Source organism: Paracoccus aestuarii (genome assembly GCF_028553885.1).
Classification (GTDB): Bacteria; Pseudomonadota; Alphaproteobacteria; order Rhodobacterales; family Rhodobacteraceae; genus Paracoccus; species Paracoccus aestuarii.
This window is the reverse complement of sequence record NZ_CP067169.1, coordinates 1,501,356-1,556,058: the sequence shown is the minus strand read 5'-3', so window position 1 is coordinate 1,556,058 and position 54,703 is coordinate 1,501,356. Positions and strand designations below refer to the sequence as shown.

Annotated in this window: 58 protein-coding genes, 1 tRNA gene and 2 pseudogenes (2 of these 61 only partly in view); 13 read left to right on the top strand and 48 right to left on the bottom strand. The window is 69.0% G+C overall.

The features are described 5' to 3' along the window. Nucleotides 1–480: the 3' portion of an alpha/beta fold hydrolase gene (locus JHW48_RS07990; RefSeq protein ID WP_119885761.1), read on the top strand. The gene continues 171 nt to the left of window position 1, outside the view; 480 of the gene's 651 nt are visible here — the last part of the coding sequence; the start codon falls outside the window, past its left edge; its stop codon occupies nucleotides 478–480. Between the two features lie 69 nt (nucleotides 481–549). Then, entirely contained in the window at nucleotides 550–954 is a 405-nt protein-coding gene (locus JHW48_RS07985) for a PRC-barrel domain-containing protein (RefSeq protein WP_170152258.1), read from the top strand. A 4-nt stretch (nucleotides 955–958) separates the two neighbouring features. On the opposite strand, the gene doeB is transcribed toward JHW48_RS07985, so the two are convergent. The 7 genes from doeB to ehuR all read right to left on the bottom strand — a co-directional run bounded on the left by doeB (nucleotide 959) and on the right by ehuR (nucleotide 8,458). Then, nucleotides 959–1,945 (bottom strand): N(2)-acetyl-L-2,4-diaminobutanoate deacetylase DoeB, encoded by a 987-nt coding sequence (doeB, locus tag JHW48_RS07980; RefSeq protein ID WP_119885763.1) that lies wholly within the window; start codon nucleotides 1,943–1,945, stop codon nucleotides 959–961. Beyond that, nucleotides 1,942–3,138: an ectoine hydrolase DoeA gene (gene doeA, locus JHW48_RS07975; RefSeq protein WP_119885764.1), complete on the bottom strand. Its 1,197-nt coding sequence runs from the start codon at nucleotides 3,136–3,138 to the stop codon at nucleotides 1,942–1,944. The genes doeB and doeA overlap by 4 nt, the downstream gene beginning before the upstream one ends. A gap of 33 nt (nucleotides 3,139–3,171) precedes the next feature. Beyond that, nucleotides 3,172–3,879 carry a maleate cis-trans isomerase family protein gene (locus JHW48_RS07970; protein ID WP_119885765.1) on the bottom strand — a complete coding sequence of 236 codons (708 nt, stop codon included), beginning with the start codon at nucleotides 3,877–3,879 and terminating at the stop codon, nucleotides 3,172–3,174. 4 nt (nucleotides 3,880–3,883) lie between these two features. Next, nucleotides 3,884–5,164: a TRAP transporter large permease gene (locus tag JHW48_RS07965; protein ID WP_119885766.1), complete on the bottom strand. Its 1,281-nt coding sequence runs from the start codon at nucleotides 5,162–5,164 to the stop codon at nucleotides 3,884–3,886. Next, nucleotides 5,161–5,754, bottom strand: coding sequence for a TRAP transporter small permease (locus JHW48_RS07960; protein WP_119885775.1), 594 nt, complete (start codon nucleotides 5,752–5,754; stop codon nucleotides 5,161–5,163). Before JHW48_RS07960 ends, JHW48_RS07965 begins: the two co-directional genes overlap by 4 nt. 155 nt (nucleotides 5,755–5,909) lie before the next feature. Continuing rightward, on the bottom strand, nucleotides 5,910–6,917 hold the full coding sequence (locus tag JHW48_RS07955) for a TRAP transporter substrate-binding protein (RefSeq protein ID WP_119885767.1): 1,008 nt from the start codon (nucleotides 6,915–6,917) through the stop codon (nucleotides 5,910–5,912). A gap of 152 nt (nucleotides 6,918–7,069) precedes the next feature. Next, complete coding sequence (ehuR, locus tag JHW48_RS07950; RefSeq protein WP_119885768.1) at nucleotides 7,070–8,458, bottom strand: MocR-like ectoine utilization transcription factor EhuR; 1,389 nt, start codon at nucleotides 8,456–8,458, stop codon at nucleotides 7,070–7,072. A 62-nt stretch (nucleotides 8,459–8,520) separates the two neighbouring features. On the opposite strand from ehuR, the gene JHW48_RS07945 reads away from it, so the two are divergent. From JHW48_RS07945 to JHW48_RS07935, 3 genes are all read left to right on the top strand, one after another. Then, nucleotides 8,521–9,003, top strand: a complete 483-nt coding sequence (locus tag JHW48_RS07945) for an Lrp/AsnC family transcriptional regulator (RefSeq protein ID WP_119885769.1) — start codon at nucleotides 8,521–8,523, stop codon at nucleotides 9,001–9,003. Between the two features lie 120 nt (nucleotides 9,004–9,123). Then, complete coding sequence (locus JHW48_RS07940; RefSeq protein ID WP_119885770.1) at nucleotides 9,124–10,581, top strand: NAD-dependent succinate-semialdehyde dehydrogenase; 1,458 nt, start codon at nucleotides 9,124–9,126, stop codon at nucleotides 10,579–10,581. An 11-nt stretch (nucleotides 10,582–10,592) separates the two neighbouring features. Further along, nucleotides 10,593–11,963: an aspartate aminotransferase family protein gene (locus tag JHW48_RS07935; protein WP_119885771.1), complete on the top strand. Its 1,371-nt coding sequence runs from the start codon at nucleotides 10,593–10,595 to the stop codon at nucleotides 11,961–11,963. Here the strand turns inward: JHW48_RS07935 and JHW48_RS07930 are convergent. The 18 genes from JHW48_RS07930 to JHW48_RS07845 form a co-directional block, all read right to left on the bottom strand. Continuing rightward, on the bottom strand, nucleotides 11,960–12,556 hold the full coding sequence (locus tag JHW48_RS07930; protein ID WP_170152259.1) for a nucleotidyltransferase family protein: 597 nt from the start codon (nucleotides 12,554–12,556) through the stop codon (nucleotides 11,960–11,962). The two genes, JHW48_RS07935 and JHW48_RS07930, sit on opposite strands and share 4 nt — an antisense overlap. Continuing rightward, nucleotides 12,553–13,386 carry an XdhC family protein gene (locus tag JHW48_RS07925; protein ID WP_272835839.1) on the bottom strand — a complete coding sequence of 278 codons (834 nt, stop codon included), beginning with the start codon at nucleotides 13,384–13,386 and terminating at the stop codon, nucleotides 12,553–12,555. Before JHW48_RS07925 ends, JHW48_RS07930 begins: the two co-directional genes overlap by 4 nt. A 99-nt stretch (nucleotides 13,387–13,485) precedes the next feature. Next, nucleotides 13,486–14,103 carry a hypothetical protein gene (locus JHW48_RS07920; protein ID WP_170152398.1) on the bottom strand — a complete coding sequence of 206 codons (618 nt, stop codon included), beginning with the start codon at nucleotides 14,101–14,103 and terminating at the stop codon, nucleotides 13,486–13,488. Beyond that, complete coding sequence (locus JHW48_RS07915; protein ID WP_272835838.1) at nucleotides 14,100–16,322, bottom strand: xanthine dehydrogenase family protein molybdopterin-binding subunit; 2,223 nt, start codon at nucleotides 16,320–16,322, stop codon at nucleotides 14,100–14,102. Before JHW48_RS07915 ends, JHW48_RS07920 begins: the two co-directional genes overlap by 4 nt. Next, nucleotides 16,292–16,780: a (2Fe-2S)-binding protein gene (locus JHW48_RS07910; protein WP_272835837.1), complete on the bottom strand. Its 489-nt coding sequence runs from the start codon at nucleotides 16,778–16,780 to the stop codon at nucleotides 16,292–16,294. Before JHW48_RS07910 ends, JHW48_RS07915 begins: the two co-directional genes overlap by 31 nt. Nucleotides 16,781–16,892: 112 nt before the next feature. Continuing rightward, nucleotides 16,893–17,060, bottom strand: a complete 168-nt coding sequence (rpmG, locus tag JHW48_RS07905) for a 50S ribosomal protein L33 (protein WP_089344652.1) — start codon at nucleotides 17,058–17,060, stop codon at nucleotides 16,893–16,895. A gap of 113 nt (nucleotides 17,061–17,173) precedes the next feature. Next, nucleotides 17,174–18,082, bottom strand: coding sequence for an MBL fold metallo-hydrolase (locus JHW48_RS07900; protein ID WP_119887088.1), 909 nt, complete (start codon nucleotides 18,080–18,082; stop codon nucleotides 17,174–17,176). 24 nt (nucleotides 18,083–18,106) lie between these two features. Beyond that, entirely contained in the window at nucleotides 18,107–19,369 is a 1,263-nt protein-coding gene (locus JHW48_RS07895; protein ID WP_119887089.1) for an NAD(P)/FAD-dependent oxidoreductase, read from the bottom strand. Nucleotides 19,370–19,414: 45 nt separating this feature from the next. Then, on the bottom strand, nucleotides 19,415–19,735 hold the full coding sequence (locus JHW48_RS07890; protein WP_119887090.1) for a c-type cytochrome: 321 nt from the start codon (nucleotides 19,733–19,735) through the stop codon (nucleotides 19,415–19,417). Beyond that, complete coding sequence (locus tag JHW48_RS07885; protein WP_119887091.1) at nucleotides 19,732–20,841, bottom strand: c-type cytochrome; 1,110 nt, start codon at nucleotides 20,839–20,841, stop codon at nucleotides 19,732–19,734. The genes JHW48_RS07890 and JHW48_RS07885 overlap by 4 nt, the downstream gene beginning before the upstream one ends. After that, nucleotides 20,825–22,096: a sulfite dehydrogenase gene (gene soxC, locus JHW48_RS07880; protein WP_119887092.1), complete on the bottom strand. Its 1,272-nt coding sequence runs from the start codon at nucleotides 22,094–22,096 to the stop codon at nucleotides 20,825–20,827. The genes JHW48_RS07885 and soxC overlap by 17 nt, the downstream gene beginning before the upstream one ends. Nucleotides 22,097–22,109: 13 nt before the next feature. Further along, nucleotides 22,110–23,801 (bottom strand): thiosulfohydrolase SoxB, encoded by a 1,692-nt coding sequence (soxB, locus tag JHW48_RS07875; RefSeq protein WP_119887093.1) that lies wholly within the window; start codon nucleotides 23,799–23,801, stop codon nucleotides 22,110–22,112. 73 nt (nucleotides 23,802–23,874) lie between these two features. Further along, nucleotides 23,875–24,729 (bottom strand): sulfur oxidation c-type cytochrome SoxA, encoded by an 855-nt coding sequence (soxA, locus tag JHW48_RS07870; RefSeq protein WP_119887094.1) that lies wholly within the window; start codon nucleotides 24,727–24,729, stop codon nucleotides 23,875–23,877. A 39-nt stretch (nucleotides 24,730–24,768) separates the two neighbouring features. After that, a complete protein-coding gene (gene soxZ / locus JHW48_RS07865) occupies nucleotides 24,769–25,098 on the bottom strand; it encodes a thiosulfate oxidation carrier complex protein SoxZ (RefSeq protein ID WP_119887095.1) in 330 nt (109 codons plus the stop codon). Nucleotides 25,099–25,120: 22 nt separating this feature from the next. Next, the gene (soxY, locus tag JHW48_RS07860; RefSeq protein ID WP_119887103.1) at nucleotides 25,121–25,540 is read right to left on the bottom strand and encodes a thiosulfate oxidation carrier protein SoxY; all 420 of its coding nucleotides are present in this window, start codon (nucleotides 25,538–25,540) and stop codon (nucleotides 25,121–25,123) included. Between the two features lie 15 nt (nucleotides 25,541–25,555). After that, entirely contained in the window at nucleotides 25,556–26,029 is a 474-nt protein-coding gene (soxX, locus tag JHW48_RS07855) for a sulfur oxidation c-type cytochrome SoxX (protein WP_119887096.1), read from the bottom strand. 115 nt (nucleotides 26,030–26,144) lie between these two features. Then, nucleotides 26,145–26,705 carry a SoxW family protein gene (locus tag JHW48_RS07850; protein ID WP_119887097.1) on the bottom strand — a complete coding sequence of 187 codons (561 nt, stop codon included), beginning with the start codon at nucleotides 26,703–26,705 and terminating at the stop codon, nucleotides 26,145–26,147. A gap of 10 nt (nucleotides 26,706–26,715) precedes the next feature. Further along, on the bottom strand, nucleotides 26,716–27,453 hold the full coding sequence (locus JHW48_RS07845) for a cytochrome c biogenesis CcdA family protein (protein WP_272835836.1): 738 nt from the start codon (nucleotides 27,451–27,453) through the stop codon (nucleotides 26,716–26,718). Nucleotides 27,454–27,519: 66 nt separating this feature from the next. On the opposite strand from JHW48_RS07845, the gene JHW48_RS07840 reads away from it, so the two are divergent. The 3 genes from JHW48_RS07840 (at nucleotide 27,520) to JHW48_RS07830 (ending at nucleotide 29,381) form a co-directional block, all read left to right on the top strand. Next, nucleotides 27,520–27,897, top strand: a complete 378-nt coding sequence (locus JHW48_RS07840) for a thioredoxin family protein (protein ID WP_240637961.1) — start codon at nucleotides 27,520–27,522, stop codon at nucleotides 27,895–27,897. An 83-nt stretch (nucleotides 27,898–27,980) separates the two neighbouring features. Then, nucleotides 27,981–28,313 (top strand): ArsR/SmtB family transcription factor, encoded by a 333-nt coding sequence (locus JHW48_RS07835; protein ID WP_119887595.1) that lies wholly within the window; start codon nucleotides 27,981–27,983, stop codon nucleotides 28,311–28,313. Between the two features lie 24 nt (nucleotides 28,314–28,337). Further along, on the top strand, nucleotides 28,338–29,381 hold the full coding sequence (locus JHW48_RS07830; protein WP_119887596.1) for a YeeE/YedE family protein: 1,044 nt from the start codon (nucleotides 28,338–28,340) through the stop codon (nucleotides 29,379–29,381). A gap of 126 nt (nucleotides 29,382–29,507) precedes the next feature. Here JHW48_RS07830 and tnpC read toward each other — a convergent pair. Beyond that, nucleotides 29,508–30,625 (bottom strand): annotated as a pseudogene (tnpC, locus tag JHW48_RS07825) (IS66 family transposase); the annotation flags it as partial. On the opposite strand from tnpC, the gene JHW48_RS07820 reads away from it, so the two are divergent. Together JHW48_RS07820 and JHW48_RS07815 are read left to right on the top strand one after the other, a co-directional pair. After that, the gene (locus tag JHW48_RS07820; protein WP_272835861.1) at nucleotides 30,588–30,722 is read left to right on the top strand and encodes a hypothetical protein; all 135 of its coding nucleotides are present in this window, start codon (nucleotides 30,588–30,590) and stop codon (nucleotides 30,720–30,722) included. The pseudogene tnpC and the gene JHW48_RS07820 overlap by 38 nt on opposite strands. 128 nt (nucleotides 30,723–30,850) lie before the next feature. Continuing rightward, nucleotides 30,851–31,816, top strand: a complete 966-nt coding sequence (locus tag JHW48_RS07815; RefSeq protein ID WP_147388148.1) for a hypothetical protein — start codon at nucleotides 30,851–30,853, stop codon at nucleotides 31,814–31,816. 474 nt (nucleotides 31,817–32,290) lie between these two features. Here the strand turns inward: JHW48_RS07815 and JHW48_RS07810 are convergent. The 15 genes and pseudogenes from JHW48_RS07810 to JHW48_RS18660 form a co-directional block, all read right to left on the bottom strand. After that, a tRNA-Phe gene (locus JHW48_RS07810) sits at nucleotides 32,291–32,366 on the bottom strand. Between the two features lie 66 nt (nucleotides 32,367–32,432). Further along, complete coding sequence (locus tag JHW48_RS07805; RefSeq protein ID WP_119887600.1) at nucleotides 32,433–32,621, bottom strand: DNA gyrase inhibitor YacG; 189 nt, start codon at nucleotides 32,619–32,621, stop codon at nucleotides 32,433–32,435. Continuing rightward, nucleotides 32,621–33,673, bottom strand: coding sequence for a ribonuclease E/G (locus JHW48_RS07800; protein ID WP_119887601.1), 1,053 nt, complete (start codon nucleotides 33,671–33,673; stop codon nucleotides 32,621–32,623). The genes JHW48_RS07805 and JHW48_RS07800 overlap by 1 nt, the downstream gene beginning before the upstream one ends. Beyond that, nucleotides 33,670–34,272, bottom strand: coding sequence for a Maf family protein (locus tag JHW48_RS07795; protein ID WP_119887602.1), 603 nt, complete (start codon nucleotides 34,270–34,272; stop codon nucleotides 33,670–33,672). The genes JHW48_RS07800 and JHW48_RS07795 overlap by 4 nt, the downstream gene beginning before the upstream one ends. Next, complete coding sequence (infA, locus tag JHW48_RS07790) at nucleotides 34,256–34,474, bottom strand: translation initiation factor IF-1 (protein ID WP_010397442.1); 219 nt, start codon at nucleotides 34,472–34,474, stop codon at nucleotides 34,256–34,258. The genes JHW48_RS07795 and infA overlap by 17 nt, the downstream gene beginning before the upstream one ends. 87 nt (nucleotides 34,475–34,561) lie before the next feature. Next, complete coding sequence (locus tag JHW48_RS07785) at nucleotides 34,562–34,942, bottom strand: FliM/FliN family flagellar motor switch protein (protein WP_272835835.1); 381 nt, start codon at nucleotides 34,940–34,942, stop codon at nucleotides 34,562–34,564. After that, on the bottom strand, nucleotides 34,918–35,676 hold the full coding sequence (locus JHW48_RS07780; RefSeq protein WP_272835834.1) for a hypothetical protein: 759 nt from the start codon (nucleotides 35,674–35,676) through the stop codon (nucleotides 34,918–34,920). The genes JHW48_RS07785 and JHW48_RS07780 overlap by 25 nt, the downstream gene beginning before the upstream one ends. A 60-nt stretch (nucleotides 35,677–35,736) precedes the next feature. Beyond that, nucleotides 35,737–38,385: an ATP-binding protein gene (locus JHW48_RS07775; protein WP_272835833.1), complete on the bottom strand. Its 2,649-nt coding sequence runs from the start codon at nucleotides 38,383–38,385 to the stop codon at nucleotides 35,737–35,739. Further along, nucleotides 38,375–38,656, bottom strand: a complete 282-nt coding sequence (locus tag JHW48_RS07770) for a hypothetical protein (protein WP_119884965.1) — start codon at nucleotides 38,654–38,656, stop codon at nucleotides 38,375–38,377. Before JHW48_RS07770 ends, JHW48_RS07775 begins: the two co-directional genes overlap by 11 nt. After that, nucleotides 38,656–39,012, bottom strand: coding sequence for a response regulator transcription factor (locus tag JHW48_RS07765; RefSeq protein WP_119884964.1), 357 nt, complete (start codon nucleotides 39,010–39,012; stop codon nucleotides 38,656–38,658). The genes JHW48_RS07770 and JHW48_RS07765 overlap by 1 nt, the downstream gene beginning before the upstream one ends. Nucleotides 39,013–39,078: 66 nt before the next feature. Continuing rightward, nucleotides 39,079–40,356, bottom strand: a complete 1,278-nt coding sequence (locus JHW48_RS07760) for an XRE family transcriptional regulator (protein WP_119884963.1) — start codon at nucleotides 40,354–40,356, stop codon at nucleotides 39,079–39,081. Next, nucleotides 40,353–41,153: an ATP-binding protein gene (locus JHW48_RS07755; RefSeq protein ID WP_119884977.1), complete on the bottom strand. Its 801-nt coding sequence runs from the start codon at nucleotides 41,151–41,153 to the stop codon at nucleotides 40,353–40,355. The genes JHW48_RS07760 and JHW48_RS07755 overlap by 4 nt, the downstream gene beginning before the upstream one ends. Nucleotides 41,154–41,191: 38 nt before the next feature. Next, entirely contained in the window at nucleotides 41,192–42,055 is an 864-nt protein-coding gene (tatC, locus tag JHW48_RS07750) for a twin-arginine translocase subunit TatC (protein ID WP_119884962.1), read from the bottom strand. Between the two features lies 1 nt (nucleotide 42,056). Then, complete coding sequence (tatB, locus tag JHW48_RS07745) at nucleotides 42,057–42,527, bottom strand: Sec-independent protein translocase protein TatB (RefSeq protein WP_119884961.1); 471 nt, start codon at nucleotides 42,525–42,527, stop codon at nucleotides 42,057–42,059. A gap of 132 nt (nucleotides 42,528–42,659) precedes the next feature. Beyond that, a pseudogene (locus tag JHW48_RS18660) lies at nucleotides 42,660–42,845 on the bottom strand (twin-arginine translocase TatA/TatE family subunit); the annotation flags it as partial. Between the two features lie 137 nt (nucleotides 42,846–42,982). On the opposite strand from JHW48_RS18660, the gene JHW48_RS07735 reads away from it, so the two are divergent. Both JHW48_RS07735 and JHW48_RS07730 read left to right on the top strand, forming a co-directional pair. Beyond that, entirely contained in the window at nucleotides 42,983–43,603 is a 621-nt protein-coding gene (locus JHW48_RS07735; protein ID WP_119884960.1) for a MarC family protein, read from the top strand. Beyond that, nucleotides 43,600–44,169, top strand: a complete 570-nt coding sequence (locus tag JHW48_RS07730) for a retropepsin-like aspartic protease family protein (RefSeq protein ID WP_119884959.1) — start codon at nucleotides 43,600–43,602, stop codon at nucleotides 44,167–44,169. Before JHW48_RS07735 ends, JHW48_RS07730 begins: the two co-directional genes overlap by 4 nt. Here JHW48_RS07730 and JHW48_RS07725 read toward each other — a convergent pair. The 7 genes from JHW48_RS07725 to JHW48_RS07695 form a co-directional block, all read right to left on the bottom strand. Beyond that, entirely contained in the window at nucleotides 44,166–45,407 is a 1,242-nt protein-coding gene (locus JHW48_RS07725; RefSeq protein ID WP_119884958.1) for a Zn-dependent hydrolase, read from the bottom strand. The genes JHW48_RS07730 and JHW48_RS07725 overlap by 4 nt on opposite strands. Before the next feature lie 100 nt (nucleotides 45,408–45,507). Further along, nucleotides 45,508–47,781 carry an FdhF/YdeP family oxidoreductase gene (locus JHW48_RS07720; RefSeq protein ID WP_119884957.1) on the bottom strand — a complete coding sequence of 758 codons (2,274 nt, stop codon included), beginning with the start codon at nucleotides 47,779–47,781 and terminating at the stop codon, nucleotides 45,508–45,510. Nucleotides 47,782–47,806: 25 nt separating this feature from the next. Beyond that, nucleotides 47,807–50,011: a xanthine dehydrogenase family protein molybdopterin-binding subunit gene (locus JHW48_RS07715; protein WP_119884956.1), complete on the bottom strand. Its 2,205-nt coding sequence runs from the start codon at nucleotides 50,009–50,011 to the stop codon at nucleotides 47,807–47,809. Nucleotides 50,012–50,014: 3 nt separating this feature from the next. Continuing rightward, nucleotides 50,015–50,977 (bottom strand): FAD binding domain-containing protein, encoded by a 963-nt coding sequence (locus tag JHW48_RS07710; RefSeq protein ID WP_119884955.1) that lies wholly within the window; start codon nucleotides 50,975–50,977, stop codon nucleotides 50,015–50,017. Further along, complete coding sequence (locus JHW48_RS07705) at nucleotides 50,974–51,501, bottom strand: 2Fe-2S iron-sulfur cluster-binding protein (RefSeq protein WP_119884954.1); 528 nt, start codon at nucleotides 51,499–51,501, stop codon at nucleotides 50,974–50,976. The genes JHW48_RS07710 and JHW48_RS07705 overlap by 4 nt, the downstream gene beginning before the upstream one ends. Before the next feature lie 81 nt (nucleotides 51,502–51,582). Then, complete coding sequence (locus tag JHW48_RS07700; protein WP_119884976.1) at nucleotides 51,583–52,530, bottom strand: bile acid:sodium symporter family protein; 948 nt, start codon at nucleotides 52,528–52,530, stop codon at nucleotides 51,583–51,585. A gap of 52 nt (nucleotides 52,531–52,582) precedes the next feature. Beyond that, nucleotides 52,583–54,160, bottom strand: coding sequence for a gamma-glutamyltransferase family protein (locus JHW48_RS07695; protein ID WP_205961856.1), 1,578 nt, complete (start codon nucleotides 54,158–54,160; stop codon nucleotides 52,583–52,585). Nucleotides 54,161–54,250: 90 nt separating this feature from the next. Here JHW48_RS07695 and JHW48_RS07690 point away from each other — a divergent pair, with 90 nt between their 5' ends. Further along, nucleotides 54,251–54,703 carry the 5' portion of a GntR family transcriptional regulator gene (locus JHW48_RS07690; RefSeq protein WP_170152212.1) on the top strand. Its footprint extends 201 nt past the window's final position, so the window shows 453 of its 654 coding nt (coding positions 1–453); it begins with the start codon at nucleotides 54,251–54,253; its stop codon lies off the right edge, out of view.

Sequence of the window (54,703 nt, the reverse complement as noted above, 5' to 3'; positions counted from 1 at the left end):
CTGGGCCATTCCATGGGCGGCATCCTGGCCGAGGCGCTGGCGCAGCGGCATGCGCCGCGCCTGCTGATCCATCTGTGCAGCTATCTGCCGCTGCCGGGCGACAGCCTGGCCGCGCTGGACCGGCTTCTGCCCGCCCCGACGCGGGCCTGGCCGCGCGACGCGCAGGGGCGGCTGGTCCTGCCGCCGGATGCGGCGCGGCGGATGATGGGCACCGACCCCGCGCTGCTGCGGCCCCAGCCCTTGGGCCCGATGCGCGCGCCCCTGCCCGGCCCGGCGCGGGCGGCGACCGCGCGGCACTACATCCTGTGCCGCCGCGACCGGGCCATCCCCCCGGCGCTGCAGCGCGCGATGATCATCCGGGCGGGGGTCGACCGGGTCCATGCCCGGCCTTGGGATCACGCGCCCTTCCTGTCGGACCCCGCGGGCCTGGCCGCGCTGATCGACCGGATTGGCGGGATGGCGCCGCCCCGCAAAGGTTAGTCGCCGCCCGCAGGAACGACCCGGCCACCCATGTGTTGCCCTTGCCCAGGCAATCTGAAGGAGAACGCCGTGAAGACCTCGATGATCGCTCTTGCCGCCGCCCTGTCGATGGGCACCGCCGCGCTGGCCCAGGATGCCGGCACCCCCGATGCCGGACAGGTCGCCGGTGCCGAGGCCATGGCCGATTGGCAGGAGATCGACGATTCCGTGATGGTGACCCAGCTGAACGCCACCGCCGACGATGTCGACGACATGGACGTCTATGACGCCGAAGGCACCAAGATCGGCGAAGTCGAAAAGGTGCTGGGCACCTCGGCCGAGACGCCCGGCGCGCTGGTCGTCGATTTCGACGATGACAGCGTCTATGGTGACGGCGACCGGGTCGTGCCGCTGGAATACCTGTCGATGACCGACGACCGCCTGACCCTGTCGGCCGAAGCCGACGTGGCCGGCTTCGAAGGCTGGGACGACTGACGGTTCAGCCCGGATCGGCGATCACCGCAAGGCAGTCGCCGGTCTGGACCAATCCCGGAAAATGCCGCGCCGCGACCAGACCGCCGCGCTGCGCGGTGACCGTGACCGGGGCGACCCCGGTCCGGTCCACGGGCCAGATGCGGGCCAGGGGCTGACCCTCGGCCACCATGTCGCCCAGATCGGCCAAGGGCTGGATCATCCCGTCGCCGGTCGCGAAATGGAAACAGTCGTCATCCGGCATGGACAGCATCCGGCTGTCATCCGCCCCCTCGACCGACCCGGCCAGGATGCCCGCATGGCGCAGCAGGTTCAGCGCCCCGCGATGCGCGATCCGGGCCGAGACCGCGGTCACCGTCCCCCCGCCCCCAAGCTCGGTCGTCACGAAGGTCTTGCCGCGACCCTCGACCGCAGTGTCGAACATGCCGACCGCGTCGATCTCGCGCATCATCATCGACCATGGCGCGCCGAAGGCCCGCATCGCCGCGGTGCAGGCCGCCTGCTGATCGGCGTCATCCAGGTAATGCGCCGCCGCGTAGGGCAGGAAATCCAGCGTCTTGCCGCCCGAATGGTAATCCAGCACGATATCGGCCAAGGGGACCAACTCGCTGTCGATGTAATGGGCGATCTTCTGCGTCACGCTGCCATCGGCGCGGCCGGGAAAACACCGGTTCATGTTGACCCCGTCCACCGGGCTGACCCGCGTTCCCGCCCGGATCGCGGGGGCGTTCATGAAGGGCAGGATGATGACCCGCCCGGTCACGTCGCCGGGCTCCAGCTCCCATGCCAGCTGCTGCAGGGCGACGGGGCCCTCGTATTCGTCGCCGTGATTGCCGCCGGTCAGCAGGGCGGTCGGCCCCTCGGCCCCGCGGATCACGGTGATGGGGATCATCACGCTGCCCCATGCGCTGTCATTGCGCGAATGGGGCAGGCGCAGGAACCCGTGATGCTTGCCGGGCGCGTCCAGCGGGATGGTCGGGCGGATCGGGGTCATGACTTCACCAGCATGCGGCGGGGGATGGAACAGAACAGCTCCGGCTCGGCATCGGTGATGACCAGGGATTCCGTGGTCTCGTAGCCCCAGCCCTCCATCCAGAGGCCCGTCATGAAATGGAAGGTCATGCCCGGCTTCAGCTCGGTCCGGTCGCCCCGGCGCAGCGACATGGTGCGTTCGCCCCAATCGGGCGGATAGGACAGCCCGATCGGATAGCCGGTGCGGTTGTCCTTGACGATGCCGTATCGGTCCAGGACCGTGAAGAAGGCATTGGCGATATCCTCGCAGGTATTGCCCGCGCGGGCGGTGCCCAGGCCCGCCTCCATCCCCTCCAGCACGGCCTTCTCGGCCTCCAGCATCTCCTGCGGGGGCTTGCCCAGAAAGATCGTGCGCGACAGCGGCACATGGTATCGCTGGTAACAGCCGGCGATCTCGAAGAAGGTGCCCTCGTCGGGCTTCATCGGCTGGTCGTCCCAGGTCAGGTGCGGGGCCGCGGCATCGGGCCCCGAGGGCAGCAGCGGCACGATGGCGGGATAATCGCCGCCATGGCCCGACCATTCGTCATAGCGCAGCCCGCTGTCATAGATCTCGGCCACCAGATCGCATTTGCGCATGCCGACCTCGATCTTGTCGGCGATGCGGCGATGCATGCGTTCGACGATGCGCGCGGCCTTGCGCATGTATTGCAGCTCCTTGGGGGTCTTGATGGCGCGCTGCCAGTTCACCAGGCCCGTGGCGTCCAGGATCTGCGCCTCGGGCAGGCCGTCGCACAGGCGCTGATGCGCGCGGGCCGTGTACCAGTAATTGTCCATCTCGACCCCGATGAAGCCGCGATGCCAGCCCTTGTCGGCCAGCTGCGCCCACAGGTAATCCATCGGATGGCGTTCCACCGACTGCACGTAATGGTCGGGATAGCCGATGATGTGATCGTCGCTCATCCAGACGGTGCGCAGCGCGCCCTGGGCGTCCTGGCCGCGCCCGAACCAGATCGGCGCCCCCGTCGGGCCCACGATCACGCATTGATGCACATAGAAGGACCAGCCGTCATAGCCGGTCAGCCAGGCCATGTTGGACGGATCGCTGACGATCAGCAGATCCAGCCCCAGCTTTTCCATGCTGGCGCGGGTCTTTCGCAGGCGCTCCTCGTATTCGGCGGTCGAGAAGCGTTCGGGGGTCCTTTGCAGTTCCGGCATTGTCGTGCTTTCGCAAACAGGGGTGGAAGGATGCTACCAGGTGCGGGCGCGAAACAGCGCCCCCGGCCCTGCGGCGGGGATGCGGACGCGGTCCAGCATCGCCCAGAACAGCGCCTGGTTGGCCGAGATGACGGGCTTGCCCAAGCGCCGTTCCAGATCGTCGATCAGGCCCAGGGCGGGCAGCGCGGTGCAGGACAGAAACAGCGCCTGCGCGTCGGGGTGGTCGGCGGCGATGGCCATTTCCGTCACCTCGGCGGGCGACAGGCGGGCCATGTCGCGGTCATCGGCATGGCCCATGCTGGCGCGGCGCAGGACCGCGATGCCGTGGCGCGTCAGCCAATCCGCGACCAGTTCGGTCGTCGCCGCCAGATAGGGCGTCATCAGCGACACCCGCCCCACCCGCAGCGCGCGCATGCCCCGCAAGGCGGCCTCGGCCGGGCTGGAGACGGGGGCCCGCCCCCGGGCCGCCTCCGCGACCGCATCGCCCAGAACGGCCGCGGCCGAGGTGCAGCCGAAGCCGATCCCCGACAGCGGGATGCCCGGCACCAGCAGGTCCATCGCATCGGCGATGCGCGGCCCGGTGGCGCGCAGGTTCGCCTCGGTCGTGGGGTTGTCGAAGGCGATGCGCGTCACATGCAGCCGGGTGCCCTGCGGCATCAGGCGGGCGGCATCGCCCTCGATGGTCAGGTCGGTCGCCAGCGCGACCAGCCCGAACCGGTTCAGGTTGTCCTGCATCGCCATGGGATCATCGCGCCAGGTCGCGCAGGAACAGCGCGATCTGGGGGAACAGGATCAGCAGCACCGAGACGCAGAGCAGGATCGCGATGAAGGGGGGCGTGCCGCGGATCACCTCCCAATAGGGGCGCTTGAAGACGGCGATGGCGGTGAAGATGTCACAGCCGAAGGGCGGCGTCGCGCTGCCGATGGCGACCTGCAGCGTGATGATCGTGCCGACCAGCACCGGGTCCAGCCCGGTCGCCCGCACCACCGGCGCAAAGATCGGCACCAGGATCAGGATGACCACGATCGGGTCCACGAACATGCAGCCGATAAAGAAGGCGATCGAGATGGTAATGAGGACGCCGTAAGGCCCCATCTCGTCGATGCCGATGCCGCCCAGCACGGCCTGAGGGATCTGGGCGAAACTGATGACATAGCTGAAGGCCGCCCCCGCGCCGACCAGGATGAAGACCACCGCCGTGATCAGCCCGGTCGATTTCGCCGTCGCGTAAAGCTGCCTGGGCGAGACCTGGCGGAAGACGATCATCTCCAGCACCACGGCATAGAGCACGCAGGCCGCCGCCGCCTCGGTGGGGGAAAAGACGCCGCCATAGATGCCGCCGATGATGATGGCCGGAAAGCCCAGGGGCCAGATCGCGCGGCGCATCGCGCGCAGACGCACGCTCCACGGCGCCTTGGGTTCGGTCGGCACGTCGTGGCGGACCGCATAGATATAGGCATAGGCCGAGAACAGCGCCAGGATCAGCAGCCCCGGCCCGATCCCCGCCAGGAACAGCTCGGAGATCGAGGTGCCGGACACGACGCCATAGATGATCATCCCGATGGAGGGCGGGATCAGGAAGGCGATGTCGGAGGCGTTGATGATCAGCGCCAGGCTGAAGCGGTCGGAATAGCCCGCCTTCAGCAGGCGCGGGCGCAGCGGGCCGCCCACGGCCACGACGGTCGCCTGCGTCGATCCCGACACCGCGCCGAACATCGTGCAGGCCCCGGCGGTGGATATCGCCAGCCCGCCCTTGACATGGCCCAGAAAGGCCATGACCAGGTCGATCAGCCGTTCCGCCGATTGGCCGCGGGTCATGATCTCGGCCGCGAAGATGAACATCGGCACCGCGATCAGGCTGGCGGGCTGGATGCCCGCAATGACCTGCGCGACCAAGGTCTGCAACTGGTCGATCCCGCCGAAGATGCCGACGAAACCCACCATCGCCCCGATGATCAGCGGGACCATCATCGGGAATCCCAGCAGCAGCAGGACCACCATCGTCCCCAGGATCGCGGCGGTCATGCGCCCTTCCTCCGGGGATCAAGGTCATAACCCTCGCGCGTGGCGGTGGACAGCCAGATGTCGCGGTCGGTCAGGTTCTTGTAGGCGGTCAGCGCATATTGCAGCCCGGTCAGGAAGAACCCCGCCGGAACCCAGATGATGATCCACCATTGCGGTATGCGCAAAGCGGGCAGCACCCGCCCCCGCCCGGCCTGGGTCTGGACATAGCCCAAGGCATACCAAGCCAGCAGGAACAAAAGCCCCGCCGTGACCGCGGCGATCAGCACCATCATCGCGCGCCGCGCCGGGTCGGGCAGCATGTCGGTGATGGCCGACATGCGGATATGCCGCCCGTGCCGCGCCGCATAGGACATGCCGGCGAAGGTGATCAGCACGATCAGCGCCTGGTTCACCTCCTCCGAGAAATAGAGCGAGCGGCCGAAGACATAGCGCCCCACCACATTGGCCGTGACGTTCAGCGCCATGGCCAGCACGCCCAGGGCCAGCGCCACGGATTCGATCCGCGCGATGGCCTTGTCCAGCAGGCCCAGTGGCCCCGGCAGGCCGGATTCATACAGGCTGTCGTCGATATCGTCCTGGGCAAGCGGCATCTCGGCCGCGGCCAGGATCGCGGGATCGGTGCCCCCGGACGTGGTGCCGCCGGGATCGGGCCGCTTGGATGCGGGGTCGCGCGTCATGGGATGTCCTTGGGCGGGGGGATCGGGCGACGCGGCCCCGCGCGGGGGCCGCGTCCTTGGTCAGGGGGTCACTCGGCGGCGGCGTCCAGGTCGGCCTTCATCTGGTCCAGCACCTCCTGGGCGCGCGGGCCGCCGATCTCCAGGAAGGTCGCCTCGACCTGCTCGGCCGTGTCGCGGAAGGGGGCGCGCTCCTCCTCGGACAGGGTGGTGACGGTGATCGAGGGCTTGGCCTCCATGATCGCCTCCAGCGAGGATTCGGTCAGCCCCTGCTGGTATTCCAGGATATGGTCGAAGGCCGCCGCGGTGGCGTTGCGGATCAGTTCCTGATCCTCCTCGGGCAGGCCGTCGAAGAATTCCTTGTTGGCCATCAGCGCGGTGGTGAAGTTGTTGTGGCCCATCCGCGTGATGTGGTCCTGGACCTCGTACATGCGGGTGGATTCGATGAAGAAGGCCGGGTTTTCCTGCGCGTCGACGATGCCGGTCTGAAGCCCGCCATAGACCTCGCCCCAAGGCAGCGGCGTGGGCGTCGCGCCAAAGGCCTGATAGCTGCTGACCAGCAGAGGGTTGGTCATCACCCGCACCTTCACGTCGTCGAAATCGGCGGGCGATCCGATCGGGCGGTCGGATGTCACCATCACCTCGCCCTCGGGATACATGGTCAGCAGCTCCAGCCCCTGATCGGCGTAAAGCTCGGGGAAGATGCTGTTGATCGTCTCGCTCTCGCGGAAGAAGCGGAACAGCTGATCCTCGTCCTCGGGCAACAGATAGGGGACGAAGAAGACCTGCGCCTCGGGGATCAGCGCGCCGGTGAAGCCGGGCGACTGGTTCACGAATTGCAGGATGCCCGCTTGAGTCTGTTCCAGGATGTTGTCGGATTCGCCCAAGGTGCCAAAGGGGAACAGCTGGACCTCGTGGTCGGAATTGGCCTCGACCTCCTCCTTGAACTTCTGGGCGAAGACGCCCTGCACCTCGTCCAGCGCCTCCTCGAAGGCATAGCGCCACGTGTCGGCCATGGCGGTGCCGGATGCCAGGATCAGCGCGGTCATGCTGGCGGCGGTAAGGGTCTTGAAACGCATCGGTCTCTCCTGTTGGTGGGGGGCCTTTGGGCGGCCCCTGATGGCAGGATTCGGGGCCGGTCCGGCCCGCTCCGCCTTGATGCCGAGAGTTCGGCGCAAGCGGATTCCAAGTCAATTGCTAGATTAAATCATGACAATTTCGGGACCGGCTGTCAAACCGATGGCCCGCCGGGCGCATCCCCGACCGGCAGGATCGCCGCAAGGTTGCGCAGCGCCCGGTCCAGATCGCCCATCCCCGCACCCCCCAGGGACAGGCGCAGCGCGGGCCCCGAGGGCAGCACGCCAAAGCCCGATCCGGGCGCCACGGCCACCTGCCGGTCCAGCGCCGCGCGCACCAGCGCGGGCTCGTCCGCGCCGGGCGGCAGGACCAGCCAGCGATGCAGCCCATGCGGAAAGCCCTGCGCGCGCGGCCCCAAATGGCGCAGGGCCAGGCGGTTGCGCGCGGTCAGCTCCGCCCGCTGCGCCTCCAGCAGGGCATCGGCGGTGCCGCCGGTGATCCAGTCCTGCGCGATCTCGGCCATCAGGGGCGTGGCCATCCAGGACAGGGACAGATGCCGGTTCAGCGCGGCCTCTGCCCAATTTTCGGGCATCGCCAGAAAACCCAGCCTCAGCCCCGGCGACAGGCATTTCGACAGGCCGGTGAAATAGAACCCCCGCTCGGGGGCAAAGCTGGAAAGCGCAGGCGGGCGGCGCGGCGGCATCGGCCCGGTCGGGTCGCTTTCCAGGATCGCCAGGCCGGCGGCGGCGGCGGCGCGGGCCAAGGCCTCGCGCCGGTCGCGCGGCATGATCGCGGCGCGCGGCCCGCCGCCCGAGGGCAGCAGGAACACCGCCTTCATCCGCCCCCCCGCCGCCCGCGCCGCATCCAGCAGCGCGTCGGGCAGCATCCCATCGGCATCCGTTGCCACCCCCCGCAGGCGCAAATGCAGGTGCTGGGCCGCGGGCTTCAGCGTGTGGCAGGTGACGGCCTCGGTCGCGATGATGTCGCCGGGCTGGGCCACGGTCATCAGCGCCACGAACATCGCGGGCGTTGTGCCATTGGTGATCAGGATGCGCTGCGCCGGGACGACCATGCCGCAGCGCGCCAGCCAGGCCGCCGCCATGCCGCCATAGAGCGACATCGTCTGGCGCGGGCGAAAGGACAGCATCGCCGGATCGGGCAGCCGGTCCGACAGGCGCATCAAGGTCTCGGCCCAGGCCTGCCGGATCAGGGGCAGCGCGACAGGCGTCATCATCGACAGGTCCACCGGCGGGCGGTCGGTGGGGGCGCGGAACCACGGCACCTCGATCGTCTCGCGCGGGCCTGCGCGCACGAAGCTGCCCCGCCCGACCTCGCCGGATATCAGGTCGGCGCGGATCAGCTCCTCATAGGCGCGGCTGACGGTCTGGACGGAAACGCCCAATTGCCAAGCCAGATCGCGATGCGGCGGCAGGCGCTGGCCGGGGCGCAGGCTGCCCGCGTCGATCGCCGCCGCGATCCCTTGGGCCAGGCTGCGATAGGCGGGGCGGGTGATGTCATCCTTGCGGAGCGGCCAATGCGACATGGGCACAGGATCGCCCCGCGCGGCCCGATTGACAAGCGCCCGCCCGCCGGGAACAAGCAGGCATGATCCCGCCCCGCGCCCCCCGTCTGGACGACCGCGACATCGCCATCCTGGCGGTCCTGTCGCGCGAGGGGCGCATCGCCAAGACCGATCTGGCCCAACGCGTGAACCTGTCCCCCACCCCGGCCTGGGAGCGGATGCGGAAACTGGAACGCGCGGGCCTGATCCGCGGCTATCGCGCGACGGTCGATCTGGGCGCGCTCGGGCCGCATGTGCAGGTCTTCGTCACGGTGGAACTGGACAGCCACCGCGCCGAGAGCTTTCAGATCTTCGAACGCGTGATCGCCCGGACCCAGGCCGTCACCGGCTGCTGGGCGATCGGGGGGGGCTATGATTACCTGATGCTGGTCATCGCCCGCGACGTGGCCGATTTCCAGGACCTGATGGACGGGCTCTTGGAAAGCCGCGCGGGCCTCAGGCGCTATTTCAGCTATATCGTCACCAAGCCGGTGAAGGACGAGCCGCCGTCCTCCGCCCTGATCTAGAGGAATCCTCGGGCCGCGCGGCAGGGGCCAGAGGATTCCTCTGCCCCGCGCCCGGTCTTCAGGCGAAATCCCCTGCCCGCCCGCGCCAGACTGCGCGAAAGCACGCAAAGGGGGCACGCCATGCTGGACCAGACCGACACGCTGAAGGACCGCCTGCAGGACACCGCCCTGCTGCCCGGCGCGGGGGATTTCGCGGCCCAAGGCCGGCTGGCCGTGCGGGACCCTGCGACAGGCAGCGTCATCGCCCAGGTCGCCATCAGCGATCAGACCGGCGCCCGCGCGGCGGTCGATGCCGCGCAGGCGGCCTTTGCCGACTGGTCGGCAATGCTGCCGCAGAAACGCGCCGCGATCCTGCATCGCTGGCACGCGCTGATCCTTGAGGCGCGCGAGGATCTGGCCCGAATCATGGTCGCCGAGCAGGGCAAGCCCATCAGCGAGGCGCGGGGCGAGATCGACTATGCCGCCAGCTTCGTGCAGTTCTATGCCGAAGAGGCTTCGCGCCCCAATATCGAGGGCGTGACCAGCCACCTGTCTGATGCCGAAATGGAGCTGTGGCGCGAACCCGTGGGTGTGGCCGCGCTGGTGACGCCGTGGAATTTCCCCAGCGCGATGATCACCCGCAAGGCCGCCGCCGCCCTTGGCGCGGGCTGCACGGTGGTCATCCACCCCTCGGCCGAGACGCCCCTGTCGGCGCTGGCGCTGGCGGTGCTGGCGCAGCGGGCGGGGTTCCCCGATGGCGTGGTGAACACGGTGATCGGGGATGCGGCGACCATCGTCGGTGAATGGACCGCGGATGCGCGGGTGCGGGCGCTGTCCTTTACCGGCTCGACCGAGGTGGGGCGGCTGCTCTATCGTCAATCGGCGGATACGGTGAAGCGGCTGGTGCTGGAACTAGGCGGGCACGCGCCCTTCATCGTCTTTCAAGGCGCCGATCTGGACCGCGCCGTGGCCGAGGCGATCAAGGCGAAATTCGCGACCTCGGGCCAGGATTGCCTGGGCGCGAACCGCTTCTATATCCACCGACCCGTCTATGAGGCGTTCTGCGCCCGCTTCACGGCGGCGGTGGAAAAGCTGACCTTGGCGCCGGGGATGCAGGATGCCGATCTGGGGCCGCTGATCCATGACCGGCAGGTGGCCAAGCAGCAGGCCCATGTCGATGACGCGGTGACGCGCGGCGCGCGGCTGCTGACCGGGGGCCGGGTGGATGACGCCCAGGGGCCGCTCTTCTATCTGCCGACCGTGCTGGCCGATGTGTCTGATGATGCCGCGATCATGCGCGAGGAGACCTTCGGCCCCGTCGCCGCCCTGACCCCCTTCGACAGCGAGGACGAGGTGATCGCGCGCGCGAATGACAGCGAATACGGGCTGGTCGCCTATGTCCACAGCATGGATCCGCGCCGGATCTATCGCCTGACGCGGGCGCTGCAATACGGGATGGTGGCGGTGAACCGCACCAAGGTCACTGGCGCGCCGATCCCCTTCGGGGGCATGAAGCAATCGGGCATCGGCCGCGAGGGCGCGCGCCAAGGCCTCGAGGCCTTCACCGAAATCAAGTATGTCTGCCGTGACTGGGCGTGAAAGGAACTGCCATGCTGACCAATGACGAACTGGCGAAATGGGACCGCGAGAACTTCATGCATCCCTCGACCCATCTGGCGCAATTCGCCCGTGGCGAGGCGCCGCAGCGGATCGTGACCGGGGGCGAGGGCTGCCATATCACCGACCGCGACGGCAACCGCCTGCTGGACGGCTTCGCGGGGCTCTATTGCGTGAATGTGGGGTACGGACGCAAGCAGATCGCCGATGCGATCGCGAAACAGGCGCATGAGCTGGCCTATTACCACGCCTATGCGGGGCATGGGTCCGAGGCGTCGATCACGCTGGCCAAGATGGTGATGGATCGCGCACCCGCCGGCATGGCGCGGGTCTATTTCGGCCTGGGCGGTTCGGATGCGAACGAGACCAACGTCAAGCTGGTCTGGTATTACAACAACATCCTGAACCGCCCGCAGAAAAAGAAGATCATCAGCCGCTGGCGCGGCTATCACGGATCGGGCCTGGTCACAGGCAGCCTGACCGGGCTGGAGCTGTTTCACAAGAAGTTCGACCTGCCCTTGGCGCAGGTGATCCATACCGAGGCGCCCTATTACTTCCGCCGCCCCGATGCCGCGATGTCCGAGGCCGATTTCACCGCCCATTGCGTCGAACGCCTGGAGGCGCTGATCGAGGCCGAGGGCGCGGACACGATCGCGGCCTTCATCGGCGAGCCGATCCTGGGCACCGGCGGGATCGTCCCGCCCCCGGCGGGATACTGGGAGGCGATCCAGAAGGTGCTGGCGCGCCACGACATCCTGCTGATCGCGGATGAGGTGGTGACGGGCTTCGGGCGGCTTGGCACGATGTTCGGCAGCGACCATTACGGCATGAAGCCCGACCTGATCACCTGCGCCAAGGGGCTGACCAGTGCCTATGCGCCGCTGTCGGCAACCATCGTGGGCGAGCGGATGTGGACGGTGCTGGAACAGGGCACGGACGAGAACGGCGTGCTGGGTCATGGCTGGACCTATTCCGCCCATCCCATCGGCGCGGCGGCGGGTATCGCCAACCTGGAGCTGATCGACGAGCTGGGGCTGGTCGGGAATGCGGGCCGGGTCGGTGCCTATTTGAACCGGCGGATGGCCGAGGCGGTGGGCGCGCACGCCCATGTCGGCGAGGTGCGCGGCGAGGGGATGCTCTGCGCGGTCGAGCTGGTGGCCGACCGCGAGGCGCGTCGGTTCTTCGACGCATCCGAGGGCAAGGGCGCCAAGGTCGTGGCGGCGATGCTGAAGCGCGGCGTGATCGCGCGGGCCATGCCGCAGGGCGACATCCTGGGCTTTGCCCCGCCCCTGTGCCTGACCGAGGCCGAGGCCGACCGCATCGTCGCGGTGACCGCCGAGGCGCTGGCCGAGGTGCTGGGCTAGATTGCGTCCCGCGGAGGACCGGGGGGGCTGACGCGCCCCCCCGGACCCCCTGCGCGCCGCACGAGATCCGCGGGCCGGTCCACGTCCCGCAGCAGGCCCGGCGCGGGCAGCATCCGGTCGGGCGGCAGATCGGCCAGCAGGCGCCCCGCCCCCTGATCCCCCTTGAGCGCCATCAGCTGCGGCAGCATCGTGGCGGGAAAGCAGGCGGGCGGCATGGGGCGGGCGCCGTCATGGCTGCAGGCCGGGGCGTCGTCGGTGGCGCGGGCCAGCACCGCGTCCAGATGGGCGGCGGTGACATCGGGCATGTCGCCGAGCGCGATCAGCAGGCGGTGTGCGCCCGCGGCCGCCCGCAGACCCGCGTGCAGGCTGTCCGATTGCAGGCCCGGCGCGATGCGGCAGAGGGTGAAGCCCGCCAGATGCGGAACCAGCGCGTCACTGGTGATGACGGCGATGCGGTGATCCAGCGTGGCCCGGCGCATCGCATCGGCGGCGTGATGGATCAGGGGGCTGCCGTCCAACGGGGCCAGCAGCTTGTCCTGCGGGCCGAAGCGGCGCGAAGCGCCTGCGGCCAGCAGGATGCCGGTTCGGATCACGGCAGGCGCGCCTCGTAGGCGGCCAGGATCTGGGTCAGCGTCGATGCGGCGATCAGCCTTGGGTCGCGCCCCTGCCCCACCACGCCGATCGGACCGTGCAGCCGGTCCAGATCGGCCCGGGCCACACCTTGGTCCGCCAGCGCCCGCAGCCGCGCATCCTGCGCCCGCGTCGATCCGAGCGCGCCGATATAGAAGGCATCCGATTGCAGCGCGCGGATCAGGGGCGGCAGCTCTCGGTCGTGATCGTGGAACAGGGTCACCACGGCGCTGTGGGCATCGGGGCGCGCCTCGCGGCCCAGGATGGGCAGGTCCAGCGCCGCGACCAGGGCGGTCAGGGCATTGGCCTCGTCGCCCTCGCCATGGATCTGGAAGGCGGGGGGCGGCGGCAGGGTCAGGTGGAAATCCTCGGCATCCGGCTGATCGGCGCGGCAGGGCTGGCCGCTGCGCAGGTTCACGCACCAATGGCCCGTGCGGCGGCGGATCCGGTCGTCCCAGATCGCCCCCAGCCAATCCGGGTCGGGCCTGTGGATCAGCGCGATCCGCACCGACCCCCCGCAGGGCAGCGGCAGATCCACCGGCCCCCCCTGGCCATAGGTCAACCGCGTTACCGGGCCGGGACGGTCCAGATGCACCGCGATATCGGCATCGATGCAGCCCGCCCCCAGCCTACCCACCCGCGCCCCGTCCGGCCACAGCGCCATCATGGCGCCGGGGCGGCGCGGAAACCCGCCCTCGGCCGCAATCAGCAGGGCCAGCGACCCGCCGGGGCGGCGCAGCAGCGACTTGATCGGGCAGTCTCCGACGGCGGCGATGGGGGATGAGATGGACATGGCGGGCTTTCGGACAAGGCTTGAACGGGCCCTCGGGGACCAAGAATGCAGCCTAACGCCCGAAGGGGCCAAAACGATGCACGAAAACCGCGCCGGGCATCATTCAGGACAGGGCTGTTCAGCCGCGCCCCATCGCAGCACGTCGTCGATATGGGCCTGCAGGCCGAAGGGCGCGGGTTCGCGCCCGCCGCCGGGGGCGAAACCCCATGCGACGAAGCCGCCATGGGATGCGTCCTCCTGCAGGTGTTCGGCGATCTGGACCCAGTCCCGGCCGCCATTCATCGCCGGGTCGCGCAGCTGGCGGCAGACCTGGCCGCTGGTCAGGCCGAACCAGGCCATCTCGACCGGCGGCAGGTGCCAGTCGACCATGGCGTTGGGCGCTTGGCGCGGATCGGATTCCAGCGTCGAGGCGGTGATGTGGCAGGTGGCGCAGGGCAGCGTCTCGATGCCCATGCGGCTGTCGCCGGCGCTGATATTCATGCCATGCGGGGTCGTGCGGGGATAGTCGGGGCCGGACCACATGGGCCGGTGATCGTCCCCCACATGGCAATTGGCGCAGCGCGGATGGGACATGACCTGCCACGCGCGGTCCCATGCCGCCAGCCCATCATCGCGGCTGACCGATCCCGCGACCGGCGGCGCCACGACCGAGGGCATCACCCCCTCGGCCCCCGCGGGGGCGGCCAGGACCAAAGCCAGCGCCAGCCCCCGGATCATGCGAAGGCCATCTGGTTCTGGAACGGCAGCTGGCGCAGGCGCCGCCCCGTCGCCGCATGGATCGCATTGCCCAAGGCCGCGGCGGCGGGGGGCACGCCCGGCTCGCCCAGTCCGCGCAGGGGGCCGTTCTCCAGCAGGCGGACCTGGACCTGGGGCGTCTGGTGCATGCGCATCCCGTCATGGGCCCAGAAATTTGTCTGATCAGGGACATGGCCGCGATAGGTCAGCTCGCAATTCATCGCATGGCCCAGGCCGAACAGCATGCCGCCCGACAGCTGCGCCTCGGCATTCACGGGGTCCAGCACGGTGCCCACATCGGCCACCGCGACGGCGCGGTCGATGACCAGCCCCCGGGGCGTCGCGGTCACGTCGACCACCTGCGCGCAGGGCACGCCGAAAGACAGACAGAAGGCCACGCCGCGCCCCTGCCCCTCGGCCGGGCGGGGGCCGGTCCAGCCGGAAAGGCTGCGCGCCTCCTCCAGCACGGCGCGCGAGACGGGGTCGTCGCAGAGCGCGATCAGCCCGTCGAAGGGGTCGATGCCGCCCGCCACGAACAGCTCGTCCAAGGCCGATCCGATGAAGAAGCCGTTGGCCGATGCCCCGACCGAGCGCCAGCTGCTGACCGGGATGGTTTCCGGCGCGCGCAGGCCGGTGACGCGGAAATGGGGGATCGCCAGCGGCTGGTCCCAGGACCCGGTGGTGATGCTGGGATCGCCCCCCGGCGGCGCGCTGGCCACGCGCCCGAACCAGGACGCCACGACCGAGGGCGAGGCCACCGTCAGGTCCAGCGCCGTCACGCGCCCGTCCCGCACCTGGCCGCGCATCCGCGCGATCTGGGCGGGGCGGGGCTGGTCATGGGCGAAATCCTCCTCGCGCGTCCAGGTCAGCTTCACGGGGCGGTCGGGAAAGGCCATGGCGATCTGGACGGCCTGCAGGATGAAGTCCAGTTCCAGCCTCCGGCCGAAGCTGCCGCCGATCATCTGGTTTTCCAGCCGGATCGCGGATTCGGGCAGGCCGGTCAGCGCCGCCGCCTTCGAGACCGCGAAATCCGGCACCTGCGTGCCCGCCCAGATCGTGCAGCTATCCGTGGTGACCAGGACGGTGGCGTTCATCGGCTCCAAGGGCGCATGGGCCAGGAAGGGAACGCGGTATTCGGCGCTGATCGCATCCGCGCCCATCGCCGCGTCCACATCGCCATCGTCGCGGCGGCGGGTATCCACGCGGGCATCGGTGAAGGTCCGTTCCAGCGCGGCCCAGATCGCGTCCTGATCGCCGGGGCGGTCGGGCAGGACCCAATCCACCTCCAGCGCGCGGGCGCCTTGAAAGGCCGACCAGGTGTCGCGCGCGACGACGGCAACGCCGCCCTCGATCGGCAGGACGCGCAGCACGCCCGGCAGGGATTCGGCGGGCACCGCATCCAGCCGCGCCACGCCCCCGCCCCAAGGCGCCGCGCGGACGGTCGCATGGACCATGTCCGGCAGGGACAGGTCGATGCCGTAGACCTGGGTGCCGGTGGATTTCGCCACGATGTCGCCGCGCCGCATGGGCTGGCCCAGCAGGCGCCATTGCGACCGGCCGCGCAGCACGATGTCGGTCACGGGCTCGATCCCCGCCGCGTCCCGCGCCAGATCGGCATAGGGGATGGCAGTGCCGTCGGGCAGGATCACGCGCCCGTCCTCGGTCGTCAGATCGGCGCGGTCCAGCCCGTGACGTTGGGCTGCGGCCTGCTTCAAGGTCTCGCGCGCGACGGCGCCGGCCTGGCGCAGCTTGTCGAACCCGTCCGGCGTCGAGGTCGACCCCCCCGTCATCTGCCAGCCCAGCAGCCGGGACGGGATGTCCGCGGCGCCCCGCGCCGTGCGCGCCAGCCAGCCGTCATCGGTGGGGGCAAAGGGCATCATGTCGCCGATCAGCGCGCGGTTGTAATAGGTGCGGCTGACCGGGCCGGGCTCGATCCGGGCATCGGCGGGGTCGATGTCCAGCTCCTCGGCGATCAGGGCGGCCTGCATCCAGCGCGCGCCCTGGCCCTTGTCGGCGCGCGGCGCGATCAGGGTCACGCCATCCGCGTCGATGATCACATAGGGGTTCAGCGCCGCCCGGTCCGGCCCCAGATCGCCATGCGGGTCCGGCAGCGGCGAAAGATAGCGCCAGGCCCCGAAGGCCACGCCCCCCGCCACCGCGACCGATCCGATCAGAAAGCCCCGCCGCGCGGCCTTGGGCATGGGGGGCGTCTGATGTCGCGGGCGCGGCGGATTGCGGCGCGGATGCGGGGATAGGTCGCGCAGCGGCACAGATTGGCCGACATGGCGCGGTCGATATCCTCGTCCGTGGGGTCGTCGTTCAGCGCCAGCAGGGCGGCCGCCGACATGATCTGGCCCGATTGGCAATAGCCGCATTGGGCGACCTGCTCCTCGATCCAGGCGGCCTGGACGGGGTGCGGGTCCGCGGGCGTGCCAAGGCCCTCGATCGTGGTGATGTCGCCCGCCACGTCGCCGATGCGGATCTGGCAGGCGCGCACGGCCATGCCGTCCAGATGCACGGTGCAGGCGCCGCATTGCGCCACCCCGCAGCCGTATTTCGTGCCCGTCAGCCCCAGCATGTCGCGCAGCGCCCAGAGCAGCGGCATCTGCGGGTCGGCATCGCCCAGGTCGCGTTCTTGTCCGTTGACGATCAGTTTCATGGCCGGAATCTGGGGCAGCGCGGGCGCGGTTACAAGCACGAAGCGCGCGCCCCATGCAAAAGGCCGCCGATCCCCGAAGGATGGCGGCCCAAGCGGTCGGGTGGGGCAGATCTTACTTGATCTTGCCTTCCTTGTATTCGACATGCTGACGCACGACGGGGTCGTATTTCCGCACGGTCATCTTTTCGGTCATCGTGCGTGCGTTCTTCTTGGTCACATAGAAGTGGCCGGTGCCGGCGGAGGAATTCAGCCGGATCTTGATGGTGGTCGGCTTCGCCATGGTTATCGCTCCTGCTTCGGGGCAATCGCGCGCCGCAAACCCCGTAAAAATCCTGTAGAAGGCCGCCTTTTAGTCATGCGCGCGCCCGTGTCAACCGCAAATTGGCCCCAAGCTCATGCCAAGGCGTCGAAGCGGTATCCCGCCCCATCGGCCGCGATGGTGCCAAGGCCCCCGCCCGGCAGGTGGAACCCGGCGACCAGCAGCCCGCCATCCGCGATGTCGCGCAGCAGGGACAGGCGCGTGTCGCGGGCCGTCTCCGGGTCCTGGTCCGAGGGCGCGGGCTGGTCGGGGGCGTCCAGCGCCAGATGCCCGTTGCCCACCGCATCGCCCAGGACGATGGCCGGGCGGTCGCCATCGACCATCAGCGACATGTGCCCCGGCGTGTGGCCCGGCGTCATCCGCGCCCGGATCCCGGGCAGCAGGTCGTCGCCGTCATCGAACAGCACCACCCCTTCCAGCAGGGCCAGGCGGCGCGCGGCGCCCGCGGCAAAGCTGGCGCGATCCTCGCCGATCGTGCCGGCGGTGGCGGGATCGGTCCAATAGGCATGCTCGACGGCGCCCATCATCACCTGCGCGCGCGGAAAGGCCGGTTCGTCGAAATCGTCCAGAACCCCCCAGAGGTGATCGGGATGGCCATGGGTCAGGATCAGATGGGTGATGTCCTCGGGGGAAAGGCCCAGCTCCTCCAGCGCCTCGGGCAGGCGCCCGGCCGAGGCCATGAAGTCCGGCCCCGCCCCCGCATCGACCAGCACCACATCATCGCCGCTCCGCAGCAGGGTGACGTTGCAGGGCGATGACAGCGCGTCGCCGTCCAGCCCGTGACGCGCCACCGTGCGATCGGCCAGCGCATCGGGCACCCCGCCGAAGACGAAGCCGCGCGGCAGGTCCAGATGGCCGTCCGACAGCATGTCCAGCCGCCACCGCCCCAGGTCCCGCGCCTGATGGGCAAAGGCGCGGCGGGGGATCAGCGGCAGGGCCAGGGCCGTGGCCGTCAGGCTCAGCAGGCGGCGGCGGGTGGGCATGGCGGTTCCTTTCCTGGCGGGCGGTCAGCCCAGCATGTCGGCGACGATGCCGTCATACCAGCCGACCGATTCCTCGTATGTGGCGCGGCGGGTCGCGGCATCCTCGCCCGGCTGCGAGATGAAGCTGTCGACCGAGGCGATCTTTTCCGGGGTGGGTTCATAGGTGGCGCCGACCTTGACCCCGTCATCGGGGGCGATCAGCGACCAGCAGGTATTGGCATAGCGCGCGGGAAAGGCGCGGGCATCCAGCAGGTCGGCGCGGATGCGCATGGCGGCGACCTTGGCCTGGCTGTTCGCGGCATAGCCCGATTTCGGCATGTCCCCCTGACCCGCGCTGTCGCCCAGCACGAAGACCGCGTCATCGATGCGCGATCGCATGTCCTCGGCCGCGACGGGTGCCCAGCCCGTCTCGTCGGTCACGCCAGCGATCCCGGCGATGGCGCCTGCCGCCTGGCCGGGGATGACGTTGCAGACATCGACGCGCTGCACCTCGCCGTCGAAGACGACCTCCATCGCGGCGGGGCGAACCTCGGCCCGGTCGCCGCCGAAATCGGGGCCGATCCGTTCGATCATGCCGTCGTAATGGCGCAGCCACCCCTCCTCGAAGAGGGTCTGCTTGGAATAGGTCTCCTTGGGGTCCAGGATCAGGATCTTGGCGGTGGGGTTCACCTGGCGCAGCCGGTGCGCGACCATGCTGACGCGTTCATAGGGGCCGGGCGGGCAGCGATAGGGATTGGGCGGGGCGATCATCGCGAAAAGCCCGCCCTGGGGCATGGCGTCGATCTGCTGGCGCAGCAGCCGGGTCTGGGGACCGGCCTTGTAGGCATGGGGCATGATCCCGGCATCCGCGACCGACCAGCCGGGGACCGAGCCTTCGACGAAATCGATCCCCGGCGACAGGACCAGCCGGTCCCAGGACAGCACCTCGCCCCCCGCCAGGGTGACGGTGCGCGCGTCGCGATCCACCCCCTCGGCCCGGTCATGGACGACCCGCACGCCCGCGGCGGCCAGCCCGTCATAGCCGTGCTGCAGCCCCTCCAGGTCCAGCAGCCCGCCCAGATGCAGGTTGGAAAAGAAGCAGGTCGTATAGACCGGGTTCGCCTCGACCAAGGTGACGTCCAGCAGGCCTTGCGCGTCGCGGGCCAGGTATCGCGCGGCGGTGGCGCCCCCCGCGCCGCCCCCGATCACGACGACCTGCGCGCGCCCCTGCCCCAACAGCGCGGGCGCGGCCATCAGGCTGCCCGCCGCGATGCCCGTGGCGATGAAACCCCTGCGTGACACTGTCATCCGCGTATCCTCCCGTTGCAGATGGATGCCCGGCGCGGCCGGGCGTCAGTAAGGCTCGATGGTCTGGAAATAGGCGGCCAAGGCCGCGACCTCCTCCTCGGTCACGCGCTCGGCCATCAGGCGCATGGCGGGGTTGTCGCGGCTGCCGTCGCGAAAGGCGGCCAGGGCGGCGGTGAAATCCTCGGGCGCGCGGCCCGCGATCGAGGGGATGCCTTCGGCCCCTTCGGGCCGGTGGCAGCCGGTGCAGTCGCCCGCCAGATATTCGCCATAGGCGATGTCACCGCCACTGGCCTGCAGGGGGGCGGCGATCACCCCCATGCAGGCCAGGGCCGCGACGCGGCGGAGGGCGTCCGGCCGCAGGCTCATGGCTCCAGGCTCTGCAGATAGGCGATGATGGCGTCGCGTTCATCGGCGTTGCGGATCCCGGCAAAGGACATGCGCGTGCCTTGGGCAAAGCCGCGCGGGCTTTCCAGAAAGGCCGAGAGCGCGTCGTGATCCCAGACCACGCCGTCATCCTGCAGCTGCTGGAAGACGGGGGAATAGCGGAACCCCTCGACATGGGCGACCTCGGCGCCGAAGACGCCGTTCAGATGCGGGCCGGTGCCGTTGCGCGCGCCCTCGCCCACCTGATGGCAGGCGGCGCATTTGCGAAACGCCCGTTCGCCATCGGCCACCAAGGCGGGATCGGGGGCCGCGGCTTCGGGTTCGGCCTCGGGCGCGATCTCGCCCGCGGTGACCTCGGGGGCATCCTCGGGTTCCTCGATGGCCTCGGGTCCTTGGGCGACGTCGAAGGTCGCGGGAATGGTGCCTGCCGGGCGGCCATCCTCGCCCATGGGCGTCACGCCCAGATCGACGGCACGGCGGGTGACCTCAGGGGCGGTGTCGCGGCAATCCTGCATGCAGGGTTCGGCGGAAAAGATCGGGTATTCCGTCTCGGGGCGGTCATCGGGATAGAAGCCATCGGCATTGGGCATCACGATCTCGGTGAAGTTCTCATGCGTCAGGACGAAGTCATCCTCGACCATGCCGTTGGAATAGAGAAGGAAGGCCGTGATCGCATAGGTCTCGTCCTGGGTCAGGGTCTGCGCGCCCCCGAAGGGCATCGAGCGGTGGATGTAGTCATGCACCGTCGACAGATGCGGCCAATAGCTGCCGATGGTCTTGACCGGGCGCGGATCGGTCAGCGTGCCCATGCCGCCCGACAGCGCGGGCCAGCTGTCGCGGCCTTCGGCGAAATCGCCATGGCAGCTGGCGCATTGCTCATAGAAGATCTCGTCCCCGTCCTCGACGCTGCCCGAACCGGGGCGCAGGCCGGTGCCGTCGGGCAGGACGGCCACGTCCCAGGCTTCGACCTCCTCGGGCAGGGCCTCGCGGCCGAGGCCGAGGGGCTGGGACAAGGCGGGGCCGGCGATCAGGATCAGGGCGGTGCTGAGCGCCAGGCTGAATGGGGCCAGGTTACGCGATCTCGACATTTTCCACCTCGCCATCGGCACGCACCCACCAGACCTGGATGCCGTTGTTGTGATAGACATTGTTGACGCCGCGGATCTCGCGCAGGGCCTGCTTGGTCGGCTGGACATAGCCCGTGTCGTCGATGGCGCGCGACATCAGGAACATCTCGGATCCGTCCCAGTCCATGTCGTAATGGAACCGCGTCAGGGCCTTGGGCTTCACATCGCCCGACAGCCGCGCCGGGTGCCATGTGGCGCCCCCGTCCGAGGACACGTCCACGCGGGAAATCGCGCCATTGCCGGACCAGGCCAGCCCCGTGACCACCAAGGGCCCCGCGCCGTGGCGGATCGGCACCTGCGGGCTGGGCGAGGTGATGACCGATTTCGCATCCATCACCCAGGTCCATTTGCGCGCCCGCCCGTCGGGCATCATGTCGGTATATTTCGAGGTCTCCTCGCGGCTTTCGACGGCCTGGTCATGGACGCCGATGCGGCGCAGCCACTTGACCCACATGTTGCCCTCCCATCCCGGCACGACCAGCCGGGCGGGATAGCCATGTTCCATCCTGAGCGCCTCGCCATTGGCAAAGAGCGCGATCAACACGTCGTCCATCGCCTTGTCCATCGGGATGGACCGCCCGTTCGAGGAGGCATCCGCCCCCTCGACATAGACCCAAGTGCCCTCGGGCTGGACGCCGGCCTCGGCCAGAACGTCGCGCAGCATGACGCCGGTATATTCCATGTTGTGGATCATGCCTTGGGTGAACTGGCAGCCCTCCAGCTGGGCGCCGCCCCATTCCATGCCGCCATTGGCCGCGCATTCGCAGAAGGCCGTCATCACATGGCGGGGAAAGCGCATCAGGTCGTCGAAGGTGAAGACCAAGGGCCGGTCCACGCGGCCGTTCACCATCAGGCGGTAATCGGCCTTGCTGAGTTCGATCGCGCCGGAATGGTGCCGCTCGAAGGCGCAGCCTTGGGGCGTGATCGTGCCCTCCAGCGCGTGGATGGGGGTGAAGTTGATGCTGCTGACCGGGCTTTCGGTCAGCCATTCCACGTTGCGGCGGACCACGTGTTCCTCGAAGCGGATCGGCATGCCATAGGGGGTGGCGTCCACCGGATCGCCGAAGCCCGAGGCCCAGGGCTGGACCTCGGTGATCAGCGGGTCCGCGCCTTGAGTGGTGCCTTGGGCCGCCGCCGCGCCGCCTGCCATGATGGCCGCGCCGCTGGTCAGAAAGACCCGCCTGCTGGGGCCCTTGCGTTCGGTATCGTCGCGCATCGGCGATGCCTCCTCAGATGCCGGCCACCTTGACCGATGTGTTTGGGTCAAGCCGGACCGTGCCCAGCCTGCGGATATGGGTTTCGACGACATCCCAGATCTGGGGGCCCTCGGTGCCTTCGTTGACGCTGGCCCAGCCCGCCACGGCATAGGCGCGGTCCGGGTCGATCGCCTCGCCCGAGGCCAGATGCGTCATGTCGGAAATGCGCGACCCCATCGGCGCGGACACGTCGATGCGGTAGCCGAGGCCCCCCACACGCACCATGTCGCCGCCTTGCTGGTAATAGGGGTCGGGGTTGAAGATGTTGTCGGCCACGTCCTCCAGCACGGTCTTCAGCGTCTGGCCGGTCATCTCGGTGCGGTAGCATTGGCCATAGGTCATGCTGGTGGCGTTGTGGATGTCCTCGCGGGTGATCGCCTCGCCCGGCATGACGGATGCGCCCCACCGCACGCCGGGCGACAGCGCGATCTCGGCATCGCGTTCCGACAGCATGGCGTCGCAGATCAGGTCGTCCCAGCTGCCGTTGAAATTGCCGCGCCGGAACAGCAGGCTTTCGGTGGTGCCGATCTCCTCGGTCAGCTCGGCCTCGAAGGGGGCGCGTTCGGTCTCGATCAGGGCGGCCATCTCGGGGTCGGGGGCGATCACGTCGGCGAAGATCGGGATCAGCTTGTGGCGGAACCCCATCATCCGCCCGTCGCGCACGTCCAGATCGACGCGGCTGACGAACTTGCCGTGGCTGCCGCTGGCGATCAGGATCGTCTCACCCACCAGCACCGGCTCGGGGATGGCGTCATGGGTGTGGCCGGTCAGGATCACGTCGATGCCGCGCACGCGGCCCGCCATCTTGCGGTCCACGTCAAAGCCGTTATGGGACAGCAGCACGACCAGATCGACGCCCTCGGCCCGGACCTCGTCCACGACCGCCTGCATCCGCTCCTCGCGGATGCCGAAGCTGAGATCGGGGAACATCCAGCGCGGATTGGCGATGGGCATATAGGGGAAGGCCTGGCCGATCACCGCGATGCGTTGCCCGCCCTTCTCGAAGATGTGGTAGGGATCAAAGGCCGGCTCGTCCCATTCCGCGTCGAAGATGTTGGCGCCCAGAAAGGGGAAGGGCAGCGTGTCGACGATCTCGGTCACCCGCTCGGCGCCATAGGTCCATTCCCAATGGCTGGTCATCGCCTCGACGCCCAGCAGATTCATGGCGTTGACCATGTCCTGGCCTTGAGTCCGCAGCGACGGCAGCGATCCCTGCCAGGTGTCGCCCCCGTCCAGCAGGATCGCGTCGGGCCGGGCGGCGCGGATCGCGTTCACCACCGTGGCGATCCGGTCCAGCCCGCCCATCTTGCCATAGGCCGCGCCCAGGGCCGCGAAATCGGGATAGGTCAGCGCATAGGCATCCGGGCTGTCGGGCGCGATGCCGAACATCGCCTGGAAATCGCGCCCGGTGATATGGGGCAGCTGACCCGCGGCCTCGCCCATGCCGATGTTCCATTCCGGTTCGCGGAACCAGATGGGCCGGGTCTGGGCGTGGATGTCGGTCACATGGATCAGCGTCACATTGCCGAAATCGTCGAATTGCAGCAGGTCGTCCTGGGTCAGGCGCTGCTGGGCCGCCAGCCGCGACCAGCCGCCAAGGCCCGAGGCGCCGATGATGGACGAACTGGCCAAGGCCACCTGCATGAAATCGCGCCGAGAGATCATCTGTCCGTCCTTCCTGCACGCGCCCATCGCCCGCCTGCGGGTCGTCGCATGTCCGTTGTTTCCTGAGGGCCCGTCAGTGACGGACCGACACGCCCTCGACCGACAGGCCGTTCCCGCGCGAGGTGACGTAAAGCTCCAGCGCTTTGAATTCGTCCGATCCGGGGCGGAACGTCTCGGCCCGGGTGTCGCGCACGCAGCCGACGAAGCGCTGCTGGGCGGTGACCAGGCCCGCATCCTTCAGGCGATAGGTCGGAAATCCGTTGACCTGCCCTTGGCTGAGGTGGTCGGCGCGGATCATCAGGCCCTGATTGTCCTCGTGGCAATTGGCGCAGGCCATCTCCAGCTGGCCGAAGCGGGTGTAATACATCTCCTGCCCCTGTTCCCAGAAGGGCGCGGCGGGGCCGTCGATGGCCACATTCACCGGCATGCCCCGCGATTGCAGCGAGATCAGGGCCAGCATGTCCTTCATCTCGTTGCCGGTCATGCCCCAAGGCTCCAGCCCCATCCGCTCGGTGACGCAGGCGTTCACGTAATCCTCCAGGATCATCAGCTTGCCGGTCTGGGCATCCACGCGGGGCAGCTGTGCCTTGAGGCCCGTCAGGCTGTCGGGATCCTCGTGGCAGCTGGCGCAGCTTTCGCCATTCGTGCCCATTTCGGCATTCCAGCGGTCGCGGCCGCGTTCCGCGAACAGCAGGCCGGGATTGTCGAAATCGTCGCGCTGCAGGTCGCGGGTCTCGTCCTCGCGATAGAGCCAGCCGGAATAGATCGTCCCCATCCGGTCGGACAGGAAATCCGGCGCGGGGGCGCTGGTCGTGATCTGGACCGGGCCGTCATCGCCCTCGACCACCAGATCGTCATCGACCGGGTCGGCCAGGGCGGGCGCCGCGGCGATCAGCCCGGCGGCAATGGTCAAGCAAAGGCTGCGCATCGGGTCCCCCCTTGGATCTGCGGCCGGCGTGGCGATGGGTCAGGCGATCTCGATGGACTGGCGGTCCTCATAGACGCTGCCGTCATCGTCATACCAGGTGAAGGTAAACTCGCCCGCCGCATCGACCATCGCGTCGAATTCGAAATAGGGGTTGGTGGACACCGCCGGGTCGATCGCCACATCTACCACATTCGCGCCGTTGAACTCGCAGGTGAACCGGTTGATGATCGATCGCGGGATCAGCTCGCCGTCGGAGCCGCGGCGCTGGCCGGATTCCATGTTGTGGCTGATCAGCGCCTTGATGACGACGGCCTCGCCGGCGCTGGCGCTGCGGGGGACCCGCACGCGGGGTTTTGCATCATTTGCCATGTCGCGTTCCTTTCCTGTCGCCTCAGCCGCCGCAGCCGCCGATGGTCACCTTGATGTTCGTCTGCGCCCGCTGGACCGATCCGTCGGCCATGCGGGCCAGCGCGATCACGTCCTGCGTCTCGGCCAGGCGGATGCGGGTCGCGGCGCGCTGATGGGCGGCGGCGGGGCCGAAGGTGAAGGTCGCCACCGCCGGTTCGGGGTTGCCCGCCGCCAGCAGCATCACGGCCACGGCGCCGGGGGCGTCGACCTCGACCGGGACGGTGTTGCCGTTCTCGGCGATCTCGGGGGCGGTCAGGGTGATGCCGCCATCGGTGGGCGTCGCCCCTTCGGCGAAGGCGGTGGTCAGTTCGTCCACCGATGCGGCCATGACGAAGCCCGGCACGACCGAGGCGGTCAGCCCGCCCAGTCCCAGCCAGAGCGCGTCGCGGCGTGAAAGTCGGATCGTCATCGGGTCCTCCTAGTCCTTGAGTGTCGTCAGATAGGCCACCACGTCCTCGACCTGCTGCGCGGTCAGGACGGGCGGCGGCGCGCCTTCCGAGGCGCGGCCGGTATAGGCGTCGCCCGGACGGATGAAGCCTTCGGTCTTGTAGAAGCCGGGCATGAAGCTGTCGGGAAACATCATCTTGGCATCGACGACGATGCCGCGCAGCTCCGCCTCGGACCAGCGGTCGCCGGCCCCGTCCAGGGGCGGGGCGATATTGCCTTGGAATTCGACATCCGGCAACGCGCCGATCATGTGGCAGGCCACGCAATTGCCAAGCGCGTTGGTGGTCATGACGCGCACGCCCTCATCGGCATCGCCGGGCGTTCCGGTCAGCGATTGCGGGACCGCGCCATCGTCGAAGACGACATCCGTCGGGGCCGTTTCGGCCCATGCGGGCGCCGCGATGGTGCAGACCATCGCCAGCGCCAGCCGCAGCTGGCGAGACATCGCGTTCCTCCCTCAATCTCCCTGGGATCAGGTTAGGACGCCCGGCGCGAGTCGCGCAACCAGAAACATATTAATCTTGCAATATTCAAATGCGTTTCTGCGTCGCAGCGTCGCATCACGGGGCGTCCTGCTGCATCTGGCGGGCCAGAAAGCGCTGGAAATGCTCGCCATTCTCGTATTCGCGGTCGCGCACCCATTCCAGCATGGTCCGCGTCGTGCCGGGGCCAAAGGCGCCGGGCATCATCGCGATCGCGGCATCGGCGGCGGTCTGGTCGGACGCGACCTCCTCGGGCAGAAAGATCAGCATGGGGGTGAACATCGCGCCCCACCGGATCGCCATGTCCTTTTCCGCCCGGGTGGTGCCGTCGAAATCCGTGACCTCGACATCGCCGAAGAGGTTCATCTGGATCACCATGAAATCGTCGCGCAGGATGGCCGCGATCTGGGGGTCGGTGAACACCTCCTCGTGCATCTTCGTGCAATAGATGCAGTCGCGCTGCTCGATCAGGATCATCAGGCGGCGGCCTTCGGCATTGGCCTCGGCCAGGTCCTCGGGCAGGTCCTTGAAGGTCTCGGCCAGCCAGTCGGGCTTGTGCAGACCGTCATCGCCCACGGGGACGGCGGCGGCGGGTGCGGCGATGGACAGCATCAGGGCGCAGGCAAGGGCACGGATCATGGGGACCTCCTCAGGCCAGGGTGGCGGACCAGTCGAAATTGCGGATCATCCAGTCGGCGATCCGGTTGACGGAATTGGTGGCGATCAGGATGCCGAAGACGATCAGCAAGACGCCCATCGCCTGTTCGACCCGCCCCATCAGCGCGCGGTGCCGCGCAACCCATCCCAGGAACGGCCCCGCGAACAGCGCCGCCACCACGAAGGGCAGCGTCATCGCCAGCCCATAGACCAGCAGCAGCAGCCCCCCCTGCAGCGGATCGCCCATCCCCCCCGCCACCATCAGGATCGCGGCCAGCGCCGGCCCCACGCAGGGCGTCCAGCCGAAGCCGAAGGCCAGCCCCATCAGATAGGCCCCGGCCAGCGTCGTGGGCGGCGCGCCCGACTGCATCCGCGCCTCGCGATAGAACAGCCCGATCCGCAGCACGCCCAGGAAATGCAGCCCAAACAGGATCAGCACGCCCCCCGCCAGCCAGGACAGGGGCTCGCGCCATTGCGCGAACTGGCGGCCCAAGGTGGTGGCGCCCATGCCCAGCAGCACGAAGATCGTCGTGACCCCAAGCGCGAAGGCCACCGCCTGCACGACCAGCCGCCGCCGCGCGCCGGGCGCCACGCCTCCGCCGCCCTGCAATTCGCGCACCGATAGCCCCGCCATGTAGGACAGATAGAACGGCACCATCGGCAGGATGCAGGGCGAAAAGAACGACAGCAGGCCCGCAAGGGCCGCACCGGAATAGGTGATCTCCAGCATTGCCCCCTCCCAAAGACGCCGCCTTGCGGGACAGGCCCGAAGATATTAGAACATTCCTATGTAAGGATGAGCCTGTCAATGTGCCTGCTTCTGGCCCTGCTGCTGATGACCGCCCTGCCCGCCCGGGCCGAGCTGTCCTTGATGATGGTCGAACAGCCCGGCTGCAGCCATTGCGCGGCATGGGACGCACAGATCGCCCCCGCCTATCCGCTGACCCCCGAGGGCCGCGCCGCGCCGCTGATCCGCCAGCAATTGCGCGCGCCCCTGCCCCAAGGCGTGACGCTGGACCGGCCCGCGGTCTTCACGCCGACCTTCATCCTGCTGCGCGACGGGTCCGAGGCCGCCCGGATCGAGGGGCACCCGGGCGAAGATTTCTTCTGGGGCCTTCTTGGCGGAATGTTGGACCGCAGCGATCCCGACTGGCGGAACCCGACCCCGGATTGAGGCGCAAAGCGCCTGTTTCCCTTGCCGTTTCCGCCCCCGTTCGGCACAAGGGGGCGGGCCGGTGACCGGCCGGTGGGGCCGATGTGACAGGGGACAGCCAACACGACATCGCGGCGCTGGCGCCGTTGATCGGGCAGGCCGAACAGGCCGCGGGCCTGCTGAAGGCGCTTGGCCATGACGGCCGCCTGACCATCCTGTGCCACCTGATGACCGGCCCCAAAAGCGTCACCGAGCTTGAAAAGCTGCTGTCGGCGCGGCAGGCTATCGTCAGCCAGCAGCTGGCGCGGCTGCGGCACGAGGGGTTGGTCTCGGCCCGGCGCGAGGGTCAGGCCATCTTCTATTCGCTGCACGACCCCCGGGTGGAGAGGCTGGTGGCCGTGCTGGCGCAGATCTATGCAGGGCCGTCCCAGGCCTGAAACCGGGGCGGAGGGGGACGGAATTTGGACGATTTCTCGGCGGGCGGCCTGGCCGCGCTGATCGGGCTGGCCGCGGGGCTGGTCCTGGGGCTGGCCGCGCGGCTCGGCGATTTCTGCACGCTCGGCGCGCTGGAATCGGCGCTCTATGGCGGCGAGCAGCGGCGCGCGCGCATGTGGGGCGTGGTGCTGGCCACCGCGATCCTGGGCGTGCAGCTGGGCGCGATGGCCGGGCTGATCGATCTGGGCGGCACGATCTATCACACGGTGGCCTGGCAGCCCCTGGCCTCCATTGCGGGCGGGCTGGTCTTCGGCTATGGCATGGCGCTGGCCGGGAATTGCGGCTTCGGCGCGCTGGCGCGGATGGGGGGCGGCGATCTGCGCGCGCTAGTCATCGTGCTGGTCATGGGCATCGCGGGCTTCGTGGCGCTGTCCGGCCCGCTGGCCGCGCTGCGAATCGTCATCTTTCCACAGCGCGACGCGACCGGGCCGCAGGGGATGCTGGCCGATCTGGCCGCCCTGGGCCTGCCGCCCGGGGTGGTGGTGATCCTGCTTGCAGGCGCGCTGCTGGCCTGGGCGCTTGCCTCGGCCGAGCTGCGCGCCAGCCCCCGCGCGATCGGCTGGTCGGTGGCGGTGGGCCTGTCGGTCACCGGCGCGCTGATCGGCACCAGCTGGCTGGCCGCCACCGCGATGGAGCCGGTGGGCGTCGAGGGCCCCTCCTACACCGCGCCGATCGGCCGCACGCTGATCTATCTGATGACGGCCTCGGGGGGCGGGCTGTCCTTTGCCGTGGGCTCGGTCCTGGGGGTGGTGATGGGGGCGCTGGCCGGGTCCATCCGCCGCGGATTGTTCCGGTGGGAGGCCTGCGACGACCCGCGCGAGCTGGGCCGCCAGATCGGCGGCGCGGCGCTGATGGGCGTGGGCGGCGTGGTCGCGATGGGCTGTTCGGTGGGCCAGGGCGTGACCGGCTTCGCCACGCTGGCCTGGTCCGGCCCGGTGACCCTGATCGCCATCTGCATCGGCGGCTGGCTGGGCCTGCGCCAGCTGATCGGCGGGCGGGACATCGCCTGATACTGTATGTCAACTGAAGCGTTAATTGGCTTTGCTGAATGCGATCTTATGCGAATTGGCCATATACGATACGAGTTGGTCGACCCCAAAGAGGAGTGTAAGCGGTCGCTGAATAGCACGGTCAGCTCAGCTTAACGGCTTGAAGTTCCATGGCAGCAGTTCGTCGAGGTGAGCCTGCGGGTGGGCATTCGCAATGACGGCGAGCGTCATCTTAAGGTAGGCGAATGGCTCGATACCGTTGATTTTGCAGGTCTCGATCAGCGATGCTATGCGGCCCCAAGCGATGCCAGCTTCGTCGTGACCGGCGAAGAGTGCATTCTTCCGATTGAGGGCGATAGACCGGATCAGGTTTTCAATATGGTTGCTGTCGATCTCGACGCGGCCGTCAGCCAGAAGGGTTTGCAGCCCGTCCCAGTGACTATGGATGTAGGTCAGCTTTTCGCCTAGCCGGGATTTGCTGGATACCTTGCGGCGTTGTGCCTGAAGCCAGTCACCGAAGGCCGCGACCAGCGGTGCGGTGCGGTGCGGGCTTGGCGGGCGGACAGACGCTGGCCGGACGAAACGCCACGGATATCGGCCTCGACAGCATAGAACTCGGCGATGCGACGCAGGCCCTCGGCTTCGATGTCGGAGCCATTGCGGTCGAAGACTTCTTTCAGCTTGCGTCGTGCATGCACCCAGCAATGGGCCACCCGAACGGGGGCGCCGCCCTTGCGGATCGGTTTGGTCAGCCGGTTGTAGCCGGTATAGCCGTCGATCTGCAGGATGCCGTCGAAGCCTGTCAGGACGGTTTCGGCATTCTCACCCGCACGAGCCGGAGCGTAGAAGTAGACCACGCCGGGCGGACCCTCGCCGTCCCATGGTCGGTCATCGCGGGCCAGTGCCCAGGGATAGCCGGTCTTCGTCTTGCCGCGTTCCAGGTCCGGCACCGGGGCCGTCGTTCCGTCCATGAACAGCTTGCCGGACCGTTTCAGATGCTCGGCCAGCCGGTCCACCACCGGCTTCAGATGGAACGCGGCCTTGCTCACCCAATCGGCCAGGACGGCGCGGTGCAGATCAAGACCCGCCCGCGCCAGGATCTGGCGCTGGCGATACAAAGGTAGATGATCTGCATACTTGCCGACCAGCACATGGGCGAGCGTCGCCTCGGTCGGCAAGCCACCCATAATCAGATGGCTGGGCGCAGGGGCTTGGGTCACCCCATCGGTGCAGGACCGGCAGGCATATTTCGGGCGCACGGTGACCCGAGCGATCATGCAGCAGGAGGCGCTCTCCGACGATATCTTCGAGGAACTTCTGGCACTCCATATTTTGATGCAGCGCATCATCGAGACGAAATGATTATCGGGACGGCTCGATACTCCGGAGACTGCGAGGATAGCATCCCGCGCAAAGCTGTGGACTATTTGGTCGCGCACGGAGTTTTAAAAGACCTCGCGGGGCGCAAGACGACAGTTCTCAGGACGCCAGTGCCTGAAACCCTGCTGGGTGACCCCACGGACATAGCTGAGTTCCTGGCGCAGCTTCCTTTTAAGCGGAAGTATCTCTCTCTCGCCGCGACGTTCGCTGCAGAGGAGGTCGATGTCGAAGCCTTCAACGCGGGAGCCTGGCGTAGCGAGGCCGGCCTGATCACCGCGATGATCCTTGACGCTGCCTACGCAGGTGTTCCGACCCTGTGCCGTCCACCAGTCTTCGCCAACTGCCATACGCATACGGGTCGGCTCGAGATCAACTTCCTCCTGCCCCGCGCCATGATCAATGGACACGGGCATCTCAGATCATTCACGCCATTCCCCCCGCAAAAGCGTTACGAGGTCTTTCGTTACGTGCTGCAAGAGGCCCTGATCAAGCGACTTGAGCTGATCGATCCGCGGAGCCCGCTGAGGACAAGGCTCTTCAAACTCCCCTCGTGGATGCACAAGGAACATGCCGAGGCGCTGCGGGCGGGCCTGGACGGCCACAGCCTGTTTCGCCTGATCGATCCGCTCATCGCTGCGGCCGAGCGCGGAGAGGTGCATGGTCGGGGGGATCTCATTTGCGCGCTGCACCCGCTCCTCGGTGATATCGGCTACGTGGTTCATGAGGTCTCGGCCCACTGTGTCACCATAGAGGATACCGTTACCCGAAAGCACCTTCCACTGGGTGGATTTTGCTTCAGCGACAGCTTTCGTGACCCGCAGGACATCCATGACCTGCGCGACAAAAATGGGCCACTCCATGCCGAACGTCAGCTTCGCCTCGCAAAGGCGGCCGCCACCTATGTCGGACTTCGGAACTACTACGCAGATCAGCGAGCCAGCCAGCTTGATCATCCCCCGCCGCCCCTCATTGCCGAGCTGTCTGACATCTCAGCGGCCTTACGCCATCCGCTTCATGATCGATGCAGACGGACCGGCAATGGTGGCCCGGATTGGCGGCAACGCGTGGCGCCATGACGGTTTCGATCTCGACCCCGTCGAGCCGGAACGCCCGGCAGACGATGATTTTTCCCCCAGCCTGTGATGATGCAGTTCGACACTATAAGTTATGAAAGGGGAGTTTCATGGACCACGAACAAAAGCTTCTGCCCGGTTGGCTCTATGATAAGCATTTCTGCACTAACGCAGACCTTCAGCGCCTCTTTGGTGTCAGTCGCTCAACAATAGATCGGTGGACCCGCGAACGTCCGAACTTTCCGAAGAAGTTCAAGCTGACTGACGCCCACGGGTCAATCACGAGATATTTTACATCGGATGTTGCCCGCTACCTGACCTCAGTCACATATACGTGAGCGATAGTTGTGGAAGGGTTCATGCGACGGCGAAACGCCCTGTGCCACCGTTGTGCCACGGCAACCGCGACAAGATCGACCGATGCCAATCCCCGCAATGACAAAACTTCGTAACTGCTTGAAGGTAGTCGCAAAATAATGGTGCCCGGAGACGGATTTGAACCGCCGACACGCGGATTTTCAATCCGCTGCTCTACCAACTGAGCTATCCGGGCCCCGTGTGACGGCGGGCCGTCTTGGGTAGGGGGTGTTTACTGAGCGCGCCTGGCCGTGTCCAGAGCCTAATCGCGAAAATCATCGCGCGGAGGCGCGTTTTTCGCATCGGCATCGCCGGGCAGATCCTCCAGCGGGGCGCCGGGGATGACATAGTCGCCGCGCAGCCATTTCGCCAGGTCCACATCCGCGCAGCGCTTGGAACAGAAGGGGCGATAGGCCGGCACCGACGGCTTGGAACAGATCGGGCAGGCCATCAGCCATGCTCCGCCGCGGCCAGGCGCGTCAGGGGGAAACGGTCGCGCTTGCGGGTCAGCTCGAACAGGCCCATCGCGGTCCAGCCGATCAGTGTCGCCTCGCCGCCCGCATTGCGGAAGGCCGCCTGCAGGACCTGGTCCAGGGTGGCACGGTCGCGCTTGGGCATGGGGGCGAAATCGACCACCACCTGCCCGCCCAGACCCCGCAGGGCCAATTGGCGCGGCAGGTCGCGGGCCAAGGCGATATTCGCCTTGAGGCCCGCCGCCATGGAACTGTCGGGCCCGGTATTCACGTCGATCGCGACCAAGGCGCGGGTCTGTTCGATATGGGCGTCGCCCGACCCCTCCAGCGCGATGCGCGGGGAGAGGAGCGCATCCACCGCCTCCAGCACGCCGCAGCGGGCGAAGCTGTCATCGCCCTCCTCGATCGCGTCGGGGGCGGGATCGGCCCAATCCATCCAGGCCTGCTCCCACGGGGTGGGGGCGTCCAGAAGCCGCTCCGGGCCGCCCGAGGTCTCGGCGCAGATGCCGTCGGCGATGGCGATCAGGTCCTGTAGCTCGGTGCGGATCGTGTCGTCATCGGTATCCTCGGCGGCGCTGCGCAGGATCAGGCCGTGATCGCGCGGGCCCAGCACCTGTCGGCCCAGATCGGCCAGCGCGGCGCGGCGGTCCTCGTCGCGGATGCGGCGCGAGACATTGACCCCCGGCGCACCCGGCGTCACCAGCGCGTGGCGGCCTCGGAACAGCAGGCGGGTGGTCAGGGGAAGCGCCTTGCCCTCCTCGGCGACACCCGCGACCTGGACCAGGACCGGCTTGCCCTCGGACACGCCCTTGCGGTCGCGCAGATAGCCGGTCCGGCCGTCGGGCAGGCGCAGGAAGACCCCGCCCTGCCCCTTTATGAAACGGTCGGTCCGCGCCCGGCAGATCGCGCCGGGGGCCAGCGGGGTCAGGGCGTCAGGGGCCACCATCAGATCGATCAGCTGGCCGTCCTGCATCAGGGCGGCGGCCTCCTGTCCGAACAGCTGGCCCAGAATGACCTGGCGTCCCTTCATGTGATCTCTCCGTCGGGATGGATGCCGGCGGCGGCCAGCATGGCGGCGGTCTCGGACAAGGGCAGTCCGACGACGGCCGAAAACGAGCCCTGGATCCACGGAATGAAGGCCGCGGCCGCCCCCTGGATCGCATAGCCGCCCGCCTTGCCCTGCCAGTCGCCGATATCCAGGTAGCGCTCCAGCGCGGCGGCGTCGATCGGGCGCATGCGGACCAAAGTCTGGACCAGACGTTCCGACAGGCCGTCGGCGCGGCGCAGCGCCACGGCGGTCAACACGACATGCCGCCGGCCCGACATCAGGCGCATGAATTCGGCGGCCTCGGCCCGGTCGGCGGGCTTGCCCAGGATGCGGCGGCCCACGGCGACGGTGGTGTCGGCGGTCAGCGCGACCTCGCCCGGCGACAGCGTCAGCGCGGCGGCCTTTTCGCGGGCCATGCGGCGGACATAGTCGCGCGGCGTCTCGGCGCGGCGCGGGGTCTCGTCGATATCGGCGGGGCGCAGCGCGAAGGGCACGATCCCGATCTGGGCCAGCAGTTCCAGCCGTCGCGGGCTGGCCGACCCCAGGATCAGGCGCGGCGCGTCCTTACTTGAAGCGGTAATTGATCCGCCCCTTGGTCAGGTCATAGGTGTTCATTTCCACCTGCACCTTGTCGCCTGCCAGAACACGGATGCGGTTCTTGCGCATCTTTCCTGCCATATGTGCAATGATCTCATGGCCGTTTTCAAGCTCGACCCGGAATGTCGCATTGGGCAGGAGTTCCTTCACGACGCCGGGGAATTCGAGCATTTCTTCCTTGGCCATGGTCACTCCATCATGATCATCCCGCAAGATTCGGGACCGCCGTTACATGCGGCCGGAACGCGCGGAATTCAAGGGAAAAGCGCGTTCCTAGCCGTTCAGCGGCGTCAGGGCGGTCCCGGTCGCAAAGCCGATCACGTCGGATGAGCCCGCATCGGCGCGGAAGGGATCGGGATGGGACAGGTCCACGGGGGCATGCGCGCCACCGAAAATCGGCGGGGGGGCGGTGTCGGGGGACTGGGACTGGGACTGGGCCTCCACAGGGTCGCGCAGGCGGATGGCGTGGCATCCTTCGGCCTCGCCGAACTTGCCGGTGGCGATGACCTGGCCGCAGGCGGTCTCCAGCGTGGCCTGGGTCAGGCTGCTGCGCGGCAGGCTGAGGCTGCGCCCCTCCAGCAGGCCGCGCAGTTCCGCCAGGGACACGCGGCGACGGCAGAGGATGCCCGTCACCACGACCGGGGCCTGCTGCATCGCCTCGGCCAGGCTGGGGCGGGCGGGGGCGGCGGCGGCGGGGGCGCGATGGCCGGGGCCGCGGGGCGCGGGCGGCTGGCCTGGGCGGGCTGCGGCAGGGCCAGCAGGATGCGGCCTTCGCGCGTCTCGCCCGTGCCCATGGCCAGGTCGAAATCCAGGCTGCGATAGGGCCGGTCCTCCAGCATCAGGGTCAGCGGGCGCGGATCGTCCAGATGGGTCACGAAGTGATAGCCGCCGATGGCCTCGAACCCCTCGACGCCCTCCATCTCGGCGGGCAGGTCGGCCAGGAAGGCATTGATGAAATCGGCGCAGAGCATCGCATCGCTGCGCGTCGGGCGCCGCCGTTCCAGCCCGCGATTCGTCACCCGCCCCAAGGCCTGCCATTCGACCAGCGCGGCCACCGCCTGCGGGCAGAGCACGATGGCCCCCAGCAGATCGCCCGGCCCCTGCAGCACCGCGACCAAGGGCAGTTCGGGCAGGATCTCGGGCAGTTCGGCCAAGGTCACGGCGCCCGGGCGCACCGACAGCGCCCGCAAGGGCAGCTGATAGAGCCTGTCCGCCGCCCGCCCGATCGCGGTCGCGGCCGCCCGCGCAGGGGTGGTCGGCGGCGGCGCGGGCAGTTGCGGCGCGCCGCCCTGCCCCACCTTGGCCTGCGCCCGCTGATGCAGCATGCGCCGCAGGACGCCCGTGGCACGATCGCCGGGACCTTGGTCGGGTGTGTCGGCTTGGGTCATGTCATGTCCGAATCAGGCTGTCGCATGGCCTCAATCTGCACCGACGGCATTGAGAAAGGGTTAATCCCCGCCCGATGAGGGCGGCCGCGCCGGCAGCTGGATGCGGAAGGCCGCCCCCCCCTGCCCCGGCAGATAGCTGATATCGCCCCCCAGGGTCAGCATGATCTCGCGGCAGATGGCCAGGCCCAGCCCCGCGCCCCCCGCCCGTGCGGGATCGTTGAGGCGCGCAAATTTCTCGAAGATCAGCGACTGGCGGCCGCTGTCGATGCCGCTGCCATTGTCGACGATGTCGATGATCGCGCCGCCACCCTCGGGCTTGCGGACGCGGATGATCAGCACCGGATGAACCGCGTCGCAATATTTGCGCGCATTGCTGATCACGTTGATCAGCACCTGCAGCAGCCGGTCGGCATCGGTGATCAGGCCCAGATGTTCGGACGGCATGTCGCGGTCGATCAGGAACCGACGCTCGGACCGGGTGGCGGATGCGGCGGTCAGCGCCCGCCCGATCAGGTCATGCAGGTTCGTGACCGAGACCGACAGCTGCGCCCGCCCGCTTTCCAGCACCGACAGGTCCAGCAGGTCGTCCAGCAGCCGCGTCAGCCGCCCCGCCTCGGCATGGATGATGCCCGCGAAGCGGCCGCGCTCCTCGGGCGTCAGGGTCGGGTCCTTCAGGATCTCGGAAAAGGCCCGGACCGAGGTCATGGGCGTGCGCAGCTCGTGGCTGATCTGGCCCAGAAAGGCGTCCTTCTGCACCGACAGCGCGGTCAGCTTGTCATTGGCCTCGCGCAGCTGGCGGGCGGTGCGGGTCAGCTCCTCCTGCGCGGCGGAGAGGCGTTGGGTCTCCTCCTTGGCGCGCTGCGCCTCGTCGGCGACCTGCAGCAGGTCGGACACGGTCAGCGCCACGCCCCCCGCCACCCGGTCGATCATCGCATGCGCCGTGGCCGAACCGATCGACCCCGCCAGCCGCCGTTCCAGCCGCGTCAGGAAGCGCGGCGTCAGGTCGGGAAGATAGCCCGATTTCCCCTGGGCCTGCGCCTCGGCCCGGAAATAGCGCAGCGCCGCATCCGCCCCCCAGACCCGGCGCGCCATGGCCAGCAAAGGCTCGGCCCGGTCATCGCCGCGCATCATGCGGCTGTGGCGGATCGGTTCGACCGCGGAAACGAAGCTGAGGCCCTGCAGCCGTTCGACCGGGTCGGGAAAGCCGAAGATCGACACCCCCACGAAGGCCAGCGTGTTCAGCGACAGCGACAGAACCACCGCCGCCGTCCAGGGGTCCACCCCCGGCGGCACCGGCAGATCGCCCCCCAGCCCGACCGAGGGCAGAAACAGCAGCCCCATCCACAGGACCAGCCCCGTGCCGATCCCGGCATAGGCGCCCTTGCGATTGGCGCCCCGCCACATCAGCCCGCCCAGCATCGCGGGCAGCACCTGCGCCATGCCGGTGAAGGCCACCAGCCCCATCGCCGCCAAGGCCGCCGTGCCGCCCGAGGCCTCGTGATAGACCCAGCCCGCCGCCATCACCGCCAGGATCGCCACCCGCCGCGCATTCAGCACGAAGCCGCGCAGATCGTCGGTCTCGTCCCCCGAGGGGATGCGCCGCAGGGCCAGCCAGACCGGCACCAGCCAGTGGTTCGACACCATCGTGGCCACCGCGATCGCGCAGACCACCACCATCGAGGTCGCCGCCGAGAACCCGCCCAGAAAGACCAGCATCGCCAGCCAGTCCTGGCCCGCCGCCGCGGGCAGGGTCAGCACGTAGAGATCCGGGTTCGCCCCCGCCGGCAGCAATTCGCGCCCCATCACCGCGATGGGCAGCACGAACAGCGACATGGCGAACAGATAGGCCGGAAAGGCCCAGCCCGCGACATGCAGGCGTTCCTCGTCGGCGGCCTCGACCACCATGACCTGGAACATCCGCGGCAGGGTCAGGATGGCCGCGGCCGAGACCAGGATCAGCGCCGTCCAGCGGTCGGGCTGCAGGATCCAGCCCTGCGCCACCTGCGGATCCTCGGCCGCGCGGGCGATGCGGTCCAGCATGTCCACCGGCCCGTCCGCCAGCCACCAGACGACGAAGATGCCCAAGGCCACGAAGGCCAGCAGCTTGACCACCGCCTCCAGCGCGATGGCGGTGACGACGCCGTGGTGGCGTTCATCGGCGGCCAGATTGCGCGTCCCGAACAGGATGGTGAACAGCGCCAGCCCCGCCGCCACCCACAGCGCGGTGCCCCCCATCGCCCCCGCATCGGGCCCGTTCGGGGCGTCGGTGGCGAAGACCTCGAAGGACAGGCGCACCGATTGCAACTGCAGCGCGATATAGGGGGTCGAGGCGATCACCGCGATCAGCGTCACGATCCCCGCCAGCCGGTTCGATTTGCCGAACCGGGCCGAGATCAGGTCCGCGACCGAGGTGACGTGATGCATCCGCGCGACGCGCACTAACCGCCGCAGCCCCCACCACGCCCCGGTGAAGACCAGCGTCGGCCCCAGATAGATCGTCGCGAATTCCAGCCCGGACCGGGATGCATAGCCGACCGCGCCATAAAACGTCCAGGCCGAGCAATAGACCGACAGCGACAGCGTATAGACCAGCGGATGGTCCAGCCAGCGGACATGGCCACGCTCGGCCGCGCGATCGGCCGCATAGGCCACGCCGAACATCAGCGCGACATAGCCCAGGCAGACCGCCAGAAGCGCCTCAAACGGCATCGACATCCTCGGGCGGCAGGTCGGTGGATGCGCGCATGGTCGCCGCCTCGGCCCGCAGCAGCGCGCGGTGCAGCGCCCAGACCGCCGCGATCAGCACCGCCCAGAGCGCGAAGATCCACACCGCCCCCGCCGCATGGGACAGGCTGGCCGGCATCCACCAGACCGGCACCAGGATCAGCAGCGCCGTCAGCACCGGCAGCACCCGCGCCGCATCGCCCAATCGGCGGCGGTGGAACGAGGCGCGTTCCAGAAACAGCGGCCGGTCCGGCATCAGCCCAGCATCCGGCGCACCGTCCGGCGCAGGTCGTCATTGTCGAAGGGCTTGGCCAGCACCGCATCGGCCTGGCCCCCGGCCTCGGTCTGGCCGCGCGCGGTCAGCATCAGGACCGGCGTCGCCGCCAGGTCCGGGTCGTCCGCCGCGCGCAGATCGCCCAGGATCTCGGACCCGGATCGGTTGGGCAGCATCAGGTCCAGGATGACCAGGCGCGGGCGCGCGGCCTCGATCGCCTCGATCCCGCCCGCGCCGTCGTCATGCAGGTCCACCTGCCACCCCTCGCGCGACAGGATGAAGCGCACCGCCTCGGCGATGTTGGGCTCATCCTCGATCATCAGGATATCCAGTTGCATCCGCCCCCTCCACGGTCTGCGTCGGGCGATAATGGGCCGGATCACGGGCCCGTGTCAAAGCACCATTCAGGCCCGCGCCATCCCGGCCTGGGGCACCAGCACGGATTCCTCGCGCCGCGCGGGACAATCGGTGCGCGGACAGATGCGGCAGGCCGGGCCGATGGGCAGCGCATCGGCGGGCACCGGACCCTCGGCCGGGACCATCAGCATCAGCGCCTCGGTCAGGACCGGGCCGCCCAGACCCAGGGGCTGGCGCCGCTGCGCCCAGGACAGGGTGCGGAAATGCCGCCCGTCGGGCATGGCGACCGCGCGGGCCAGCGCCACCTGCGGCATGGCCAGCGTCTGGAACAGCGGCCAGAGCGCGCAGCTGTCCCCCGGCCGCGGCAGCGCGAACCCCTCGGCCGCGCGGCGCAGCACCAGCGCCCCCGACCCGTCGCAGACCATGAGGCCCGCCCCCGAAAACCCCGCCGGGCGCAGATCGGCCAGCCGCCGCAGCACCAGATCCATCGGCAGCCCCAGCCTCTCGGCCAGCCGCACCGGATCGGGGGACGTGCCCGCCGCTGGGATGGCATCGACCAGCATCCGGTCGGGCAACAGCGTGCGGTCCGCCTGCAGCGCCCGCGTCAGATCGGCGGCCATCGCGCGCGCCGCATCCGATGACAGGCCCGCCGGATCGGGCGCATCCCCGCCGGCTTCGGCCAGCCAGGCCTCGACCTCCTCCTGCGGGGTCGAGGCGTTGCCCTCGGCCTCGAAGCTGTCCAGATAGGCGGCCAGCCCCTGCGCGGTCAGCGACAGGCGCTGGCTGTCCTGATGCAGGTTCGCATAGAAGCGCCGCCGCCATTCGGGCGAGATGTCACCCTCCTCGACCAGGATCGCGGCGGTCGAGCGCACCGAGGTCACCGCCGACAGGACCTCGTGCAGGGTGGTCAGCAGATAGGGGTCCTGGGTCATCCGGTCGGACAGGTCGACCAGCTGCTTTTCCAGCCCCGCGCCGCGCCGCGAATGGGCGATCAGCAGCGCCGACCAGCCGGGAAAGCGGGCCAGCAATTCGCCGATCTGGTCCAGCTCGGCCGCGGTGGCGCCGGCGACGGGATGGGCCGCGGCCTCGCGCAGGGCGGCGATGCGCACCTCTTCGCGGCCCTCGGCCAGCTCGTCGGCGGGGACGTCCAGCTCTTGGGCCAGCTTGGCGATCAGTTCGGGGCCGACGGGGCGGCGGTTATGTTCGATCAGGTTCAGATAGGCGGGCGAGATGCCCACCGCCCGCGCCACATCCGCCTGGCGTCGCGACAGGGCCAGGCGGCGTTCGCGGATGCGCGTGCCGCTGCTGGCGCCGCGGGCGGTCATCCGACCGCCATGCCGTGACGCCCGGCCAGGTCGGTGAAGAACTGCCACGCCACCCGGCCCGACCGCGCGCCGCGCGTGGCCTGCCATTCGATCGCCTCGGCCCGCAGGCGTTCGTCATCGATCCGCAGCCCGTGGCTGTCGCAATAGCCGCGCACCATCGCCAGGAACTGGTCCTGGTCGCAGGGGTGAAAGCCCAGCCACAGCCCGAAGCGGTCCGACAGGGATACCTTTTCCTCGACCGCCTCGCCGGGATGGATGGCGCTGGCGCGTTCATTGTCGATCATGTCGCGCGGCATCAGGTGGCGTCGGTTCGATGTCGCATAGAGGATCACATTGCCCGGCCGCCCCGCGATGCCGCCATCCAGCACCGCCTTCAGCGATTTATACTGCGTATCGTCATGGCTGAAGGACAGATCGTCGGAAAACAGCAGGAAACGCCGGTCCCGCGCCGCCCCCAGCATCGCCAGCAGCCGACCCACCGATGCCAGATCCTCGCGCGCGATCTCGACCAGGGTCAGGGGCAGGCCCTGGGCCACGGCCTCGGCATGGACGGCCTTGACCAGGGATGATTTCCCCATTCCCCGCGCGCCCCAGAGCAGCGCGTTGTTCGCCCCATGCCCGCGCGCGAATTGCAGCGTGTTGTCCAAGAGCGTCCGCTTGGCCCGGTCGATGCCCAGCAGCAGGTCCAGATCGACCCGGTCCACCCGGGCCACGGGCTCCAGCCGGTCGGGACCCGGATGCCAGACAAAGGCCGGGGCGGCGGTGAAATCGGGCGCGGGGACCGGCGGCGGGGCCATCCGGTCCAGCGCATCGGCGATGCGGTCCAGCGCCAGCCTCACGGCCGGTCGTCCTCATCCTCGACCCACAGGCCTTGGGCGCGCAGCTCGGCCTCGCGCTTGCGCTCGATCCGGGCGACCAGCTGGATCGACACCTCGTAGAGGCCATAGACCACCACGAACAGCACCACCTGCGAGATCACGTCGGGCGGCGTGGCGACGGCGGCCAGCACCAGGATCGCCAGCACCGCATAGCGGCGCACCGATCCCAGCCCCTTGGCGGAGACCAGCCCCGCCCGCCCCATCAGCGTCAGCAGCACCGGCAGCTGGAAGGACAGCCCGAAGGCCAGGATGAACTTGGTCGTCAGCTTCAGATATTCGTCGACCGAGCCCTGAAAGACGATCGCCGCCAGCGGGTTGTCGGCGGGCGCGGTCGCCGCGTCGTCCGGCAGCTGCAGCGGACCCTGCTGGAAGCCCAGGAAAAAATCATAGGCCATCGGCAGGATGACGTAGAAGGCGAAGGACGCCCCGATGAAGAACATCACCGGCGAGGCCACCAGGAACGGCAGGAACGCCGCCTTCTCGTTGCGATAGAGGCCCGGCGCCACAAAGCGCCACATCTGATAGGCGATCACCGGAAAGGCCAGCACGAAGCCGCCCAGGAACGAGATGCGGATGGCGACGAAGAACCCCTCCTGCAGTTTCAGCAGGATCAGGCCGCATTCCTGGCCGCGTTCCTCCAGCGCGTGGCAGATGGGCTGGGTCAGGAAATTGTAGATCGGGTTCCAGACCGTATAGCACAGCACCATCGCGGTGATGAAGGCCACCACCGACCAGATGATGCGCGTGCGCAGTTCGGCCAGATGCTCGATCAGCGGGGCCGAGCTGTCGTCGATATCGTCCTTGCTGGTCTTTGTGGCCACGTCAGTCGTCTTTCATGTCGCTGCGGCGCACCGCATGCAGCCGCCGGCCCGTGGCCTCGCCCTGAACCTGAACGGGGGCCGGGGCCGGTGCGGGCGTCGGCACGGCGGCATCGGCCACCGCATCGGCGGGGGCCGCGGGATCGGGCTTGGGCGCGGTTTCGGGGGCCTTGCGGGTCGCGGGACGCTTGGGGTCCCATTTCTCGAACCGGTCGGCGGCGCGGTCCAGCGCGTCCAGCCCCATGGATTTGCGCGAGGTCAGGTCCTTGACGTCACGCAGCGACTTGGCCGCGTCATCGAGGCCCGACCCCTTGGCCGCATCCTCCATCGCCGAGGAGAATTCGCGGGCCATGCTGCGGGCCCTGGCCGTGATCCGGCCAAGCGAATGGAACAGATGGGGCAGGTCCTTGGGACCCACCACGATCAGCGCCACGATGCCGATCAGCAGCAGCTCGGTCCAGCCGATGTCCAGCATGGGGACCCTGCCTTTCCGGGATCAGTTGTGGTCGCGCGTCTGCGGGCCAGGCACAGTCGAGCCGGGGGGCGCGGCATGCGGGGTGACGTCGCGCGCGGTCTCGCCCGGCACCTGGCGCGGGGGCACGGGATGGGTCGTGTCGCGGGTCGCGTCGGCGGCCGATTCCACCTCCTCGGATCCGTCCTTGACGCCGCGCTTGAAGGCGGTGATGCCCTTGCCCACCTCGCCCATCAGCGACGAGATCTTGCCGCGCCCGAACAGCACCAGCACGACGACGGCGATGAGAAGAAGGCCGGGAAGGCCGATATTGTTCAGCATGAGTAACTCCCTCGCGGGTCGGATCGTCCGCCCGCGTGCCCATATCTAGGCCTTCGGGCAGGTGATTGCAAAGGCCTTTGCGGCCCTGCCCCCGCGTCCGCGCTTGGCACCGGCGGCGCGGCGCGCAATAAGGGTGCATGGACATCGCGCTCTATATCACCGCCTTCGTCACGCTGTTTGTGGTCATCGACCCGATCGGGCTGGCCCCGATCTTCATCGCGCTGACGCCGGGCATGTCGGGGGCCGAACGGCGCCGCATCGGGCTGCGGTCGCTGATCATCGCGGCGATCCTGCTGACGCTGTTCGGGCTGACCGGGGACGCGATCCTGTCGGGGATCGGGATATCCATCTCGGCCTTCCGGATCGCGGGGGGGCTGCTTTTGTTCCTGACCGCGCTGGACATGCTGTTCGAGCGCCGCACCGAACGCCGCGAGGGCCAGGCCGAGGGCGACGATCCCGGCCATGACCCGTCGGTCTTTCCGCTGGCCATGCCGCTGCTGGCGGGTCCGGGCGCGCTGGCCACGATGATCCTGCTGGTCGGCGACAACCAGGGGGTGGGCCATGTGGTCATGGTCCATGTGATGATGCTGGCCGTGCTGGCGATCTGCATGGTGCTGTTCATGCTGGCCACGCCCCTGGCACGCGCCCTGGGCCGCACCGGCACCATGGTCGTCACGCGGCTCTTGGGGATGCTGCTGGCGGCGCTGTCGGTCCAGTTCGTCATCGACGGGCTGATCGGATCGGGCCTTTTCGGATGAGCGGCGACGACATCGCGCGGGTCGGGTTCTATCTGCTGCTGCTGGTGGTCGTGGGCGGGGCGATGCTGTTCGAGCTGGCCGGCCGCGGCGGGCGCGCGCTGCGCCAGCTGATGCTCTGGGCGGTGATCTTCGCGGGGCTGACCCTGGCCGCGGATTGGTGGATGGGCGGCACCCCGCGCCAGCAGGTCATGGAGGACGGCGCCCGCATCCAGATCCCGGTGGGCCGCGGCGGCCATTTCCACCTGCAGGCCGAGCTGAACGGCACCCCGGTCAGCTTCATCATCGACACCGGCGCGACCAGCGTCGCGCTCAGCCGCGGGGATGCGGAACGGATCGGGCTGGACCCGGACGGGCTGCGCTATACCGGCATGGCCATGACCGCGAACGGTCAGGTGCCGACCGCGCCCGTGACCATCCGCGACTTCGCCATCGGCGAGGTGCGCGACCGCGACGTGCGCGCCGTGGTCATCGACAGCGACCTGCAGGACAGCCTGCTGGGCATGTCCTATCTGCGCCGCTTCGCCCGCGTCAGCTTCGAGGGCGACCTGCTGATGCTGGAACGCTAGGCCGCGCCCGACAGGCGGCGCAGCGCGGCAAAGATCAGGTCGGCCCCGCGCGCCAGCTGGGCGTAATCGGTCCATTCCTCGGGCGTGTGCGACAGCCCGCCCCGGCTCGGGACGAAGACGAGGCCGGTGGGCGCCAGCCCCGCCATGATCATCGCGTCATGGCCCGCCCCGCTGACCATCACCCGATGCGACAGGCCCAGATCCTCGGCCTGGTCGGTCAGCACGGCGCGCAGCTGTTCCGACAGCGGCGTGGGCGCGGCATGGAGTTGGCGTTCCACCGCGCAGTCCAGCCCGTTGCCCTGCGCATGGGTCACGCAGCCCTCGACCATCTGGATCAGGCGCAGGACGGCGGCCTCCTCCGGGGCGCGCAGATCGACGGTGAAGGTCACCCGGTCGGGGATGACATTGGCGCCGCCGGGCAGCACCTCCAGCTTGCCGACGGTCAGGACGGCATCCGGCCCGGTCTGGCGCGCCAGGTCCGGCAGCTGGGCCAGGATCGCCACCGCGCCCTGCAGCGCGTCGCGCCGCTGATCCATCGGCACCGTGCCCGCATGGCCCGCCCGGCCGCGCACGGTGACGCGCAGCTGCGCCAGCCCCACGATGCGATCGACGATGGCCACGTCCAGCCGATCGGCCTCCAGGACCGGGCCCTGTTCGATATGCAGTTCCAGAAAGGCATGCACCGATCCCGGCGCCAAGGCCGCCTGCCCCGCCAGCGCCGGGTCCAGCCCATAGCCGCGCATCGCATCCGCGGCCGAGACCCCGTCATCATCGCGGATCGCCTCCAGATCCGCCGGATCGACCTGCCCCGTCAGCAGGCGCGACCCGAAAAGCCCGCCGCCAAAGCGCGTGCCCTCCTCCTCGATCAGGGCCACCACCTCGATGCTGCGCTGCGGGCGCAGGCCCAGATCGCGGAACAGGCAAGCGGCCTCCAGCGCGGCCACGATCCCCGCCGGGCCGTCGAAACGCCCGCCATGGGGCACGCTGTCCAGATGCGATCCGGCCAGGATCGGCGGCAGATCCGGGTCCAACCCCTGCAACCTGCCAAAGACGGTGCCGACCGCATCCTCGCGCACCGCCAGCCCGGCGTCGGTCATCCGCGCGATCAGCAGATCGGCAGCGGCGCGGTATTCGCGGGAATAGGTCAGCCGCGTCGTCCCCTGCCCCGGCGTCGCCGTGCAGCGGTCCAATCCCTCGATCAGCGCCTCGATCCGGCGCGCATCCGCATAGCCTGTCATGATAAATCCCCCGTGGCCCGCACCATCGGCGCGCGGCGCGCGGGGGTCAATCACCGCCCCACCCCGAGCCGCGCCCGGGGTGGCCGTTCGGCCACAGCGATCAGGCCAGCCGGACGGGGATGCCCTTGGCGGCGGGAGTGTCCGACGCCTTGTCGGCCCGCGACAGCGGCGACAGCGGGTTCAGTTCGGGGAAATAGCCCGCCAGACTGCCCCGTGGCAGGTCATAGGGCACGACCCGCAACCCGGCCACGCTGCGCGCGATGCCGTCATCGGCGGCCCCGTCCAAGGTGATGCGCTGATCGGGGCGCAGGCCCTCGGCGGCCATGTCGGCGGGCGACATCATCACCAGCATACGGTCGCCCTCGATCCCGCGCAGGCGGTCGGACATGCCATAGACGGTGGTGTTGAACTGGTCGTTGGACCGCAGCGTGATCAGCCGGTAGATGCCCGGCCGTTCCCCCAGCCCCGTCGCATCCAGCGATTCCGGGCAGGTGAACTGGGCCTTGCCGCTTTCCGTCTGCCACTGGCGTTCGCGCGCGGGATTGCCGCGGTAGAACCCGCCCGGCTGGTCGATGCGCCGTTCGAAATCCGCGAAATCGTCGGGATAGACCTGTTCGATCGCCGCCCGGATGCGGCGGTAATCGGCGGCCCACCCGGCCCAAGGCAGGCCCGCATCCTCGGGCAGGGTCGCCATGGCCAGCCCGGCCACGATCGCCACCTCGGACCGCAGATGCGGCCCGGCGGGCTGGCGCGCCCCGATCGAGCCGTGGATATGGCTGAAGCTGTCCTCGATCGTGACCTGCTGGTACACGCCCTGCTGCAGGTCCTGTTCGGCCCGCACAAGGCAGGGCAGCAGCCAGGACGACCGCCCCGGCATCAGATGCGTGCGGTTCAGCCGCGTCGCCACATGCACGGTCAGGGGCATGCGGCCCCAAGCCTCGGCCACGCGGTCCTGGTCGGGGACAGCGCGCGCCAGGTTGCCGCCCAGCCCGATGAAGCCCTGCGCCCGCCCCTCCAGCAGGGCCGCGACGAAGGCATTGGTGTTCCAACCCTCCTCCATCGGGGGCGACATGCCGAACAGGTCGCGCAGACGGTCGTTCGGCACCAGGTCGGGCTTTTCAGTGATGCCCACGGTGCGCTGGCCCTGCACGTTGGAATGGCCGCGCACGGGGCTGCAACCGGCGCCCTGCCGGCCAATATTGCCGCGCAGCAGCAGCAGGTTGACGAGCGCGCCGATGGCATCCGCGCCATGGACATGCTGGGTGATGCCCATTCCATAGACGCCGATCACCGCCTTGGCCCGCGCATAGGACGCGCCTACCGCCTCCATCGCCGCACGGGTGATGCCGCTTTCGCGTTCCAGATCGTCCCAGGACTGGTCGCGCAGCCAAGCCATCCAGTCATCCAGCCCATCCGTATGCTGCGCCACGAAATCGTGATCCAGAACGCCGCCCTCGGCATCCTCCAGATGCAGCACATGCTTGGCGATGCCCGACAGCACGGCGATGTCGCCGCCCGGCCGCACCTGCAGATAGCGGTCCGAGATCTCGGTCGGCGATCCGACGGTCATCTGCCACGGGCTCTGGGGGCTGGCGAATTCCAGCAGGCCCTTTTCGCGCAGCGGGTTGATGGCCACGATGCAGCAGCCGCGCTTGGCGGCCTCCTGCAGGGGGTGCAGCATGCGGGGGCTGTTCGTGCCGGGGTTCTGGCCGACATGCAGGATCATGTCGCAATGGTCGAAATCCTCCAGCGTGCAGGTGCCGACAGGCGATCCGATGACCTGCTTCAGCCCGATCGAGGTGGTCTCGTGGCACATGTTCGAACTGTCGGGCAGGTTGTTATGCCCCAAGGCCCGCGCGAACAGCCCATAGAGGAACGACGCCTCCAGCGCCGCCTTGCCCGAGGCGTAGAAGGTCACCGCCTTGGGGTCCAGCGCGCGCAGCTCGGCGCCGATGGCGGCAAAGGCCTCCTCCCAGCTGGTCTCCAGATAGCGGTCGGTGGCCGCGTCATAGCGCAGCGGATGGGTCAGACGGCCAAGCCGTTCCAGGTCATATTCGGACCATGTGGCCAGTTCGGACACGCTGCGGTCCAGAAACAGGTCCGGGCCGCAGCGATCGCCGGTTAGGTCCCACAGGGTCGCCTTGGCGCCGTTCTCGCAGAATTCCGCCACATGGGGGTTCGGCGGCTTGCCCCAGGCACAGGAGGTGCACATCGTCCCCCCATGCTTGTTCTGCTTGCGCAGCGTGTCCAGCGCGCCGGGTTCGGCATGGGCCTTGCGACCCACCTGTGCCATGCCCTTCATCGACCCCCAGCCCCCCACGGGACCATCATAGCCGACGGGTTCGAGATCGGGGATTCCTGCGTCGTCAGCCATGATGGGTCCTTTCCGGGGTGGTCGTTCAGTCGCCGAACGGGTCGGGCAGATGCGGCAGCAGCCGGTCGGGTGTCATCGGGAAATCGCGCAGCCGCACGCCGCAGGCATTGTGGACGGCGTTGGCGATGGCGCCCGCCGCGCCGCAGATGCCCAGTTCGCCCACGCCCTTGGCCTGGATGGGCGAGGCATGGGGGTCGCGTTCCTCCAGCAGGATCACCTCCATCGGGGGAATGTCACGGGCGACGGGGACGTGGTATTCGGCCAAGTCGTGATTGACCAGATGGCCGTCGCGGTCGTCAAAGGACAGCGCCTCGGTCAGGGCGCTGCCGATGCCCCAGACCATGCCGCCCAGGCATTGCGACCGCGCCGTCTTGGCATTCAGCACCCGGCCGAAGCCGAAGGCCCCGGTCATGCGCCGCAGCCGCGTCTCGCCGGTGAAGGCATTGACCGCGACCTCGCAGAAGAAGGCGCCATAGGTGGCCTGATGGACCTTCTCCATCTGCTCGCCCGGCTCGATCCGGCCGGTTCGGGTCAGATCGCCCGACAGCAGCTCGGTGACCGCGCGGGCCTCGACCCCCTCGGCCGAGGCCTGGCCGTCCTGCAGCACCAGATCGTCGCCCGAACAGCCCAGGGACTGGGCCAGCGTCGCGCGGATCGCCTCGCAGGCGCGAAACACCGCCGAGCCGGTCGAGGACGCACCCCAGCTGCCGCCCGATCCCGCGCCGGGGGGCAGGCTGCTGTCGCCCAGCTTGACGGTGACGCGGTCGATGGGCTGGCCCAGCATCTCGGCCGCGACCTGGCCCAGCACGGCATAGCTGCCGGTGCCGATATCGGTATGGTCGGTCTCCACCACCACATGGCCGTCGGCGGTCAGGGTCACCCGCGCCTCGGCCTTGGCCAGGATATTCACCCGCGCGGCCGAGGCCATGCCCATGCCGATCCACCATTCACCCTCGCGCCGCGCACAGGGTTCCGGGGCGCGCTGGTCCCAACCGAAGGCCTTGGCCCCCGCCTCCATCGCCTCGATCAGGCGGCGCGAGGAATAGGGCGTGCCCTCGCCCGGCAGAGCCTCGGGCAGGTTGCGGCGGCGCAGCTCGACGGGATCGAGGCCGGTGGCGATGGCCAGCTCGTCCATCGCAACCTCCAGCGCCTGCATGCCGACCGCCTCGCCCGGGGCGCGGACCGATCCGGCGGTCAGCCGCGTGACCGGCGATTTCATCACCGATAGCAGGCGGTTCTCGCCCGCATAGAGGAACTCGGTCGCCTGCGTCACGGGCTCCGAGAAGTCCTCGCCCGGCAGGTTCGACACCCAGGCCTCATGCGCCAGCGCGGTCAGGCGGCCGTCGGATCCAGCGCCCAAGCGGATGCGCTGGCGCGTCTCGGACCGGCGCATGATGGATTGGAACACCTGCTGGCGGCTCATGACGACGCGAACGGGGCGGCCCAGCTCGCGCGCGGCCAGCGCCGCGGCCACCGCCTCGTGCGAGATGCCCAGCTTGCTGCCAAAGCCGCCGCCGACATAGGGCGACAGGATGCGCACATGATCGGGATCGATGCCCAGGCTGTCGGCCAGTTCCGCCCGGTTGAAGGACAGCATTTGCAGGCTGCCCCACAGCGTTAGGTCGTCGCCCTGCCATTCGGCGATGGCGGCATGCGGCTCCATCGCGGCGCTGACATGGCCGGCGGTGGTGAATTCCGCATCCACCACATGATCGGCACCCGACAGCGCGGCGTCCAGATCGCCCGCCTCGACCGGATCGTCGGCGGGCTCGGCCTGTGCCTCGTCGGGAACGAAGGCGGCGTCGCCCGAACGGTCGTCGTAATCCACGCGCAACGCCTTTGCGGCGGCGGTGGCCTGCTCGAAGGTCTCGGCCACGACCAAGGCCACGGGCTGCATCGGGTAATCCACGCGCGAGACGTCCTGTTCCGGCGCCTCGCCCGCGGTGCCCTGCGCGGGGCGGCGCAGCATGCGTTCGGACGAGATCACCGCCAGCACGCCGGGCATCGCCAGAACCGCGTCGCGATGGATCGCGGTGACGCGGCCTGCGCTGATCGTGGCCCCGACCAGGACCCCCTCGGCGCAGCGGTCGCGGGCATATTCGGCGGCATAGGGCGCACAGCCCCACACCTTCAGCGGCCCCTCGGGGCGGTCCAGCGGCTGGCCGATCACCCCTTGGCGGGTGCGGTCCAGCATGTCGCGGCGGTCGGGTTCGTCATAGCTGTCGGTCATCGCCTATTCCCCCGTCACGTCGGACAGAACCGCGGCCAGCGTGCGGCGCAGCAGCGGGATCTTGAAATCATTGCCGCCCTGCCCGACCGCATCGGCCAGCAGGATGTCGGCCGCCTTGTCGAACAGCGCCCGCGACGGTCGTTCGCCCGCCAGCAGCTCATCGACCTCGTCATTGGTCCAAGGCGCATGGGCCACGCCGCCGAAGGCCAGGCGCGCGGCCTCGATGCGCCCGCCCTCCATCCGCAGTGCCGCCGCGACCGAGACCAGCGCGAAGGCATAGGAGGCACGCTCGCGCACCTTGCGATAGACCTGCCGCCCGCCGAAGGGTTCGGGCAGCAGGATCGCGGTGATCACCTCGCCCGGTTCCAGATGGTTGTCCTGTTCGGGGTGATCGCCCGGCAGGCGGTGGAAATAGCGCATGGGGATCTGGCGTTCGCCATCGGGCCCGCGGGTGGTCACCGTGGCCTGCAGGGCGGCCAAGGCCACCGCCATGTCGCCGGGATAGGTGGCGATGCAGTGATCCGAGGCGCCCAGGATCGCCATGTTGCGGTTCACCCCGCCCTGCGCCGCGCAGCCCGATCCGGGTTCGCGCTTGTTGCAGGGCGACCGCCCATCCATGAAATAGCCGCAGCGGGTGCGCTGGCACAGATTGCCGCCCATCGTCGCCTTGTTGCGCAGCTGTGGGCTGGCCCCGGCCAGGATCGCCTGCGACAGCAGCGGCCAGTCGCGGCGCACCCGGTCATCGGCGGCGCAGTCCGAATTGCTGACCAGCGCGCCGATGCGCAATCCCTGTCCGTCGGCCTTGATCGCGGTCAAAGGCAGGCGGTTGATGTCGACCAGCCGGTCGGGCGTCTCGACCTCCAGCTTCATCAGGTCCAGCAGGTTCGTGCCGCCCGCGATGAAGCGGCCATCCGCGCCCACGGCCTGATCCAGGCCCTCGGCGCGGGAATAGGCGAATTCCCTCATGTCGCGCGCTCCTCTTGGGCCAGGGCGTAACGGATCGCGGCCAGGATGTTGTCATAGGCGCCGCAGCGGCACAGGTTGCCGCTCATCCGTTCGCGGATCTCGTCATCGTCGATGGCGGGGGCCGCGGCCACATCGCCGCTGACGGCGGAGGGCCAGCCGGCGCGGATCTCCTCGATCATGGCGGCGGCGGAACAGATCTGGCCGGGGGTGCAATAGCCGCATTGGAACCCGTCATGCGCCACGAAGGCCTGCTGCAGGACGGACAGGGCCTGGGGATCGCCCAGGCCCTCGATGGTGGTGATGTCGCTGCCGTCATGCATGACGGCGAGCGACAGGCAGGAATTGATCCGCCGCCCGTCCACGATGACCGTGCAGGCCCCGCACTGACCGTGATCGCACCCTTTCTTGGTGCCGGTCAGTCCAAGGTCCAGACGCAGGTAATCGAGAAGGGTGCGGCGCGGATCGCCTTCGAATTCATGGGATTGGCCATTGACGGTCAACCTGGCGGCGGGGCGATGTGCCATGGGGGCTCCTTGGACCACGGTGCTGGGTTCGTCAAGGAACGTGGGGCAAGGGTCAGGGTTCCCTTGCCTTTTGTCAGGCCGTCAGGACACCAGCGCCGCCGCGCGGTTGCGGCGCGCACGGCCTTGGGCGATCATCGCGCAGATCAGCAGCTGGGCCATGTGATAGACCAGGATCGGCAGGACGGTCGCGCCCACCGTCTCGGGCGGGAACAGCGCCGTGGCGATGGGCAGGCCGGAGGCAAGGCTTTTCGTCGATCCGCAGAAGAACAGCACGGCCCGGTCCTCGGGCGGCAGGCCGAAGACCCGCCCCGCCCCGGCCATCAGGCCGAAGACCGCGGCCAGCATGACCAGCATCACCGCGATCAGCGCGATCAGCGCCGCGGCCGGGATCTCGGACCACAGGCCCGAGACGGTGCCCGCGCTGAAGGCCGAATAGACGATCAGCAGGATCGCGCCCCGGTCCACGACCAGGGTCAGGGTCTTGCGGTTGCGAACAAAGCCGCCGACCCAAGGCCGCAGCACCTGCCCCGCCACGAAGGGCAGCAGGATCTGGGTGCCGATGCGGATGATCGCGTCCAAGCTGATCCCCCCGTCCCCCGCATGCAGCAGCAGCGCGACCAGGACCGGCGTCAGCACCACCCCCACCAGGTTCGACAGCGACGCCGCGCAGATCGCCGCGGGCACGTTGCCCCCCGCGATCGAGACGAAGGCGATCGAGCTTTGCACCGTCGAGGGCAGCACCGCCAGAAAGATCACCCCCATCGTGACCTGCGGCCCCAGCAGCGGCCCGAACAGCGCCGCGATCCCCAGCCCCAAACCCGGGATCACCAGATAGGTCGCCGCGAAGGTCAGCCCCTGCAGACGCCAGTTCATCAGCCCGGCCCGGACCGAGGCCGGGTCCAGCTTGGCCCCATAGAGAAAGAACAGCAGCGCCACCGCGACATAGGTGACCTGGCCCAAGGCCTCGGCCGCGACGCCGCGCGCGGGCAGCGCCAGACCCAGGGCCACCGTGACCAGCAGCAGCATCATGTAGCTGTCGATGCCCAGCCTGTGCAGAAATGCCTTCACCGTTCCTGTCCTTTCACAAACCGATGGCCATGCCGTCCTTGCGGCTGTCGGACCCGCCCTCCAGCAGGCCGTCGCCGATGCGGATGGCCTGCGCGCCGCCCAGCGGCCCGTCCAGCCGGTGGATGACATGGCCGCGACGGGCCAGCGCGTCGCAGACATCCTCGGGCATCCCCGCCTCGACCTGCAGCACGCCGTCGGTGGCGAAGCTGCGCGGCTCGTCCATGGCGGCCTGCAGCGACAGGCCCCGGTCGATCACCGCCGACAGAAAGTCCGCATGGCCCGCCGCCTGGTACTGGCCGCCCATGACGCCGAAGGGCATGACCGTGCGGCCCCCTTGGGTCACCATGCCGGGAATGATCGTGTGCATCGGCCGCTTGCCCGGCGCGATGGCGTTGGGATGGCCGGGGATCATGCGGAAGGACGCGCCGCGGCTCTGGAACAGGACACCGGTCTGCGGGTCCAGGATCCCCGATCCGAACCCGTGAAAGATCGAATTGATGAAGGAAACCGACAACCCGTCCTGATCCACCGCGCACAGATAGATGGTGTCGCGATGCTCCGGCTCGTCCCAGAGCGCGGGGGGCATGGCCCGGCCCATGTCGATCCGCCCCCGCAGCGCCGCGATGGCCGCATCCGACAGCAGCCGCTCGGCCAGCCCCGCGCAGGCATCGGCATCGCCCAGCAGCGCGTCGCGGTGGTGATAGGCCAGCTTGGTCGCCTCGGCCTGGACATGGATGCGGTCCGCGGGGGCCAGGCCCGCCATGTCGAAGCCCTCGATGATCTTCAGGATCAGCAGCGCCGCCAACCCCTGCCCGTTCGGCGGGCATTGGTGGATGTCGAATCCGCGATAGCGCGCGCTGATCGGCGTCACCCAATGCGCGCCGTCGGTGGCCCGGTGGAAATCCTCCTCGCTATGCAGGCCGCCCAGGGATCGCAGATGCGCGACCATGCGCGCCGCCGTGGCCCCCTGATAAAATCCCGCCGCGCCCTGATCGGCGATCTGGCGCAGCCTGTCCGCCAGCAGGGGCTGGGCATGGCGCGCCCCCGCCTGCGGCACCGGCAGGAACAGCGCCGCCGCCGCGGGATCGGCCGCCACGATCGCCTGCGATTCCGCCCAGTCCCGCGCCACGCGGGGCGTCACGACATAGCCGTCGCGCGCATGGGCGATGGCGTCGCGCAGCAGCCGCGCCAGCGGCAGGCGCCCCAGATCCGCATGCAGCCGGCACCAGGCCGAAACCGCGCCCGGCACGGTCACCGCATGGGGGCTGGATTGCGGGATGGCATCGCCGATGCCTGCGGCGCGCAACGCCTCTATCGTGGCGGCGGCGGGGGCGCGGCCCGACCCGTTCAGCGCGCGCACCGGACCCTCTGCCGGGGCCACCAGCGCGAAACAGTCGCCGCCGATGCCGGTCATCAGCGGATCGACCACCGCCTGCACCGCGCTGGCCGCCAAGGCCGCATCGACGGCATTGCCGCCCTCGGCCAGGACCGACAGGCCGGCGGCGCTGGCCAGCGGATGGGATGTCGCGATCATCGCCCGCCCGGTCAGCACGGGCGCGCGGCGCCCCGAGAGGAAATCGAATTCTGGCATCGCGGCACCTGTTCTGACGAGAATCGGATGGTCGGGGCGGTCCCGTCATGTATACATATGATCCCATCAGGAATACAATTCGCAGCCGCCATGCCCCAGACCCGTTCCGCCGACCAGGTTCACGCCGCCCTGACCGCCGATATCGTGCAGGGCGCGCTGCGCCCCGGCGACGCGCTGGCCGAGGCCGCACTGGCCGCGCGCTTCGGCCTGTCGCGCACCCCCATCCGCGAGGCGCTGCAGCGCCTGGCCGCCGAGGCCTTGGTCGAACGCGGCCCGCGCCGGGCCTTCGTGGTGCGCAGGCTGGGCACGGATGCGCTGCGCCACCTCTTCGAGGCGCTGGCCGAGCTGGAGGCGCTCTGCGCCAGCATGTCGGCCCTGCGGATGACGGCGGCGGATCACGCGGCGCTGGCGGCGATCCTGGACCGGGGCGACGCGCCGGGGGCGGATTACGCGGCCGTCAACATCCAGTTCCACGAGGCCCTGCGCGCGGGCGCGGGCAATGACGTGCTGGCCTGCCTGCTGGCCGATCTGAACCGGCGCAGC

Coding starts and splice junctions, on each gene's coding strand:
- JHW48_RS07970 (WP_119885765.1), bottom strand. CDS start 3,879: ATGGCGATGCAGGACAACCTGAACCGGTTCGGGCTGGTCGCGCTGGCG.
- JHW48_RS07955 (WP_119885767.1), bottom strand. CDS start 6,917: ATGCGTTTCAAGACCCTTACCGCCGCCAGCATGACCGCGCTGATCCTG.
- JHW48_RS07910 (WP_272835837.1), bottom strand. CDS start 16,780: ATGAAACTGATCGTCAACGGACAAGAACGCGACCTGGGCGATGCCGAC.
- rpmG (WP_089344652.1), bottom strand. CDS start 17,060: ATGGCGAAGCCGACCACCATCAAGATCCGGCTGAATTCCTCCGCCGGC.
- JHW48_RS07715 (WP_119884956.1), bottom strand. CDS start 50,011: ATGACCGACAGCTATGACGAACCCGACCGCCGCGACATGCTGGACCGC.
- JHW48_RS07940 (WP_119885770.1), top strand. CDS start 9,124: ATGCTGGACCAGACCGACACGCTGAAGGACCGCCTGCAGGACACCGCC.
- infA (WP_010397442.1), bottom strand. CDS start 34,474: ATGGCCAAGGAAGAAATGCTCGAATTCCCCGGCGTCGTGAAGGAACTC.
- JHW48_RS07705 (WP_119884954.1), bottom strand. CDS start 51,501: ATGGCACATCGCCCCGCCGCCAGGTTGACCGTCAATGGCCAATCCCAT.
- JHW48_RS07695 (WP_205961856.1), bottom strand. CDS start 54,160: ATGCCAGAATTCGATTTCCTCTCGGGGCGCCGCGCGCCCGTGCTGACC.
- JHW48_RS07805 (WP_119887600.1), bottom strand. CDS start 32,621: ATGGCCTGCCCGATCTGTTCCAAGCCGTCGGTGCCGGCCTATCGCCCC.
- JHW48_RS07710 (WP_119884955.1), bottom strand. CDS start 50,977: ATGAGGGAATTCGCCTATTCCCGCGCCGAGGGCCTGGATCAGGCCGTG.
- JHW48_RS07960 (WP_119885775.1), bottom strand. CDS start 5,754: ATGCCGCTTGCCCAGGACGATATCGACGACAGCCTGTATGAATCCGGC.
- JHW48_RS07920 (WP_170152398.1), bottom strand. CDS start 14,103: ATGATCCGGGGGCTGGCGCTGGCTTTGGTCCTGGCCGCCCCCGCGGGG.
- JHW48_RS07900 (WP_119887088.1), bottom strand. CDS start 18,082: ATGCCCACCCGCCGCCGCCTGCTGAGCCTGACGGCCACGGCCCTGGCC.
- JHW48_RS07720 (WP_119884957.1), bottom strand. CDS start 47,781: ATGGCTGACGACGCAGGAATCCCCGATCTCGAACCCGTCGGCTATGAT.
- JHW48_RS07780 (WP_272835834.1), bottom strand. CDS start 35,676: ATGACCCAAGCCGACACACCCGACCAAGGTCCCGGCGATCGTGCCACG.
- soxX (WP_119887096.1), bottom strand. CDS start 26,029: ATGTCTCGCCAGCTGCGGCTGGCGCTGGCGATGGTCTGCACCATCGCG.
- JHW48_RS07890 (WP_119887090.1), bottom strand. CDS start 19,735: ATGAGCCTGCGGCCGGACGCCCTCCGCCGCGTCGCGGCCCTGGCCTGC.
- JHW48_RS07965 (WP_119885766.1), bottom strand. CDS start 5,164: ATGACCGCCGCGATCCTGGGGACGATGGTGGTCCTGCTGCTGCTGGGA.
- soxA (WP_119887094.1), bottom strand. CDS start 24,729: ATGCGCAGCCTTTGCTTGACCATTGCCGCCGGGCTGATCGCCGCGGCG.
- JHW48_RS07730 (WP_119884959.1), top strand. CDS start 43,600: ATGAGCGGCGACGACATCGCGCGGGTCGGGTTCTATCTGCTGCTGCTG.
- soxC (WP_119887092.1), bottom strand. CDS start 22,096: ATGCGCGACGATACCGAACGCAAGGGCCCCAGCAGGCGGGTCTTTCTG.
- tatB (WP_119884961.1), bottom strand. CDS start 42,527: ATGCTGGACATCGGCTGGACCGAGCTGCTGCTGATCGGCATCGTGGCG.
- ehuR (WP_119885768.1), bottom strand. CDS start 8,458: ATGTCGCATTGGCCGCTCCGCAAGGATGACATCACCCGCCCCGCCTAT.
- soxZ (WP_119887095.1), bottom strand. CDS start 25,098: ATGGCAAATGATGCAAAACCCCGCGTGCGGGTCCCCCGCAGCGCCAGC.
- JHW48_RS07725 (WP_119884958.1), bottom strand. CDS start 45,407: ATGACAGGCTATGCGGATGCGCGCCGGATCGAGGCGCTGATCGAGGGA.
- JHW48_RS07945 (WP_119885769.1), top strand. CDS start 8,521: ATGATCCCGCCCCGCGCCCCCCGTCTGGACGACCGCGACATCGCCATC.
- JHW48_RS07760 (WP_119884963.1), bottom strand. CDS start 40,356: ATGACCGCCCGCGGCGCCAGCAGCGGCACGCGCATCCGCGAACGCCGC.
- JHW48_RS07770 (WP_119884965.1), bottom strand. CDS start 38,656: ATGCCGGACCGGCCGCTGTTTCTGGAACGCGCCTCGTTCCACCGCCGC.
- JHW48_RS07785 (WP_272835835.1), bottom strand. CDS start 34,942: ATGCAGCAGGCCCCGGTCGTGGTGACGGGCATCCTCTGCCGTCGCCGC.
- JHW48_RS07845 (WP_272835836.1), bottom strand. CDS start 27,453: ATGCTGGAGATCACCTATTCCGGTGCGGCCCTTGCGGGCCTGCTGTCG.
- JHW48_RS07775 (WP_272835833.1), bottom strand. CDS start 38,385: ATGCCGTTTGAGGCGCTTCTGGCGGTCTGCCTGGGCTATGTCGCGCTG.
- JHW48_RS07840 (WP_240637961.1), top strand. CDS start 27,520: ATGAGCCTGTCAATGTGCCTGCTTCTGGCCCTGCTGCTGATGACCGCC.
- JHW48_RS07700 (WP_119884976.1), bottom strand. CDS start 52,530: ATGATGCTGCTGCTGGTCACGGTGGCCCTGGGTCTGGCGCTGCCCGCG.
- JHW48_RS07885 (WP_119887091.1), bottom strand. CDS start 20,841: ATGTCGAGATCGCGTAACCTGGCCCCATTCAGCCTGGCGCTCAGCACC.
- JHW48_RS07735 (WP_119884960.1), top strand. CDS start 42,983: ATGGACATCGCGCTCTATATCACCGCCTTCGTCACGCTGTTTGTGGTC.
- doeB (WP_119885763.1), bottom strand. CDS start 1,945: ATGACCCCGATCCGCCCGACCATCCCGCTGGACGCGCCCGGCAAGCAT.
- JHW48_RS07895 (WP_119887089.1), bottom strand. CDS start 19,369: ATGACAGTGTCACGCAGGGGTTTCATCGCCACGGGCATCGCGGCGGGC.
- JHW48_RS07755 (WP_119884977.1), bottom strand. CDS start 41,153: ATGGCCCCGCCGCCGGTCCCCGCGCCCGATTTCACCGCCGCCCCGGCC.
- JHW48_RS07915 (WP_272835838.1), bottom strand. CDS start 16,322: ATGCCCAAGGCCGCGCGGCGGGGCTTTCTGATCGGATCGGTCGCGGTG.
- JHW48_RS07935 (WP_119885771.1), top strand. CDS start 10,593: ATGCTGACCAATGACGAACTGGCGAAATGGGACCGCGAGAACTTCATG.
- JHW48_RS07765 (WP_119884964.1), bottom strand. CDS start 39,012: ATGCAACTGGATATCCTGATGATCGAGGATGAGCCCAACATCGCCGAG.
- JHW48_RS07850 (WP_119887097.1), bottom strand. CDS start 26,705: ATGATCCGTGCCCTTGCCTGCGCCCTGATGCTGTCCATCGCCGCACCC.
- JHW48_RS07800 (WP_119887601.1), bottom strand. CDS start 33,673: ATGAAGGGACGCCAGGTCATTCTGGGCCAGCTGTTCGGACAGGAGGCC.
- JHW48_RS07925 (WP_272835839.1), bottom strand. CDS start 13,386: ATGTCCATCTCATCCCCCATCGCCGCCGTCGGAGACTGCCCGATCAAG.
- doeA (WP_119885764.1), bottom strand. CDS start 3,138: ATGCCGGAACTGCAAAGGACCCCCGAACGCTTCTCGACCGCCGAATAC.
- soxB (WP_119887093.1), bottom strand. CDS start 23,801: ATGATCTCTCGGCGCGATTTCATGCAGGTGGCCTTGGCCAGTTCGTCC.